The following is a 57,671-nucleotide window of genomic DNA, read 5'->3' on the forward strand; positions in this document are numbered from 1 at the left end:
ACGCGCGGCGCTCGGTCTCCCAGGCGCTGAAGATGCTGTGGCGAGCACCTGGCAACCCTGATGCCATTGCCAGAAACCATAGAATCTCCCACAGGGATCTCCACAGGATTCTGCATCTCTCAAAGCCTGTGGAGATCCCTGTGGGAGCTGGCTTGCCGGCGATGAGGCCAGTGCAGGCACCCGAAAATCAGGCCGGCTGCTGGGTTCTCATCTTCTCGCTACGCCCACGCAACCACTCCAGGGTCAGCAGCAATATCACCGAGAAGGCAATCAGCAAGGTCGCCGCCGCCGCAATGGTCGGGCTCAGGTTTTCGCGGATACCGCTGAACATCTGCCGCGGCAGCGTCGCCTGCTCGGGCCCGGCCAGGAACAGCGTGACCACCACCTCGTCAAACGACGTGGCAAAGGCAAACAGCGCCCCCGAGATAACCCCAGGCGCGATCAGCGGCAGGGTCACCCGACGGAAGGTCAGCAGTGGCGAAGCGCCCAGGCTGGCCGCCGCACGCACCAGGTTGTAGTTGAAGCCCTGCAAGGTCGCCGACACGGTAATGATGACAAAGGGCACACCCAGCACTGCATGCACCAGGATCAACGACGTGAAGCTGTTGCCCATCCCCAGCGGGGCAAAGAACAGGTAGCTGGCCACACCGATGATCACCACCGGCACCACCATCGGCGAAATCACCAGCGCCATCACCAGCGACTTGCCGGGGAAATCACCACGGGTCAGGCCGATAGCCGCCAGGGTACCAAACACCATGGCCAGTACCGTGGCCGCCGGGGCGACGATGATGCTGTTCTTAAGTGCCCGCATCCACTCGGCAGAGCCGAAGAAGTCCTGGTACCACTGCAGCGAGAAGCCCTGCAGCGGGTACACCAGGAAGCTGCCGCTGTTGAACGACAGCGGCACGATCACCAGCACCGGCAAGATCAGGAACAGCAGGATCAGGCCGCAAAGAATGCGCAGGCTGTAGAACCAGACCCGCTCCACGGGCGACATATAAGGGCTCAACATGGCAAGGCTCCTCAGCTCAGGCGCAGGCGGCTGGCGCCGACCAGCCAGCTATAGATCAGGTACAACAGCACGGTCGCCAGCAGCAACAGCCCACCCAGCGCGGTGGCCATGCCCCAGTTGATGCTGGTGTTGGTGTAGAAGGCAACGAAGTAGCTGACCATCTGGTCGTTCGGGCTACCCAGCAACGCCGGGGTGATGTAGTAACCAATGGCCAGGATGAACACCAGCAGGCAGCCGGCACCCACACCCGCGTAAGTCTGCGGGAAGTACACCCGCCAGAAGCTGGCGAACGGGTGGCAGCCCAGCGAGATCGCCGCACGCATGTAGGTAGGCGAAATACCCTTCATCACGCTGTACAGCGGCAGGATCATGAACGGCAGCAGGATATGCACCATGGAGATGTACACGCCAGTGCGGTTGAACACCAGTTCCAGCGGCTGGTCGATGATGCCCATGGCCATCAGTGCACTGTTGATCAGGCCACCCGACTGCAGCAGCACGATCCACGCCGCCACCCGCACCAGAATCGAGGTCCAGAACGGCAGCAGTACCAGAATCATCAGCAGGTTGCTCTGCCGGGTCGGCAGGTTGGCCAGCAAGTAGGCCAACGGGTAGGCCAGCACCAGGCAAATGGCGGTGATCACTACACCCATCCACAGGGTACGGGCAAAAATGTCCAGGTAAATAGCCTGGTCCGGGGTGGCCTTGGCCAGTTCGCCAAGGTCGTCGATGCGGTGGTCGACAGAGGCCAGCAGGTAGAACGACGTCACCGAACTGGTATTGCGGCGTATTGCCTGCCAGTAGGCCGGATCGCCCCAACGCTCGTCGACGGCCTGCAACGCGTCTTTATAAGAGGCAGGCTCAGCCTTGAATGGCAGTGCCCGGGCAGTCTTGGTCAACAAACTGCGGTAGCCGGCCAGTTCCATGTTCAAGCGCTTGGAAAGGTCGCCAAGGGTCTGGTTCTTGCGCGACTCGGCCAGGTCCTGGCTCAGTGCCTTGTACACGTCCTCGCCGGGCAGGCTCTTGCCATCCCACTGGCTGATGACTTCGACCGTGCGCGGCAGGCCGCCGACCACTTCCGGGTTGCCGACGCTCTTGTACAGCAGCGCTGCGATCGGCACCAGGAACACCAACAGAAGAAACAGCGCCAGCGGCGCGATCAACGCCTGCGCCTTCCAGCGGTTGACCCGCTCGGCGTGCTTTAGGCGCTGCTTGAGACTTGGACCTGCGCCTTCATTGAGGGGCACTGCAATGGCCATGGCGAACTCCGCGATACGAACTTGAATTGGGGCCGCTGCGCAGCCCATCGCAGGCAAGCCAGCTCCTACAGGTACTGCATTACCCTCAGGAACGGTGCGGTCCCTGTGGGAGCTGGCTTGCCGGCGATGGGCCGCAAAGCGGCCCCCTGCACCAGTGGCTTACTTCTTCGCCGCCCAGGCGTTGAAGCGTTGCTCCAGCTGCTCGCTGTTGTCAGCCCAGAAGGCCACATCGATCTGCACCTGGTTGGCGATGTTCTCAGGCGTGGTCGGCATGTCCTTCTTCACCTCGTCCGACAGCAGGCTCACAGCCTTGGAGTTGGCCGGGCCATAGGCGATGTTTTCGGAGTAGATCTTCTGCTGCTCGGGCTTGACGCTGTAGGCGATGAACTTCTTCGCCTCATCGGCGTTCTTGGCACCTTTAGGGATCGCCCAGGCATCGAAGTCGTAGATGCCGCCGTTCCACACCACCTTGAGGTTGCTCTCTTTCTGCACGGCGGCAATACGCCCGTTGTACGCAGAACTCATGACCACGTCGCCCGAGGCCAGGAACTGCGGTGGCTGTGCACCCGCTTCCCACCACTGGATGCTGGGCTTGAGCTCATCGAGTTTCTTGAAGGCGCGGTCCTGGCCTTCTTTGGTTGCCAGCACTTTGTAGACGTCCTTGGGCGCAACGCCATCGGCCATCAGTGCGAATTCCATGGTGTACTTGGCGCCCTTGCGCAGGCCACGCTTGCCCGGGAACTGCTTGGTGTCCCAGAAGTCGGCCCAGCTGGTGGGTGCGGTTTTCAGCTTGTCGGCGTTGTAGGCCATGACCGTGGACCATACGAAGAAGCCCACGCCGCACGGCTGGATGGCCCCTGGCACATAGTCGGTTTCATCACCGAACAGGGCCGGGTCGAGCTCTTCGAACATGCCCTCATCGCAACCACGCGCCAGCTCTGGCGACTCAACCTCTACCAGGTTCCACGACACACTCTTGGTGTCGACCATCGCCTTGACCTTGGCCATTTCGCCGTTGTACTCACCGGCGACGATCTTGCCATTACCCGCCTTCTCCCATGGCTCGTAGAACGCTTTTACCTGGGCCGCCTTGTTGGCACCCCCGAACGAGATCACGGTAAGGTCTGCGGCCATGGCCTGGCCAGCGGCGAACAGCCCCAGGGCCAGGGCGGTCAGTTTCAACTGCTTGCGCATTCTTATTCTCTCCACAGTACAGGGTTGGTGAAGCAATCCATCAATGGGCTTCGGCAATCGGATCGAGCGCGCGGGCGTGCTCCACCTCCCAGCCCAGCGGTACCACATCGCCCACGGCCAGGGCCGGGTCGAGTTCGGCAATCGGCTGTTTCACAAAGAAGTCGCCCTTGCCGCAAACCTCCAGGCGCACCCGCACGTGGTCGCCCAGGTAAATGAATTCGGCCACCCGGCCAGAGAAGCGGTTCACGCAGCTTTCGCTGTGGCCGTTCAAGCGCACGCGCTCCGGGCGGATCGACAGGGTTACCGGCTCGCCGGCCTGCCCGACGTTTACCGCCAGTGCCTCTACCCGCTCGCCGCGCGGCAGTTGCACCTGGCAGCGCTTGCCATCGCTGGCCAGCAGGGTGCCGTTGATGCGGTTGTTCTCGCCGATGAAGTTGGCGACGAAGGTATTGCAGGGTTCTTCGTACAGCGTGCGTGGGTCGGCGATCTGCTGGATCTCGCCCTGGTGGAATACCGCCACCCGGTCGGACATGGTCAGCGCTTCGCCTTGGTCGTGGGTCACATACACCACGGTCACGCCCAGGCGCTGGTGGATGTGCTTGATCTCCATCTGCATGTGTTCACGCAATTGCTTGTCCAGTGCACCGAGCGGCTCGTCCATCAGCACCAGCTGCGGCTCGAACACCAGCGCCCGGGCCAAGGCCACACGTTGCTGCTGACCACCGGACAGTTGGCCTGGGTAACGCTTGGCGAAGGCATCGAGCTGGACCATGTTCAGCACGCGCTTCACCCGCTCGCTGATGTCGGTCTTGCTCAGGTTGCGCACGGTCAGCGGAAAGGCCAGGTTCTCGGCCACGGTCATGTGCGGGAACAGCGCGTAGTTCTGGAACACCATGCCGATGTCGCGCTTGTGCGGCGGCACGTTGTTGATCGAGCGCCCGGCCAGCTGGATCTCACCGGCCGTAGGGGTTTCGAAGCCGGCCAGCATCATCAGGCTGGTGGTCTTGCCCGAGCCGGACGGGCCGAGCAGGGTAAGGAACTCGCCTTTGCGGATATCCAGGTTGAGGTCTTTGACGATCAGCGACTCGCCGTCGTAGCTCTTCTGCACACCACGGAAGCTGACCAGCGTTTCGCTGGTTGCAGCGTTCGACTTCGCCTCGCTCATGCCTGCACCTTTTTGTTGGATGACTGCGTAGGCAAAAGAGTAGAAGAGGCGCAAGCGCCCGAAAATCGGGGGTGCTGAGAGAATGCCATCATCCGGTTGGAAGATTTGTTGTAGGGATTGCCCTACAAGGATGGCGGGATTGGAATGCCCTCCCGAGCACTCCACCGAACCTGTGGGAGCGGGCATGCCCGCGAAGAGGCCGGCACAGCCATAGAGATCGGCAGGTCAGGCCCTTTCGCGGGCACGCCCGCTCCCACAAGGACCTCGACAGGTTTACCGATTGTGTATGTCGCAATCAGACCAGCTTGTGCTCCATGGCGTACTTCACCAGCTCCGCCAGCGAGTTCACTTTCAGCTTCTGCATCAGGCGCGCCTTGTGGGTGCTGATGGTTTTGCTCGACAGTGCCAGCTGCTGGGCAATGTCGTTGACGTTGGCGCCCTGGGCCAGGCGCTCGAACACCGAAAACTCGCGCTCCGACAGCAACGTGTGCAACGGCCGGGACTCGGTCAGGCCCACTTCGAAGACCATGCGGTCGGCCAGCGAAGGGTCGATGTAGCGCCCACCACCCGCCACCCGCCGAATCGCGGTCAACAACAGCGCCGGGTCACTGTCCTTGGTGGCATAGCCCGCCGCGCCAGCCTTCAGTGCCCGGGCCGCCATCTGCGCCTCGTCGTGCATCGACAACATCAGGATTGCCGGTGCATCGTGAAGCGCACGAATCCGCGGGATCGCCTCCAGGCCATTCACGCCCGGCATGGAGATATCCAGCAATACCACTTCGCACGGCGTATGGCGCAGGGTTTCAAGCAACTGCTCGCCGTTACCGGCCTCCCCCACCACCTGCATGTCCTTGGCCAGGCCAATCAGCTGCTTGATGCCTTCACGGACAATGGTGTGGTCTTCGGCCACCAGCACTCGAATCACGATCGTTCTCCTACTCCAACGGTATGGCCACGCTCAGGCTGGTGCCCTCGCCCGGCTCACTGTCCAGCGCCATGCTGCCCCCCAGCATCAACACCCGCTCACGCACGCCCACCAGGCCAAACGAGGTGGGCCGGGGCTGCTCGCGGCAAAAGCCTTGGCCATCGTCGCTGACAGTCATGCGCAACTGCCCGTCCTCGTGCACCAGCTCAATCTCCACGCTGTGTGCCTGGGCATGGCGCATCACGTTGGTCAGCGCCTCCTGCAGAACACGAAACAGCCCAGTGGCCTTGGCATCGCTCAATGCTGGCAGATTATCCGGCACTTGTACCAGACAAGGGATCTGCGTGCGCGCCTCGAAGCGTCGTGCCTGCCACTCGATTGCCGAGGCGATCCCAGCATCAAGGATCGGCGGGCGCAAGGCCGTCGCCACATCGCGCACCAACTGGAACAGCTGGGCAATCAAGCGTTTCATGCTGGCCAGTCGCTCGTTCAGGCCGGGGTCCAGCTCGGCAAAGGCCAGCTCACACATCGATACCTCCAGCTTGAGCACCGTCAGCATCTGCCCCAGTTCATCATGCACTTCCCTGGCGATGCGGGCTTTTTCCTCCTCTCGCACACTTTCCAGGTGGGCAGACAGCTCGCGCAGCTGCTCCTGAGACTTGCCCAAGGCCATTTCCGCGCGCTTGCCCTGGGTGATGTCCCACACCACGCCGTCCCACACCACCTGGCCGTTGGCCAGGCGCCGGGTACTGGCCTTGATGTCGGCCCAGCGCTGTTCACCCTGGCGGGTGAGGATGCGTCCCTGCCACGACCAGTCCTGGTCACTGGCCAAGGCAAGGTCCTGCACCCGGTGATAATCCGCACGATCATCCGGGTGCACCAGGTTGCGCAGGCCCATCTGCGGGTGCTGGATTTCGACAGGCGAATAGCCCACCAGCGCCTCGCTGCCTTCACTGATATAGGGGAATTCCAGATCGCCTTCGGCCGGGTCGCGCTCAAGGCGAAACACCAGCCCTGGCACGTTCCCGGCAATGCCCTTGAGCCGCGCCTCGCTTTCACGCAGCGCAGCCAGGGCACGATGGCGCTCAGTGACGTCGGCGAGGTACACCACCAGGTATTCGGAATCACGAAAACGCAGAAAGCTCAGTGACAGCTCGACTGGCAGCAAGCTGTGGTCGGCCCGTCGGCACTGCGTTTCAAACTGGCCTACACCCCCCGCCCCCGTACGCGCGCCCCTCCACAGTTCCAGCCAGCGGTCCATGTTCAGGTTCGGTTCGAAGTCGCTCAGCGGCCGCTCCAGCAGCGCACCCTCGGCGTACCCCAACATGCGCTCGGCGGCGTGGTTGGCGTAGCGCACGTGGCTGTCCCAGTTGACCCAGAGAATGCCCACCGTGCTCTGGTCGATGGCGAACTGGCTCAGGCGCAACGCCTCTTCACGCACCTGTCGCTCCATCAGGGTTTCCCGCGTGGCCAGCAGGCTGCGCTCCAACTGGCGCTGCTGCCGGCGCTGCCACACCAGGGTGGCCAAAGCGCACAGCAGCAACATGCCAAACAGCAAGGCCAGGTTCTGCCAGAAGCCTGGCGACTCACTCAGGCGCGGGTACTTGGGCTGCAACCAGCGCTGGTGCAGTTGTTCCAGCTGCTTGGCCGGCAGCGCCTGCAAGCCCCGCTCAAGCACATCGGCAAGCACTGGCCAATCACGCCGCGAGCCAATACGCAGTAACTGAGGCAGGCCGATATCACCCACCACCGCCAGCTCGCCAAACTCGCTTTCGCGTGACAAGCGGCTGAGCTGGGCTTCATCCAGCACCGCGAAACTGGCCTGGCCACCCACCACCAATTGCAGCGCTTCGCGCTCGCTGGGTACCCCCTGCAAGTTCAGGTTGCCGTAGTTGCCACGCAGGTAATCCGCCAGCTGGCTGGGCATGCGCACCGCCACGCGCTGTTCGGCCTCGAGTTTCTCCAGTTCCACGGCCATGGCACCGGTTCGCGGCCCCACCACCAACTGCGGCACGCGCATGTACGGGTCGCTGAACAACCACAGGCGCAGGCTGGCTGGCGTCTGTGTAAGGCCAGGGGCAAAGTCGACTTCCCCGGCTTGCAAGGCATGCTCAAGGCTGGCCTGGTCGGCAAAATTGCGCCAGGTAAGATCAAGCCGCAGCGCCTGCGCCAGGCTGTCCACCAGTTCTACGTTGGCCCCGTACAACTGCTGCAGACGCCGGTCGAACTGGGCGTAAGGTGCTTGCAGCACCAGGCCGACACGCAAGCTGCGGTGCGTGTCCAGCCACTGCTGCTGCGCAGGCTCCAGCACCACGGCGGGCACCACCTCGGGCCTGGCCAATGCAATCAAGGGCAGCCACAAGCAGCCGATAACCAACAGGCGACGCACTCGCTTCATCTACACGCTCGTCTTGGCAAAGGCGGCCATGCAGCATGGCCGTCACGGGCAAATACTATTAGGCTGCCGGTATCATTCTGGCCCCGGGTTGACTCATGTCCACACTTTATCGCACGACGCTGGCAATGTGCTGCCTGGCCTCGCTCCTTCCGCTCGGCACCTTGGCCGCCGATGCCGAAAAGCCACCCACTACCACCGAGGCACCGGCCACCGAGGTACCGCGCCCGCCCCTGCTGGAACGCAGCCAGGAGGATGCCCAGGCGCTGGAGCGGCTGGTACCCAAGGCCGAACAGCAGACATTGCAGGCCGGCGCCGACAGTTTCCTGGCCTTGTGGAAGCCGGCCAATGACAGTGATCCGCAAGGGGCGGTGATCATCGTCCCAGGTGCGGGCGAAACGGCCGACTGGCCAAATGCCGTTGGCCCCCTGAGGCAGAAATTCCCGGATGTCGGCTGGCATAGCCTGAGCCTGAGCTTGCCAGACCTGCTGGCCGACAGCCCGCAGGCGCGGGTCGAGGCCAAGCCCACGGCCGAGCCTGCGAAAGACCAGGGCGAAAAGGCCCCGGCCAAGGACGCGCCGGCCGACGCCAACGCGAATATTGCCCAGGCCACGGCGGCGGATGCCGACACGGCAGAAAGTACCGACGCCGAACAGGCCAGCGAGCAGACCGACCCTGCAGATGCAGAGCGCATATTTGCCCGGCTGGACGCCGCCGTGGCATTCGCCCAGCAGCACAATGCCCGCAGCATCGTGCTGATCGGGCATGGCAGCGGCGCCTACTGGGCAGCCCGCTACCTGAGCGAAAAGCAGCCACCGCAAGTGCAGAAACTGGTGATGGTTGCCGCGCAGACACCGGCACGGGTGGAACATGACCTGGAAAGCCTGGCACCCACCTTGAAAGTGCCGACTGCCGACATCTACTACGCCACCCGCAGCCAGGACCGCAACGCAGCCCAGCAGCGCCTGCAGGCCAGCAAGCGGCAGAAAGACAGCCAGTATCGGCAGTTGTCGTTGATTGCCATGCCCGGGAACAAGCCGGCCGAGCAGGAGCAGTTGTTCCGCCGGGTGCGGGGGTGGATGAGCCCACAAGGCTGATCTGAGAATGCCGGGGCTGCCAGGCAGCCCATCGCCGGCAAGCCGGCTCCCACAGGTACTGCATATGGCTCAAGCGCGATGCGGTCGAGGTGGGAGCCGGCTTGCCGGCGATGGGCTGTGCAGCGGCCCCGCTTTTACAGGCCGCGGCGCTTGCGGATCATGGCATAGGCCTGGTGCAACTCACGGGTACGCTCGGTGGCTTCACGCACCTGTGCCTCACTGGCACCGGTGCCTGCCAGCTTGTCAGGGTGATGACGGCTGACCAGCCGCCGGTAGGCCTGTTTGACCTTGCCGGCATCGGTGTCCGCCTCTACCGCCAGCAGGCGCAGGGCTGCCGCATAGGTCATGGCCACGCCTTCCGTGCCGGCTGCCTTGCGCGGCTCGTACTCCAGCGACATGGCCTGCACCTGGCGCCGGCTAAGGCCTAGCTTTTGCCCCCAGTCCAACAGCAGCTCGCGCTCCTTGTTACCCATCTTGCCGTCGGCCCACACCATGCGCCAGCAGGCACGCAGGGTGCCTTCCGCCGCATGCGGCTGTTGGCGGATGCGGCGCAAGTGGCTACCCAGCCTGTCCTTGCCTGCCTTGCCACGGTTGAACGCGGCTATCGCACGCAACCGGGCCGCTTCGGCCAGGTCCAGGCGCACCATTTCCTGGCGCGCCTGCTGGATATGCTGCTCACCCACCCGGCCATCGCACTTGGCCAGGCGCCCGAGCATCACGAACAGCAACTCGTCATCGCGCATGGACGGTCGCCCGCCCAGGCGCTCGCGCATGTCGTCCCAGCCTTCCAGGCGCAGGCGGCGGTCCAGGGCCTGCCCGAGCAACACGCCAAGCAAGGCGCCCGGGATACTGGCCACGGCAAAGCCGGCTCCGGCGCCAATCAATGTGCCTGGCCACCACATGTCAGGCGCTCTCGCCAATCAAGCGCTCGGCCTCGGCCAGGCGCTCAAGCGTGCCCACGTCCACCCAGTGCCCACGGTAGTGCTCACCGCTGACCTGCCCTGCCGCCATGGCCTGGCGTAGCAGCGGTGCCAGCTTGAACGCGCCGGGCTGGCAGCCGTCAAACAGTGCCGGGTGCAGCACCGAAAGGCCGCTGAAGGTCAACGTGCCAGGCGCGTCATCGCCATCGACGACCTGCTCCCCTGCCAGGCGGAAGTCACCGCGGCCGTGATGGCCAGGGTTGTCGACCAGCACCAGATGGGCCATCCCCTTCAAAGGGGCCTGCAAGCGGGCGAAGTCGTAGTCGGTCCAGACATCGCCGTTCACCAGCAGGAATGGCGCATCACCGAGCAATGGCAAGGCCTTGAAGATGCCGCCACCCGTTTCCAGCGGCTCGCCTTCAGGCGAATAGCGGATGCTCAGGCCAAAACGGCTGCCGTCACCCAGGTGGTCTTCAATCATCTGGCCGAGCCAGGCGTGGTTGATCACCACTTCGGTAACGCCCGCTGCCGCCAGGGCGCGCAGGTGGTACTCGATCAGTGGCTGGCCAGCCACAGGAACCAACGGCTTGGGGGTATGCAGGGTCAACGGGCGCATGCGCTCGCCCTTGCCCGCGGCCAAAATCATTGCCTTCATGCACGCGCTCCGGCCTGCAACTGCGCAATCAGCTCACCCAACTCCGCCAATTCGGGTCGGCGGCTGATCACTTCTTCTATATAGGCGAAGAAACGCGGCACGTCGCCCAGGTAACGGGGTTTGCCGTCGCGGTGGCAGATGCGGGCGAAAATGCCGATCACTTTCAGGTGACGCTGCACGCCCATCAGGTCGCTGGCACGCTGGAACGCCTCGAAATCGGCCTGCACTGGAATACCGGCAGCCTGCGCCTTCTGCCAATAGTCGCGCAGCCAGCCTTCAACCCGTGGCTGCGGCCAGCTGAGGAAGGCGTCCTTGAACAGGCAGGTAATATCGTAGGTGACCGGCCCATACACCGCGTCCTGGAAGTCCAGCACGCCGGGGTTAGGGGTGCTCTGCATCAGGTTGCGTGGCATGTAGTCACGGTGCACCAGCACCTTGGGCTGGGCCAGGGCACTGTCGATCAGCAACTGGCTGACACGCTGCCAGCTAGCCTTCTGGGCATCGTTGAAGGCCAGGCCCAGTTCACGCCCCACATACCACTCAGGGAACAGTTCCACTTCACGGCGCAGCAGCGCATCGTCGTAGCTGGGCAGCGGCGCATCCATCGGCAGGCGCTGGAAGGCCAGCAAAGCCTCGATGGCGTCGGCGAACAGGCCATCAGCGTTGTCAGCATCAATCACATCAAGGTATGTCTGATGACCCAGGTCGCCCAGCAGCAGGAAGCCGCGCTCCAGGTCCTGGGCGTGGATCAGCGGCACATGTACGCCGGCGCTTGCCAGCAGGTGGTCAATGGCGACGAACGGTCGGCAGTTTTCCTGCGGGGGTGGCGCATCCATGATCACGAAGCTGTGGCCAGCCCCCTGCCAGCGGAAGTAGCGGCGGAAGCTCGCGTCACTGCTGGCAGCCGTCAAGCTGCCTGCAGGCACTTCGCCCCAGGCGTTGTTGCGGAAAAGATCATTGAGCTGCTCATCGAGCCAGACCGTCAGTTGTTGCAGGCGTACATCGTGTTCAGGCATTACAAGGGTCTCCGACGGCCCTAGCCGTCAAGCGGGTCATGCTTTATTATCCAGCATCTTTTTCAGACCATCGAGAGGCGTGCGGCCCCACACGCGGGCAGATGGCACGCAGGAAGCCCGGACTAATAAGATGGCATTGAAATCCCCCGCGTTTCGTAGAAAGTTTCCGTTGCTGGTAACCGGCGGTCTGCTGGCCCTGCAACCTCTGGCCACCTCATACGTAGTGGCAGCCGAACAATTCGACTGCCAAGTGTCCGCCTCCGGTGGTTGGGACTGCAAGCCCAAGGCGCCAGTCAACAACCTGCCGCCGCGCCCGGTGCACGAAGGTGCGGCCGTCAGCTCCGGCACAGAAGCCGCGAGCGAAGGCGAAACCGCGGACCGGCCTATGCTGGTCACCGAGGCCAAAGGCCGTGGCCTGAAGTCGCGCAGTGAAGACTACAGCCACCTGGACTGGGTTCCGCGTGAAAAGCTCACTGCCGCACAGCTGGCCGAAACCGGCCCGTATTGCGGTGGTGCGTACGTAGAGCCAACCCGCCCGGGCATGGCCGACACCACGCCGAAGGACGAGTCGCCGACCTACATCAACGCCAAGGTGTCCAAGTACCAGCAGGAGCAGCAGATCGCTACCCTCGCCGGTGACGTGGTGATGCGCCAGGGCAGCATGCAGGCCGAAGCCGACGAGGCCAACCTCTACCAGACCGAAAACCGTGGCGAGCTCAAGGGCAACGTCAAGATCCGTGACAACGGCTCGTTGGTGGTCGGTGACGAGGCACAGATTCAGCTCGACACGGGCGAAGCCCAGGTCGACAACGCCGAATACGTGATGCACAAGTCGCACATCCGCGGCAGCGCCCTGTACGCCAAGCGTGGCGAAAACGCCATCATCCGCCTGAAAGACGGTACGTACACCACCTGCGAACCGGGCAGCAACGCCTGGCAGTTGAAGGGCAACAACATCACCCTGAACCCGGCCACCGGTTTCGGTACCGCGACCAACGTTACGCTGCGGGTCAAGGATTTCCCGGTGTTCTACACACCGTACATCTACTTCCCGATCGACGACCGTCGCCAGTCCGGCTTCCTGCCGCCATCGTTCAGCAGCAGCAGCGACACCGGCTTCATGCTGGTCACGCCGTACTACTTCAACCTGGCGCCCAACTACGACGCCACGTTGTACCCGCGTTACATGACCAAGCGCGGCTTGCTGATGGAAGGCGAGTTCCGCTACCTGACCCCTTCCAGCGAAGGCCAGTTCGGTGGCGCGTACCTGAACGACAAGAACGACGACCGCAAAGACCAGACTGACTACAAAGAACAGCGCTGGATGGTCAACTGGCAGCACAAGGGCGGGCTGGACGAGCGCCTGATGACCGAGGTGAACTACACCGACATCAGCGATCCGTTCTACTTCCAGGATCTTGAGTCCGACCAGATCGGTGTTGAAAGCAAGGACCTGCTGGACCAGCAAGGTGCACTGACCTACCGTGGCGACAGCTACACCGCACGGTTGAATGTGCATGCCTACGAGATGGCGACCATCTCGCAGATCACGCCGTATGATCGTCTGCCGCAGATTACCTTCAATGGTAAGTTGCCGTTCGAGCCGGGTGGGTTGAATCTTGCCTATGAAACCGAAGCTGTTCGTTTCGATCGCGACCTCAAGAACGATTTCGTTCGAAATAAAGATGGTCTGCCAGACACCAGTGCTGGGCTGCCTGGTCGACGCCTGGACGAGAACATCTCTGGCATTGCCCGTGCAAACGGTACTCGCCTGAATGTCGCCCCATCGATCAGCCTGCCAATGGAAGCCAGCTACGGCTACCTGACGCCGAAGTTGAAGTACGCCTATACGCACTACGATCTTGATCTGGACAGCCAGGGCAAGACTCAGGCCTTGGCTCAATCTGCCAACCCGGCTTACGGCAGCTATAACAGCACCCTGAACCGTGATGTGCCGATCTTCAGCGTCGACAGCGGCCTGTATTTCGACCGTAATACCTCGATGTTTGGCACCAACTACAAACAGACCCTCGAGCCGCGTCTGTTCTACCTCAATGTGCCTTACAAGGACCAGAGAGATATCCCGATCTTCGACTCCAGCGAAACGTTGTTCAGTTACGACTCGCTGTTCCGTGACAACCGATTCAGCGGTACTGACCGTATCGGCGACGAGAACAAATTGTCGCTTGGCGCAACCACCCGCTGGATTGAGGATAACGGCTTCGAACGGCAAAATTTCAGCATCGGTCAAGCTTACTACTTCAAGGACCGAAAGGTTCAGTTGCCAGGCATTTACTACAAAGACCGCCAGTCCGCTCAGTCCAATGTATCGCCGTACGCGCTCGTGTATAACTACTACTTTAATCGTGACTGGCGCTTCAACTCAGACTTCAACTGGGACCCGGACAGCCGCAGCACCCGTTCGGGCAGCGCGATGTTCCACTACCAGCCTGAAGACAATCCAAATAAAGTGGTCAACCTTGGCTACCGCTATCGTAATGACACCATCATTTACGACTCCACCACAGGCACGTGGAAAGAAGGTGGCAGCTATGGCAACCCGGGTGACCCGAACTACATCAAGGACTACTACAAGATCCAGCAGCATGATTTCTCGGTCATCTGGCCGATCGTTCCACAGTGGAACGTCATCGCCCGCTGGCAGCATGACTACAACCGCAACCGCACCCTGGAAGCCATGGGTGGTTTCGAGTACGACAACTGCTGCTGGAAGCTGCGCCTGATCAACCGTTACTGGATCGATTACGACGACTTCAGCCAGGCACTCCCGGCGAACGAAAAAGGCGACCACGGTATCTTCCTTCAGATCGTTCTGAAAGGCCTCGGTGGCGTAGTGGGCAACAAGGTCGAATCTTTCCTCGACCAAGGCATTCAAGGTTACCGTGAACGTGAAGACCAAGCTTATTGATCGTCTGCGCCCAGTGTTGCTGGGCGCCGCTTTGCTGAGTGGCGCGGTGCATGCCGCGGTGCAACCTCTTGATCGCGTGGTGGCCATCGTCGATAACGACGTGGTCATGCAAAGCCAGCTGGACCAGCGTGTCCACGAGGTGCAGCAAACCATCGCCAAGCGCGGCGGCGGCGTACCGCCGACCGGCGCGCTTGAACAGCAGGTACTGGAGCGCCTGATCGTCGAGAACCTGCAACTGCAGATCGGCGAGCGCTCCGGTATCCGCATCACCGACGAAGAGCTGAACCAGGCCATTGGCACCATTGCCCAGCGCAACGGCATGTCGCTGGACCAGTTCCGCGCCGCGCTGGCCCATGACGGCCTGTCGTTCGACGACGCCCGCGAGCAGGTCAAGCGCGAGATGATCATCAGCCGCGTGCGCCAGCGCCGCGTGGCCGAGCGCATCCAGGTGTCGGAGCAGGAAGTGAAGAACTTCCTCAACTCCGACATGGGCAAGATGCAGATGTCGGAAGAGTACCGCCTGGCCAACATCCTGATTCCTACCCCGGAAGGCGCCAATTCGGAAGCCATCCAGGCAGCCGCCCGCCAGGTTGGCGATGTGTACCAGCAGCTCAAGCAAGGTGCGGACTTCGGCCAGATGGCCATTGCCCGCTCCGCCAGCGAAAACGCCCTGGAAGGCGGCGAAATGGGCTGGCGTAAAGCCGGCCAGCTGCCACCGGACTTTGCCAAGATGCTCAGCAGCATGCCGGTGGGTGAGATTACCCAGCCGATCCGTATTCCCAACGGCTTCATCATCCTCAAGCTTGAGGAGAAGCGCGGTGGCAGCGAAAACGTGCTGCGTGACGAAGTGCATGTACGCCACATCCTGATCAAGCCAAGCGAAATCCGCAGCGATGCGGCCACCGAGCAACTGGCCGAGCGGCTGTACGATCGCATCAAGAACGGCGAAGATTTCGGCGAACTGGCGAAGAGCTTCTCGGAAGACCCAGGTTCGGCGCTTAACGGCGGCGACCTCAACTGGGTAGACCCGAACAGCCTGGTACCGGAGTTCCGCGAACAGATGGCCGACGCCCAGCAGGGTGTAGTGACCAAACCGTTCAAGACCCAGTACGGCTGGCACGTTCTGGAAGTGCTGGGCCGCCGCGCCACCGACAGCACCGAGCAGGCTCGCGAACAGCAGGCACTGAGCGTACTGCGTAACCGCAAGTACGACGAAGAGCTGCAAACCTGGCTGCGCCAGATCCGCGACGAAGCCTACGTTGAAATCAAGCTGCCTGGCGCTGACCAGGCCGCCCAGTGAAGCCCCTGCGCTTCGCCGTCACCCCCGGCGAGCCGGCCGGCATAGGCCCCGACCTGTGCCTGCTGCTCGCAGTAGACGCCCAGCCCCACCCCCTGATCGCCATCACCAGCCGTGACCTGCTCGCCGAGCGGGCCGCGCAGCTGGGGCTGGCTGTCAGCCTGCTGCCGGTAGCGCCGGGCCAATGGCCCGACCAGCCTGCGCCAGCGGGTAGCCTGTACGTCTGGGATACTCCCCTGGCGGCCCCGGTAGTGCCAGGCCAGCTCGACAAGGCCAATGCCGCGTTCGTGCTCCAAACCCTGACCCGTGCCGGGCGAGGCTGCCTGGACGGGCACTTCGCCGGGATGATCACCGCCCCTGTACACAAAGGCGTGATCAACGAGAGCGGTATCGCCTTCTCCGGGCATACCGAGTTCCTTGCCGAGCTGACCCACACCGCACAAGTGGTGATGATGCTGGCCACCCACGGCCTGCGCGTGGCCCTGGTGACCACGCACCTGCCGCTGCGTGATATTGCCGACGCCATCACTGCCGAGCGCCTGGAACGTGTAACCCGTATCCTGCATGCCGACATGCGCGACAAGTTCGGCATTGCCAACCCGCGCATCCTGGTGTGCGGCCTCAACCCGCATGCGGGTGAAGGCGGCCACCTTGGCCGCGAGGAAATCGACATCATCGAGCCGACCCTGGCCCGCCTGCGCACTGAAGGCATGGACCTGCGCGGGCCGCTGCCGGCCGATACCCTGTTTACCCCCAAATATCTGGAGCACTGCGACGCGGTGCTGGCGATGTACCACGACCAAGGCCTGCCCGTACTCAAGTACAAAGGCTTCGGTGCTGCGGTCAATGTGACCCTGGGCCTGCCGATCATCCGCACGTCGGTTGACCACGGCACCGCCCTGGACCTGGCCGGCACCGGCAAGGTCGACACCGGCAGCCTGCGCGTCGCGCTGGAAACCGCCTACCAGATGGCCGAGAACCGACCATGAACGAGCAATACCAACACCGGGCGCGCAAGCGCTTCGGCCAGAACTTCCTGCACGACGCCGGCATCATCGACCGCATCCTGCGCGCCATCCACGCCAAGGCCGGCGAACACCTGCTGGAAATCGGCCCGGGCCAGGGCGCCCTGACCGAAGGCCTGCTGGGCAGCGGTGCACAGCTGGACGTGGTGGAGCTGGACAAGGACCTGGTGCCGATCCTGCAACACAAGTTCGCTGGCCGCAGCAACTTCCGCCTGCACCAGGGCGACGCCCTGAAGTTCGACTTCAACCAGCTGGGCGTACCGCCGCGCAGCCTCAAGGTGGTGGGCAACCTGCCCTACAACATTTCCACCCCGCTGATTTTCCACCTGCTCAGCCATGCCGGGCTGATCCGCGACATGCACTTCATGCTGCAGAAGGAAGTGGTCGAGCGCATGGCTGCCGGCCCGGGTGGTGGTGACTGGGGGCGTTTGTCGATCATGGTGCAGTACCACTGCCGGGTCGAGCACCTGTTCAACGTAGGCCCAGGCGCCTTCAACCCGCCGCCGAAGGTAGACTCGGCCATCGTCCGCCTGGTGCCGCACGAAGTGCTGCCGCACCCGGCCAAAGATGCCAAGTTGCTGGAGCAGGTGGTGCGCGAGGCGTTCAACCAGCGCCGCAAGACCCTGCGCAACACCATGAAAGGCCTGCTCGACAGCGCGGCCATCGAGGCGGCCGGTGTGGATGGCAGCCTGCGCCCCGAACAGCTGGACCTGGCGGCCTTTGTGCGCCTGGCTGACCAGCTGGCTGATCAGCAGCAAGCCTGATTCAGCCTGTACCGGCCCCTTCGCGGGCTTGCCCGCTCCCACAGTTACACCACTACCTTCAAATGTGGTGAGGTCCTGTGGGAGCGGGCAAGCCCGCGAAGAGGCCGGTACATCCATCCTGCCCCTCAAGCCCCTACACCGCTGGCCCTCCCCCCTCCCAATGGCCTAGACTGCATTATTGCGTCAGTTCGCCCAAGGCCCTTGCATGTCCGACCCCCGCTATCAAATCGACGTCAGCGTCGTGACCCGCTACCTGAAAGAACAATCCGACCCCGAAAACGATCGTTTCGCGTTCGCCTACACCATTACCGTGCAGAACAATGGTTCGATCACGGCCAAGTTGCTGTCGCGCCACTGGCTGATCACCAACGGTAATGGTGAAGTCGAGGAAGTGCGCGGTGCTGGCGTAGTCGGCCAGCAACCCAACATCGACCCGGGGCAGAGCCACACCTACAGCAGTGGCGCAGTCATCAGCACCCGCGTGGGCACCATGCAGGGCAGCTACCAGATGTTCGCTGAAGACGGTAAGCGCTTCGACGCCGAGATCGCCCCCTTCCGCCTGGCGGTACCCGGGGCCTTGCACTAATGGCCACGTATGCCGTGGGCGACCTGCAAGGCTGCCTGCAACCGCTCAAGTGCTTGCTCGAACGCGTCAGTTTCAACCCGGCAGTCGACCGCCTGTGGCTGGTCGGCGACCTGGTCAACCGCGGCCCCGAATCACTGGAAACCTTGCGTTTCCTGTATTCGATCCGCCAGTCATTGGTCTGCGTGCTGGGCAACCATGACCTGCACCTGCTGGCCACCTGGCACAACGTCGAGCGACTGAAAAAAAGCGACACCCTGCGCGAAATCATCGAAGCACCCGACGCCGACCAGCTGTTCGACTGGCTGCGCCAGCAAAAACTGCTGCATTACGACGAAGCACGCGGCATTGCCATGGCGCACGCCGGCATCCCGCCACAGTGGACGCTCGGTCAGGCTCTTGGTCTTGCGGCCGAGGTGGAAGAAGTACTACGCGACGATGGCCGCCTGAAGCTGTACCTCGACGGCATGTACGGCAACGAGCCGAACAAGTGGAGCAATAAACTCACCGGCATCGAACGCCTGCGGGTGATTACCAACTACTTCACACGCATGCGCTTCTGCACCGCCGAGGGCAAGCTCGACCTCAAGAGCAAAGAAGGGCTGGGCAGCGCGCCCAAGGGCTACACACCCTGGTTTGCACACAAGGACCGCCGCTCGCGGCATGTGAAGATCATCTTCGGCCACTGGGCGGCCCTCGAAGGCCGCGTCGACGAGCCCGGCGTCATCGCCCTGGACACCGGCTGCGTGTGGGGCGGCGCCATGACCCTGTATAACGTCGACAGCGGCGAATATTACCGCTGCGAATGCGCCGACGACGGCACCCTGCGCCAGCCGGCACAACCCACTACACTCAATGACCACACCTGAAGGAAGTAGTACCCATGAGCGAATTCAAGCGCATCCCTCCCGAGCAGGCCTTGGAGCTTCGCAAGCAAGAAGGTGCGGTCGTGGTCGATATCCGTGACTCGCAAGCCTTCGCTGCCGGCCACATTACCGGCGCCCGGCATCTGGATAACCATTCGGTTGCCGAGTTCATCCGCAATGCCGACCTCGACGCCCCCACCCTGGTGGTCTGCTACCACGGCAACTCCAGCCAGAGCGCTGCCGCCTACCTGGTAGGCCAGGGCTTCTCCGACGTGTACAGCGTCGACGGCGGCTTTGAACTGTGGCGCACCACCTACCCGGCCGAGACAGCCCAAGGCGCTGCCGAATAAATATTTTCATTTTTACTGCAGCCCGCGCCCTGTGCGGGCTTGCGGCTTATCTGACGAACGGTCGTTCGTAACTTCTGCCCACCTCGCCCCTTGACCTTGCAGATAACCAACTACGCTTAAGCTCAGGCCATCCAAAAAAGGGGAGAGCCGGTACACCGGCGTGCGGGTCATCGGTAGCGTTACAGGGTGTTCTGGGGGGTATACAGCAATCGGCCAACCCGATTGCATGCCAGCATCAGCTGACTGATCCGGCGTCGTCTCCACGTATCGAGCGAGGTGACGTCATGAGTATTTTTAGCCACTTCCAACAACGTTTCGAGTCCACGCGCCAGGAAGAACTCTCGCTGCAGGAGTACCTCGAGCTGTGCAAAGGGGATCGCAGTGCCTACGCATCGGCGGCCGAACGGCTGTTGCTGGCCATCGGTGAGCCAGAGCTGATCGACACCTCTACCAACTCCAGGCTGTCGCGCATTTTCTCAAACAAGGTTATTCGCCGCTATCCGGCCTTTGCCGACTTCCATGGCATGGAAGAGTGCATCGACCAGATCGTCTCGTACTTCCGCCACGCCGCCCAAGGCCTGGAAGAGAAGAAACAGATCCTCTATCTGCTGGGCCCGGTAGGCGGTGGTAAATCGTCGCTGGCGGAAAAACTCAAGCAGCTGATGGAAAAGGTACCGTTCTACGCCATCAAGGGCTCGCCAGTCTTCGAGTCGCCTTTGGGCTTGTTCAATGCCACCGAAGATGGGGCCATTCTCGAGGAAGAGTTCGGCATCCCACGGCGCTACCTGAACACCATCATGTCGCCCTGGGCCACCAAGCGCCTGCAGGAGTTTGGCGGCGACATCTCCAAGTTCAAGGTGGTGAAACTCTACCCGTCGATTCTCAACCAGGTTGCCATTGCCAAGACCGAGCCCGGTGACGAGAACAACCAGGACATCTCGGCCCTGGTCGGTAAGGTCGATATTCGCAAGCTTGAAGAGTACCCACAGAACGACGCCGATGCTTACAGCTACTCGGGCGCGCTGTGCCGGGCCAACCAGGGCCTGATGGAATTCGTCGAAATGTTCAAGGCGCCGATCAAGGTCCTGCACCCCTTGCTCACCGCCACCCAGGAAGGTAACTACAACAGTACCGAAGGCCTTGGGGCTATTCCCTATACCGGTATCCTGCTGGCGCACTCCAACGAATCGGAGTGGCACACCTTCCGCAACAACAAGAACAACGAAGCGTTCATCGACCGGATCTACATCGTCAAGGTGCCGTACTGCCTGCGCGTCAGCGATGAAATCAAGATCTACGACAAATTGCTGGTCAACAGTTCGCTGTCCAAAGCCCATTGCGCGCCGGACACCCTCAAGATGCTGGCCCAGTTCACGGTGCTTTCACGCCTCAAGGAGCCAGAAAACTCCAACATCTATTCGAAGATGCGCGTTTACGACGGGGAGAACCTCAAGGATACCGATCCAAAGGCCAAGTCGATCCAGGAATACCGGGACTCGGCCGGCGTTGACGAAGGCATGAACGGCCTGTCGACCCGCTTCGCCTTCAAGATCCTGTCCAAGGTGTTCAACTTCGACCCACACGAAATTGCCGCCAACCCGGTGCACCTGCTGTATGTGCTGGAACAGCAGATTGAACAGGAACAGTTCCCTGCCGAAGTGCGCGAGCGCTACCTGCGCTACCTGAAGGAATACCTGGCACCGCGCTACATCGAGTTCATCGGCAAGGAAATCCAGACCGCTTACCTGGAGTCCTACAGCGAATACGGCCAGAACATCTTCGACCGCTATGTGCTGTACGCCGACTTCTGGATCCAGGACCAGGAATACCGCGACCCGGAAACCGGCGAAATCCTCAACCGCATCGCCCTCAACGAGGAGCTGGAAAAAATCGAGAAACCGGCCGGCATCAGCAACCCGAAAGACTTCCGCAACGAGATCGTCAACTTCGTGTTGCGCGCACGCGCCAACAACAACGGCAAGAACCCAAGCTGGCTGAGCTATGAAAAGTTGCGGGTGGTGATCGAGAAGAAAATGTTCTCCAACACCGAAGACCTGCTGCCCGTCATCAGCTTCAACGCCAAGGCCAGCAAAGAGGACCAGAAGAAACACAACGACTTCGTCACCCGGATGGTGGAACGTGGCTACACCGACAAACAGGTACGCCTGCTGTCGGAATGGTACCTGCGGGTCAGGAAATCGCAATAAAGCGACAGGCTACGCACCGCACGCCCAAGGCTTGTTGTACCCGCCTTGGGCGGCGGCAGCTGCTTTGCTGCCATTACGTGCAGCAGCTCGTAGCTTGAAGCGTGCAGCTGTTCCCAGCTACCGGAGGGACCATGAGCTACGTTATCGACCGACGCCTGAACGGCAAGAACAAGAGCACGGTCAACCGCCAGCGCTTCCTGCGGCGGTACCGCGAACACATCAAGAAGGCCGTCGAGGAGGCGGTGAGCCGCCGTTCCATCATGGACATGGAACATGGCGAGCAGATCAGCATTCCCGGTCGCGACATCGACGAACCCGTGCTGCACCATGGCCGCGGGGGCAAGCAGACCATCGTGCACCCTGGCAACAAGGAATTCACTGCCGGTGAACACATCCCAAGGCCGCAAGGCGGTGGAGGGGGTGGCGGCGGCCGCGGCAAGGCGGGCAATTCTGGCGAGGGCATGGACGAATTCGTCTTCCAGATCACTCAGGAAGAGTTTCTCGAGTTCATGTTCGAAGACCTCGAGCTGCCCAACCTGGTCAAGCGTCACCTGACCGGCGCCGACACCTTCAAGACCGTACGCGCGGGCATCGCCAACGAAGGCAACCCGTCACGCATCAACATTGTGCGTACCCTGCGCTCGGCCCATGCACGGCGTATTGCCCTGACCGGCAGCAGCCGCGCACTGTTGCGTGAGGCACAAAAGGAACTCGACCGCCTGCGGGTCGAAGAACCAGACAATTTCACTGATATCCAGGAAGTCGAACAGGAAATCGAGCGGTTGAAGGCACGCATCAATCGCCTGCCCTTCCTCGACACCTTCGACCTCAAGTACAACCTGCTGGTCAAGCAGCCCAACCCCAGCTCCAAGGCTGTGATGTTCTGCCTGATGGACGTGTCCGGCTCGATGACCCAGGCCACCAAGGACATCGCCAAACGCTTCTTCATCCTGCTGTACCTGTTCCTCAAGCGTAACTACGACCGCATCGAAGTGGTGTTCATCCGCCACCACACCAGCGCCCGCGAAGTCGACGAAGAAGAGTTCTTCTACTCGCGCGAGACCGGCGGCACCATCGTCTCCAGCGCGCTCAAGCTGATGCAGGAGATCATGGCCGAACGTTACCCGGCCAGCGACTGGAACATCTATGCCGCGCAAGCCTCTGACGGCGATAACTGGAACGACGACTCGCCGATCTGCCGCGAGATCCTCTCCAAACAGATCATGCCGCATGTGCAGTACTACACTTACGTCGAGATCACCCCCCGTGAACACCAGGCGCTGTGGTATGAATACGAACGCATCGGTGAAGCCTACCCCGACACGTTCGCCCAGCAGCAGTTGGTATCGGCCGGCGACATCTACCCGGTCTTCCGTGAACTCTTCCAGCGCAGGTTAGCCACATGACCGCCAGAGCACAGAGACGCCAACCCATTTCCACCGGGTCCGAGTGGACGTTCGAGCTGATCCAGACCTACGATCGGGAAATCAGCCGCCTGGCCGAGCGTTACGCCCTGGACACCTACCCCAACCAGATCGAGGTGATCACTGCCGAGCAGATGATGGACGCCTATGCCTCGGTCGGCATGCCACTGGGCTACCACCACTGGTCCTATGGCAAGCAGTTCCTCAGCACGGAAAAGTCGTACAGCCGCGGCCAGATGGGCCTGGCCTACGAGATCGTGATCAACTCCGACCCCTGCATCGCCTACCTGATGGAAGAAAACACCATGTGCATGCAGGCACTGGTGATTGCCCACGCCTGCTACGGGCATAACAGCTTCTTCAAAGGCAACTACCTGTTCCGCACCTGGACCGACGCCAGTTCGATCATCGATTACCTGGTGTTCGCCAAGCAGTACATCGCCCAGTGCGAAGAGCGCCATGGCATTGATGCAGTGGAAGACCTGATCGACTCCTGCCATGCCCTGATGAACTACGGTGTAGACCGCTACAAGCGGCCCTACCCCATTTCCGCCGAAGAGGAGCGGCGCCGGCAACAGGAACGCGAGGAGCACCTGCAGCGGCAGATCAACGACCTGTGGCGCACGATTCCGAAAAGCGCCGAAAAAGGTAACGAGCGTGATGATGGGCGCTTCCCCGCCGAACCGCAGGAAAACATCCTGTATTTCATCGAAAAAAATGCACCGCTACTCGAGCCCTGGCAGCGCGAGGTGGTGCGTATCGTGCGCAAGATCGCCCAGTACTTCTACCCACAGCGCCAGACCCAGGTGATGAACGAAGGCTGGGCAACCTTCTGGCACTACACGCTGATGAACGACCTGTACGACGAGGGGCTGATCACCGAGGGCTTCATGATGGAGTTCTTGCAGTCGCACACCAGCGTTGTGTTCCAGCCCGGTTTCGACAGCCCGTATTACAGCGGCATCAACCCGTACGCACTGGGCTTTGCCATGTACAGCGACATCCGCCGCATGTGCGAAAACCCGACGGAGGAAGATCGCCACTGGTTCCCCGAAATTGCCGGCAGCGACTGGCTTTCTACCATCAAGTTCGCCATGAGCAGCTTCAAGGACGAGAGCTTCATCCTGCAGTACCTGTCGCCCAAGGTGATGCGCGATCTCAAGCTGTTCAGCATCCTCGATGACGACCAGCGCGACGATCTGCTGGTGCCCGCCATTCATGACGAAGCAGGGTACCGGGTGATTCGCGAGCAGTTGGCAGCGCAGTACAACCTGGGCAACCGTGAACCCAACGTGCAGATCTGGAGCGTCGACCGCCGTGGTGACCGCTCGCTGACCCTGCGCCACCAACAGCACAACCGCAAACCGCTGGGCGAATCCACCGACGAAGTGCTCAAGCACCTGCACCGCCTGTGGGGCTTCGATATCCACCTGGAGACCGTGCAGGGCGATCAGGTGATGAAGACCCACCACATGCCACCGCGCGGCGAGCACGGCGAAAGCGCCGACTACGGTCGCATGGACCTGGCCGTCATCCACCACCTCTAGTGCAACGCAATGACTGCCGGCAGGGTATTCTGTCGGCAGTTATGGAGAGTTGCACATGCACATCTACAAAGTTGGCGGCGCCGTACGCGACCGCCTGCTAGGCCGCCCGGTCAGCGATATCGACTGGCTGGTGGTGGGCGCCACCGTTGAAGAAATGCTCGCCAACGGTTATCGGCCAGTCGGCGCCGATTTCCCGGTATTCCTGCACCCGAAAACCGGCGAGGAATACGCCCTGGCGCGCACCGAGCGCAAGAGCGGACGCGGCTATGGCGGGTTCACCTTTCACGCCAGCCCCGACGTTACCCTGGAAGAGGACCTGATCCGCCGCGACCTCACCATCAATGCGATGGCCGAGGACGAAGCGGGCGCGGTCTATGACCCTTACCATGGCAAGCGGGATCTCGATCAACGCCTGTTACGCCATGTTTCCCCGGCATTCGCAGAAGATCCGCTACGCGTGCTGCGCGTTGCGCGGTTTGCTGCCCGCTATGCACCACTGGGTTTCCGGGTTGCCGACGAGACCCTGGAGCTGATGCGCCTGATCAGTGCTTCGGGCGAGTTGCAGGCACTTACTGCCGAGCGCAGCTGGAAGGAAATCGAGCGAGCGCTGATGGAGGCGCGACCGCAGGTGTTCTTCCAGGTGCTGCGTGCCTGTGGGGCCCTGCAACAGCTGCTGCCTGAGCTTGATGACGACACCCAGGCCCTGGCAGCACTGGAACAGGCCGCGCTGCACGAACACCCCCTGCACGTGCGCTGGGCCTGCCTGCTGCACGCCCTGCCCTCGGCTTCGATCAGGGCGGTCAATCAGCGCCTCAAGGCGCCACGGGAGTGCCAGGAACTGGCGTTGCTGACGGGTGAGTGCCTGGCACAGGCTGACCAGGCGCTGTCGCTACCTGCTACGGCATTGCTGGAGCTGCTGCAAAAATTTGATGTGTACCGCCGCCCACAGCGCTTCGAGGATTTCCTCAGTGCTTGCGAAATGACGGCGCTGGGCGTGGGCAAAGCGGGTTATCCACAAGCCGATTATCTGCGTGGTGCAGCGGCGGCGGCGCGGGCAGTGGATGTGAAGCCGCTGGTGCAGGCCGGGCATACCGGCCAGGCTTTGGGCGAAGCGCTCAGAGGTGAGCGACTGAAAGCGCTTGAGGCTTACCAGCCTACCTGACCAGTGGGAGCGGCCTTGTGTCGCGAAAGGGCCGCAAAGCGGCCCCAGAAATATTGGCGTCAGTGCAGAGATCGTGGGGCCGCCTTGCGGCCCTTTCGCGACACAAGGCCGCTCCCACAATGACCGCGCCAGCCCGTCAGGCCGGAGTCAGCTGCAACCCACGCCACTCAAAGGCGACCGGGGCCAGCACCTGATCGATCTGCGCCTCATGCCACAACTGCGCCATGCGCTTGCCCACCCCCGGATGCACCAGCTCCGGTGCCAGCAGCGACAGCGGCCACAGCACGAACGCGTTCTTCAGGATTTCGGCCCGGGGCAGCACCAGCCCATCGAACGTACCGTGCAAATCGTCATACATCAGCACGTCGATATCCAGCGGCAACCCTTTGCGATCCGGCGCATAGCGGCCATTGTCGGCCTCGATGAACTTCAGCCGGCGGTCCAGCTCGATCAGCGGCAGCTCGGTTTGCCCGGTCACCACGAAGTTGATGAACGGCCCGCTCTTGATCCCCACCGCCTGGCTTTCGAACGCCGGCGAGCAGCGCATGCCGGTCAGGATGCCGGCCAGCGCATCAAGCCCGGCGCACAAGTGCGCCTCGCGGTCGATGTTGCTGCCAAGGCCCAGGTAAACCGTGCTCAGAGACATCCGCGCTCGATCTCCACGCCAACACCACCACGGGCCGCGGGCACCGCCCCGGGCTTGGTCAGCTTCAACCGCACCCACGGGATCTGGAACTCATCCATCAAGGTGGCCACCAGGCGCTCGGCAAAGGTTTCCACCAACTCGAAACGCGCCTGCTCGGCAAACGCCTGCACACGCGCCGACACGCTGGCATAGTCCAGCGCCAGGCTCAGGTCGTCACCCGCTGCCGCCGGGCGGTTGTCCCAGGCAAAGCTCAGGTCCAGGCGCAAGCACTGGCGAATATCCCGCTCCCAGTCATAGGCACCGATCACGGTATCGACTTCCAGGCCTTCGATGAACACTCTGTCCAAGCACTTCTCTCCACAGCACGACAAGGGCGACTGGCGCCGTTAGAATCAGGGCGTCCTCGCCCGGAATAGTTAGCATGTTTTGGTTACTGGCGTTGCTCGCCTACCTGCTCGGCTCGCTGTCCTTTGCCATCGTCCTCAGCCGCCTTTCGGGCAGCCCGGACCCGCGCTCCAGCGGTTCAGGCAATGCCGGCGCCACCAACATGCTACGCCTGGCAGGCCGCAAACTGGCGATCCTGACCCTGCTTGGCGACCTGTGCAAGGGCCTTTTTCCGATATTGCTCGCGCGTTTTGCCGGGCTGGACCTGCACGCGCAGGCCTGGGTAGGCGTGTGCGCGGTGCTGGGCCACCTGTTCCCGCTGTACTTCTGTTTCCGGGGCGGCAAGGGCGTGGCCACCGCCGCCGGCATGCTGATGGGCCTGTACTTCCCGGCCGCGCTGCTGGCCATCGGCGCCTGGCTGCTGACCTTCTACCTCACCCGTACCAGCTCGCTGGCGGCACTGATCGCCACGCCACTCACCTTGCCACTGCTGGCCTGGCGCGAGCCCGAAGCCCTGCTGCCGATCAGCGTGCTGACGGTGATGATCGTGTGGCGCCACCGCAGCAACCTGCGCGACCTGTTTGCCGGGCGCGAACGGCACTTCTAAACCTTACAGGGCAGGCAGCTGCTCCATCGGCCAGCGTGCCTGCACACTGATCGCCAGGTCCTGCTGCTGCCCGGCCAACAGGCGCTGGCAACCGGCGTAGGCAATCATCGCGCCGTTGTCGGTGCAGAACTGCGGACGAGCGTAGTACACATTGCCCTTCATGCTGCCGAGCATGTCCTCAAGGGATGCGCGCAAGGCCTTGTTGGCACTTACACCACCCGCAATGACCAGGCGCTTGAGGCCAGTCTGCTTGAGGGCACGCTTGCACTTGATGGTCAAAGTCTCCACCACCGCCTGCTGGAATGCCAGGGACACGTCGCAACGCGTTTGCTCGCCGTCGTCACCAGCCTGCTTGCATTGCTGCCAGGTGTTCAGGGCGAAGGTCTTGAGGCCACTGAAGCTGAATTCCAGGCCCGGACGATCGGTCATCGGCCGTGGGAACACGAAGCGCCCAGGCACGCCCTGCTCGGCCAGGCGTGCGATTTCCGGGCCGCCTGGATAGTTGAGGCCGATCAGCTTGGCAGTCTTGTCGAAGGCTTCGCCGGCAGCGTCATCCAGGCTCTCGCCCAACAGCTCGTACTGGCCGATGCCATCGACGCGAACCAGCTGGGTATGCCCGCCTGAAACCAACAAAGCGACGAACGGAAACTGCGGTGGATTTTCTTCCAGCATAGGGGCCAGCAAGTGGCCTTCCATGTGGTGCACGCCAATCGCCGGGATGTCCCAGGCAAAAGCCAGCGCCTGGGCACACGAGGCGCCCACCAGCAATGCGCCGACCAGCCCGGGGCCCGCGGTATAGGCAATGGCGTCGATCTCGGTGGCAACGCAGCCAGCCTCGTCCAGCACCTGGCGAATAAGCGGCAGCATGCGCTTTACGTGGTCACGCGAGGCAAGCTCGGGCACCACGCCGCCAAACACACGGTGCAGGTCGATCTGGCTGAACAGTGCGTCGGCCAACAAGCCGCGCTCACTGTCGTATAATGCGACGCCAGTTTCGTCGCAGGATGTTTCCAATCCCAGTACTAGCATGGGCTCGTCCCTTGTGGGGGCTGAATTCGAAGCCGCGCATGATAGTCCCCGTGTCGGGTGCCGACCAGCGGTTTTCGATCAGAGGCTTTGCATTCCTGCTTGCTAAGGGTTAACATCCGCAACCCTTGAAAACCGACGTTCTCCAGCACACCTTTGTTTTGCCAGGAGCACGTCTACCCCGGTAATGAATTAAGGTAGCCCTGGATGCCAGCCGTCAAAGTTAAAGAGAACGAACCCTTCGACGTAGCTCTGCGTCGTTTCAAGCGCTCCTGCGAAAAAGCCGGTGTACTGGCTGAAGTTCGTAGCCGCGAGTTTTACGAGAAGCCGACCGCAGAGCGTAAGCGCAAGGCAGCTGCTGCTGTTAAGCGTCACGCCAAGAAAGTTCAGCGCGAACAGCGCCGCGCCGTTCGTCTGTACTAATACAGGCGTTCAACGCAAAGCTTCTGCCCTGCCCGGCTAACCGCCGGGCGATGGCAGTGGTCGATTCAAGCTTGAGCAGCTAGCTCAAGGCCCAGCAACGCGCTTTATGCGAATTGCACATGGGCAACCTGCCTGAAACGTCAGAGCTGGTCCTTCTTGCTGTATGACCAGACGTGCACGTCCGACTGACGGGCCCCCAGGGGCTGGCGACGAGCACACATTCCCTCGCACATCCCCAAACGACCGGCGCGTGAGCGATTAGACTTGCCAGTTGCCAGATGACGAGACTGCCATGGCCGGGCTGATTCCCCAGAGTTTCATTGACGACCTTATCAACCGCCTCGACATCGTCGACGTGGTGAGTTCGCGCGTCCAGCTGAAAAAAACCGGCAAGAACTACTCTGCCTGCTGCCCGTTCCACAAGGAAAAGACACCTTCCTTCACGGTCAGCCCCGACAAGCAGTTCTACTACTGCTTCGGCTGCGGTGCCGGCGGCAACGCCCTGGGCTTCGTCATGGACCACGACAACCTGGACTTCCCCCAGGCCGTGGAGGAACTGGCCCGCGCCGCTGGCATGGAAGTACCCCGCGAGCAAGGCCGCCGTGACAACAAGCCGCGCCAGCCTACAGATTCGCCGCTGTACCCGCTGCTGGATGCAGCCTCGGAATTCTACCGCCAGGCCCTGCGCAACCACCCGACCCGCAAGGCGGCGGTTGACTACCTCAAGGGCCGCGGCCTGTCCGGGGAAATTGCCCGCGACTTCGGCCTGGGCTTTGCCCCGCCGGGCTGGGACAACCTGCTCAAGCACCTGGGTGCAGACACCCTGCAGCAGAAAGTGATGATCGATGCCGGCCTGCTGATCGAGAATGCCGAAAGCGGCAAGCGTTACGACCGCTTCCGCGACCGGGTGATGTTCCCGATCCGTGACAGCCGCGGGCGCATCATTGCCTTCGGCGGCCGGGTGCTCGGCGACGACAAGCCCAAGTACCTGAACTCGCCGGAAACCCCGGTGTTCCACAAGGGCCAGGAACTGTACGGGCTGTACGAGGCGCGCAAGCACAACCGCAACCTCGACGAGATCATCGTCGTCGAGGGCTACATGGACGTCATCGCCCTGGCCCAGCAAGGCTTGCGCAATGCCGTGGCCACCCTGGGCACCGCCACCAGCGAAGAGCACCTCAAACGGCTGTTCCGCGTGGTACCCAGCGTGCTGTTCTGCTTCGACGGCGACCAAGCCGGGCGCAAGGCTGCCTGGCGCGCCCTGGAGTCGACCCTGTCGAATCTGCAGGACGGCCGCCGCGCGCGGTTCCTGTTCCTGCCCGAAGGCGAAGACCCGGACAGCCTGGTGCGCGCCGAAGGTACCGATGCCTTCATGGCCCGTATCAACCAGCACGCCCAGCCTCTGGCCGACTACTTCTTCGAGCAACTGAGTGTCGAAGCCGACCCACGCTCGCTGGAAGGCAAGGCGCACATGGCGACCCTGGCAGCACCGCTGATCGAAAAGATCCCCGGCGCCAACCTGCGCCAATTGATGCGCAACCGCCTTAAAGAAATCACCGGCCTCGACCCGCAGCAGGTGGAGCAACTGGCGCAACAAGCCCCAGCACCCAGCAGCGTGCCGGACTACGACCCTGGCTACGACTACGACGCCATGGCCAGCTATACCCCCGACTACGGCGACATGCCGCAGCACGACTATGCCCCCGTTCACCAGGAGCAGGCGTGGAAGCCGAACAAGGGCGGCGGCAAGAAGCAGTGGAGCGACAAGCCCTGGGACAAGAACCGCAAGGGCGGCAAGCCCTGGCAGCAACGCGACGAAGCACCACCACGCGTGCCTGCCCCGGTCGAGCCGCCCACCCTCGCCGCCCTGCGCACCCTGCTGCACCACCCGCTGCTGGCCGGCAAGGTAGAAGATGCCAGCCACTTTGCCGATGAAGAACACCTGTATAGCCAGCTGCTGGTGGCACTGATCGAAGCCGCGCAGAAAAATCCTGGGCTAAGCTCAATGCAGTTGATCGCACGTTGGCACGGCACCGAACAGGGCCGCCTGCTGCGGGCCCTGGCAGAAAAGGAATGGCTGATCGTGGCCGACAACCTTGAACAACAGTTTTTCGACACTATAACTAGCTTGTCCGCCCGCCAACGCGAGCGCAGCCTGGAACAACTGCTCAGGAAATCACGTCAAAGCGAATTGACCAGCGAGGAAAAAATTCAGCTCCTCGCCCTGCTGAGCCGGAATGTTCCCGCACAAACGCCGACCTCATCTGGCGCGTGAGGCCCATGCTCGGGTATAATCCTCGGCTTGTTTTTTGCCCGCCAAGACCTTCAGTGGATAGGGTGTTATGTCCGGAAAAGCGCAACAGCAGTCTCGTATCAAAGAGTTGATCACCCGCGGTCGTGAGCAGGGCTACCTGACTTACGCGGAGGTCAACGACCACCTGCCTGAGGATATTTCAGATCCGGAACAGGTGGAAGACATCATCCGCATGATCAACGACATGGGGATCAACGTATTCGAGAGTGCTCCGGATGCGGATGCCCTTCTGTTGGCGGAAGCCGACACCGACGAAGCCGCGGCCGAAGAAGCCGCTGCTGCGTTGGCGGCAGTTGAAACCGATATCGGCCGCACGACCGACCCGGTGCGCATGTACATGCGCGAAATGGGTACCGTCGAGCTGCTGACCCGCGAAGGCGAGATCGAAATCGCCAAGCGTATCGAGGAAGGCATCCGTGAAGTGATGGGCGCCATCGCCCACTTCCCGGGCACCGTCGATTACATTCTCGGCGAATATGACCGCGTCACCACCGAAGGTGGCCGTCTGTCCGACGTGCTCAGCGGTTACATCGACCCTGACGACAACATCGCCGCACCGACCGAAGAAGTGCCGATCCCTGGCACCAAGGCCGCTGCAGCGAAGGAAGAGTCCGACGACGAAGATGAAGAGTCCGAAGGCAGTGACGAAGAGGAAGAGGCCGAGAGCGGCCCGGACCCGGTAGTCGCAGCCCAGCGCTTCGGTGCGGTATCCGACCAGCTTCAGGCAACCTCCAAGGTGCTGAAGAAAAACGGTCGTGCCCACAAGGAAAGCATCGAGGCCCTGCAGGCCCTGGCCGACCTGTTCATGCCGATCAAGCTGGTACCAAAGCAGTTCGAGGTACTGGTCGAGCGTGTACGTGACGCCCTGAACCGTCTGCGTCAGCAGGAACGCGCCATCATGCAGCTGTGCGTGCGTGATGCCCGCATGCCGCGTGCCGACTTCCTGCGCATGTTCCCAAGCAACGAAACCGACCAGACCTGGAGCGGTGACCTGGCCAAGCGCAACACCAAATGGGCTGCTGCCCTGGGTGAAAAGGACGCTGCCATCGTCGCTTGCCAGCAGAAGCTGATCGACCTTGAGACCGAAACCGGCCTGACCGTTGCCGAGATCAAGGACATCAACCGTCGCATGTCGATCGGTGAAGCCAAGGCCCGCCGCGCCAAGAAAGAAATGGTCGAGGCGAACCTGCGTCTGGTGATCTCCATCGCCAAGAAGTACACCAACCGTGGCCTGCAGTTCCTCGACCTGATCCAGGAAGGCAACATCGGCTTGATGAAAGCGGTGGACAAGTTCGAATACCGTCGCGGCTACAAGTTCTCGACCTACGCCACCTGGTGGATTCGTCAGGCGATCACTCGCTCGATCGCCGACCAGGCACGCACCATCCGTATTCCGGTGCACATGATCGAGACAATCAACAAGCTCAACCGTATTTCCCGCCAGATGCTGCAGGAAATGGGTCGCGAACCGACCCCGGAAGAGCTGGGCGAACGCATGGAAATGCCTGAGGACAAGATCCGCAAGGTACTGAAGATCGCCAAAGAGCCGATCTCCATGGAAACCCCGATCGGTGACGACGAAGATTCGCACCTGGGCGACTTCATCGAGGACTCGACCATGCAGTCCCCGATTGACGTAGCCACGGTCGAAAGCCTCAAGGAAGCCACCCGCGACGTGCTCTCGGGCCTGACCGCACGCGAAGCCAAAGTGCTGCGCATGCGTTTCGGTATCGACATGAACACCGACCACACCCTTGAAGAAGTGGGCAAGCAATTTGACGTAACCCGTGAGCGGATTCGTCAGATCGAAGCGAAGGCGTTGCGCAAACTGCGCCACCCGACCCGCAGCGAGCACTTGCGCTCCTTCCTCGACGAGTGATGACAGAACCCCGGCCCAGGCCGGGGGTTTTTCTTTAGTGGCCCGTAACATAAAGCCCACCTCCCGCTGCACATGTGCAGCAATGGCCGTCTACACTCGATTTCAGACCACCTGAATGCGAGGCTGCCATGTCCTTGAAGCCGGCCATTCTGTTGCTGCTTCTGATTCTGTGGAACACAACGGCCGGCGCCCTGACCCTGACAGACGAGGAGAAAGCCTGGCTGGCTGCCCACCCGCAGCTGAGCCTGGGCGTAGACGCCTCTTGGCCACCGTTCGAGTTTCGCGACCAGGAGGGCCGGTACCAGGGATTGGCCGCCGATTACATCGCCATGATCCAGCAACGCCTGGGTGTGACGCTAAAACCGGTCGAACCCAGCAGTTGGACCGAAGTACTGGCGCAGGCGCGGGAAAACCGCATCGATCTGCTGCCTGGCATCATGTCCACCCCCGAGCGCCAAGGCTACCTGGCGTTTACCCGCCCCTACCTCGACTTCCCCATTGTCATTCTTGCCCACAAAGGTGGTGCGCAGCCGCGCAACCTGGACGACCTCTACGGCCTGAAGATCGCCGTGGTCGAGAACTATGCCCCGCATGAACTGCTACGCACCCACCATCCCGACCTCAACCTGGTGGCGCTACCCAACGTCAGCTCTGCCCTGCAAGCCTTGGCCACCGACCAGGTGGATGCGGTGGTCGGCGACCTTGCATCGAGCATCTGGAGCCTGCGCCAGCTCAAGCTTGATGGCCTGTACGTCAGTGGTGAAACGCCCTACCGCTATCAGTTGGCCATGGCGACACCACGCGACAAGAACATTCTGGTGGGCATTCTCGACAAAGTGATTGCCGACATGAGCAGCAGCGAGGTCAACCAGATCCAGCAGCGCTGGGTAGGCAATGTGGTCGACCAACGGATGTTCTGGTCGGACCTGCTGGTTTATGGCCTGCCAACGGTGCTGCTGCTGATGGGCGTGCTGGCTGTTGTCATCCGCATCAACCGCCGGCTCAGCTCGGAAATCTCCCGGCGCATTGCCCTGGAGCAAGAGCTGCGCAGCAGCGAGTACCACTACCGCGGCCTGGTCGAGAGCCTGTCAGCCATCGCCTGGGAAGCCGATGCCAACGACTTCAACTACAGCTACGTCTCACCGCATGCCGAAGACCTGCTCGGCTACCCGCTGAGCGATTGGCTAAAACCGGGCTTCTGGCGCAGCATCCTGCACCCGGAGGACGCCCTCTGGGCCCAGGCCTACTGCGACAGTGAAACCGCAGCAGGCCGTGACCACAGCCTGGACTACCGGGTAATCCGGGCCGACGGCCAGGCGCTGTGGGTACGCAACATCGTCAGCATGATCGAACACGGCCACCAGCCGGTGATGCGCGGGCTGATGATCGATATCAGCGAAACCAAGCGCACCGAAGATGCCCTGCGCCTTTCCGAGCAAAAGTTCGCTTCGGTGTTCCAGCAGTGCCCCGACATTTTGCTGATCGCCCGCCACGGCGACGGCTGCCTGCTGGAGGTGAACGAAGCCTTCGAGGAGCAGATCGGCCTTACCCCGGCCCAGGTCATCGGGCGCACGGCCACCGACCTGAACCTGTGGGGGGTAGAGGGCACGGGCCCCCTGCTGCTTGAACGACTGCACCAGGGCGGCATCCGCAACCTGGAAATGAGCTTCCGCCGCAGCAACGGCCAACTGTTCACCGGTCTCACCTCAGCCGAAACCTTCGAGCTCGACGGCACGCCCGCGCTGGTGGTGGCCGTACGCGACATCAGCCAGCTCAAGGAAACCCAGGAGCAGTTGCAAACCTCGGAAGAGAAATTCGCCAAGGCCTTCCACGCCTCCCCCGACGGCCTGCTACTGTCGCGTCAAAGCGACGGCTTGCTGCTTGAGGTTAACGAAGGCTTCTGCCGCCTCACCGGCTACGACCTCAACCCGACCATCGACCAGACCTCGCTGGACCTGGGAATATGGGTCGACCTCAACGAGCGCAAGCGCCTGGTCGATCAGCTCAACCGCGACGGCTTCGTGCGTGACTTCACCTGCCACATCCGCCGCAGCGACGGGCAGATCCGCCTGTGCGAGCTATCTGCCAGGCCGCTACCGATTGCCGGCGTCGATTGCATGCTGACCATCGCCCGCGACATCACCGAACGCTACCTGATGCAGGAAAAACTGCAGCTGGCCGCCACCGTTTTCGAGAACACTGCCGAGGGCGTGCTGATCACCGACATTGACCAGCGCATCAGCGCCGTGAACCGCGCCTTCAGTGAAATCACCGGCTACAGCGAGATTGAAGCCCTGGGCCAAACCCCGCGCCTGCTTGCCTCAGGCCAGCATGACAGCGCCTTCTATGCAGCCATGTGGCACCAGCTTACCGCCGAAGGCCACTGGCAAGGCGAAATCTACAACAAGCGCAAGAATGGCGAACTGTACCCCGGCTGGCTGACCATCAGTGCCGTGCGCAACAGCGAACGTGAAATCACCCATTTCGTTGCGGTTTTTGCAGACATTTCCAGCCTCAAGCACGCCCAGGCCAAGCTCGATTACCAGGCCCACCACGACCCGCTGACCGGCCTGCCCAACCGGGCCCTGTTCGAGAACCGCTTGCAGGCTGTACTGACCTGCGCACAAGTGTCCAACCGCCAGGGTGCGGTGCTGTTCCTCGACCTCGACCGCTTCAAGCACATCAACGACAGCCTCGGCCACCCGGTTGGCGACCTGCTGCTCAAGGGCATCGCCCAACGCCTGAAGGAGCAGGTGCGTGACGTCGACACCGTGGCCCGCCTGGGTGGCGACGAGTTCATCATCCTGCTGCCCGGCCTGCACAAGCCCAGCGACGCCAGTACCATCGCCAACAAGCTGCTGGCCTGCTTCGTCGCGCCGTTCCAGGCGGGTGAGCATGAGTTCTTCACCAGCGCCAGCATCGGAATCAGCCTTTATCCACAGGACGGCACCGACGTTGCCACGCTGATCCGCAACGCCGACGCGGCCATGTATCGCTCCAAGGCCAAAGGCCGCAACCGCGTCGAAGCCTATACCCGCGACCTCACCGCCCAGGCCAGCGAGCGCATTGCCCTGGAACACGAATTGCGCCGCGCCGTCGAACGCAACGAAATGAGCCTGTGCTTCCAGCCCAAGCTCAGCCTCAAGACGCAGAGCCTGGTAGGCGCCGAAGCGCTGATCCGCTGGAGCCACCCCACGCTGGGTGAGGTGCCACCGGAGCACTTCATCCACCTGGCGGAAGAGAACGGCACCATACTCCAGCTCGGCGACTGGGTACTGGAGCAAGCCTGCCGTCAAATGCAGGCGTGGAAGCAGAACTACGAACCCTTCGGCCCATTGTCGATCAACCTGGCCGGTGCCCAGCTACGCCAGCCGCACCTGGCCCGACGCATCGAACAGTTGCTCAAGCACTACCAGCTCAAGGCAGGTGACCTGCAGCTGGAGATCACCGAAAACTTCATCATGAGCCAGGCTGAAGAAGCCTTGGCCGTGCTGTACCAGCTGAAGAAACTGGGCGTGCAGCTGGCCATTGACGACTTCGGCACCGGTTATTCGTCACTGAGCTATCTCAAGCGCCTGCCGCTGGATATCCTCAAGATCGACAAGTCGTTCATCCGCGGCCTGCCCGACGACCCACACGACGCCGCCATCGCCCGGGCAATCATCGCCCTGGGCCGCAGCATGCAGCTGACCATCATTGCAGAGGGCGTGGAAAACCAGGCCCAGCAACGTTTTCTGGCAGCGGAAGGGTGTGAGCAAATTCAGGGCTACATCGTCAGCCTGCCGCTGCCGCCAGAGGAATTTGCGGCAACGTTTCTTCGCATAGCACTATCGGATCTTTCAGATGGCACTGGTGCGAAACCCTCGTTATAATCCGGCCACTTACTGAGGGCCTATAGCTCAGTCGGTTAGAGCAGAGGACTCATAATCCTTTGGTCCACGGTTCGAGTCCGTGTGGGCCCACCAACCTCGAAGCCTTGTATTACGCGGCTTCTGTGCATATCCGTCATGCACCATGACTTTTTAGACAAACAAAAACGGCATGCTTTGCGTGCCGTTTTGCGTGCCACTTTCAAATCGTTGAAATCCGCGCCGTGGCCTGCGTAGCTATCAACCTGCCGACACCTTCAAGCGACGAAGAAGCTTCTCTATCGATTCGTCAAATTCTTCTGCTGATGTGCAGTCTGCGTACAGCTTCCCCGTCAAGAAGGACGGGACTTCGCATTTCTCGTACAAGATCGGAAGGACGACGACTTCTCCGCTCGAAATTTCGCGTGTCAAAGCGATCTCAAGCTCCCTTTCGACCCAGGGTGACTTGATAGAACGACTAGACAACACAACCGCGATGTACCGAGTTTTGCGCAAGCCGTCATCAATCTTTTTGATCAGCGAATCACCAATCAGAATTTCAGCCTCGTCAAGCCAGACATCAGTTACGCCATGAGCCTCTAACCTCCGCTTCAACTCCCGTACAAAGGGCTTGTCTGCGCTTGTGTGGCTCAAGAAAATGCCATGGTAAGGGCTCCGGCTGATCGCTGGTGGCTCCGTTACGGAAGGCTGAATGTCCAATGCGCAACGTACGAGGATGTTGGCAGCCGCCTCGGTAGTGGGAGGAGTCATCAACCATCCTTGCCCGCCCTCACCTACGCTAATCCGGCCGCCCAGTACGTAACCCTCAGGGGAAAAAGCGAACGGCTCAAGCGCTGGACCGTGCCCATCCAAGCACAGGCTCCAACCATCAGCCCGCAACTGATCGAAGTATGGCCCGAAATGGTCAACCTGATCAGAGGTTGTCAAACGGCGAGTTTTCTTTTCGTAGATCAAACCCGCATTCATCGTGGAGCGGGGAGCATTGTTCAAGTACCCGTCGTATAGGCTGCGGACGCCAAAGAATTTGGTCCGTTTTTCATGGGCCATCAGCCAGATCACACGTGTGCCCTGCTCCAGTGCAGCACTCATCTCTTGAGCACGGTCGTACCGGTCAAAAATCGTATCCAAGTCGAACTGGTTGCTCTCCGCCTTTAGCTCCCACAACTCGGAAGGCGAGTCCGAGTGCTTCGTGGGACCGCCGAAAATGAAGTGCGAATAGCTGAGGGGATTGATGATGATCAAATCGTATTCGTACAACGCATAGGCTGCGCGAGCCTTATCGACGCTAGGTCTGCACAACCCCAGCACGTCAATGTGAGTGTCCGGGATCGGCTCACCCGTGTAACAGCATCCAACCAACAAAACGTTGCGCATGAGATTTGTCTCAATCAGTCCAAAGCATGGGGGCCGTCAACCCGTCTCAGCACAGGCCATAAAGGCCGCGTGGAGGGGGTAGATTCCGCGAATCCGAAAATACTGGCAAGTCGCCGCACCACGCTTTCCGCAAACGCAGCCTACGGCTCGCTCAAAAATTCAAACGTCTGTTTGAATATATTTGAGATTTTTTCATTTTCCGCAACAGTAGATAGGACGTGGAAACCCTATCCAAGGAATTTTGGATTGTCAAAAAAGCGGGCTTTTGGTCGGTTGAATGCTCCCAGACACACCGAGTATGCTCAGTAAACACCAATAAATAAGGAGCTACGAAATGAACGAAAGCCTACTCACTCTTGAGATGGTCTCTCAAAAAGTCTGCTTGTCCCGAAAAAGTATTTATGACCGAATCCGCAACAATGAGTTTCCAAACCCGAGAAAATTGGGTAGAGCAAGCCGCTGGGTCGAAAGCGAAATCAATCAATGGATTCGGACGCTCCCCAAAGGTGGGAACGCACCCCAGCTTGACGTGCTCTGATGCGATCCGCGCCTCATGCTTCAACCCTCCATCAGCCAAACAGGCAACCCGCACAACCCAGGTGATCCTTGGCAGCAGCCAAAGCTTTTGGGCTCCCTCAGCAACAGCGCCGTCAGAGGCGTTGCGCTGAGTTATGTTCGATATCTCCAATCGGCACTCCGACTTATCGAAGATCGACACTCAGTGGTTCGAAGATCAATCCGGTCTAAAGCAATCCAGCGTTACTCGATGACCAAGATATTTGACCTTGCACAAATCGAAGCCCTCACGCTGGAGCTACAAGCGCACGATGAAGCCGCTCTAAAGGAGGCCTGTGCAGAAAGCCAAGCCATCAATGCCCTAGTAGAGCATGAGATCACGGACAACCCACATTTCAAACTGGGTGTACCGAACTGCCCGACTTCAGTACAGCTCAGCTACTTGCTTGATTCCTCTTTCATCAAAAGAAGGTTAAGCAAAATTTGCCATCGCGAGCGACTGCGAAAAGAAGCGATCAGCAAAAGTATCGGCGGAAAAGGCCCCGTATCATACTGCTCAGACGATACCTTAGACTTCATACGTGACGGAGATAAGAAAAACGAAATCTTTTTGAAAAATCGCCAGGTGATAGTCAAAGAAACAGGAGAATCCATCAACCTACTAGACTTACAGAAAAACAAAAGCAAAAACAAATTTAATGAAACCTATTTCATAGTAAAAAATCTAGAGTCGATAGCGCAAGAGCAAAGCTTTCTACCTTTTATGCTGACACTGACTGCGCCCGCCAAATTTCATCCCAACCCTCTTAAAGGGCGGTGTGCATTTGACGCATACAGCACTACAGACAGTCAAACATACTTAAGAAAAGAGTGGGCGCGATTCAGGGCGTACCTTGCGAAGATCGGGGTGCCAATGTCCTTACAGTTTTGCTTCGGCCTACGCACTGCTGAATTACATAGAGATGGATGTGTACACTGGCATCTAGTGCTTTTTATAAACCCCGCCATACTCGCGACTTTTCAAGCAGCCTTAGCTTCTAGGTTTAGCTCAACACAAGCTGACATTATCTCGATTGACGGGTGCTCCACCTCAACCTATGCACTAAAGTACATCTTGAAAAGCGTCGATCTTGACGACTTACCGATTGATTACACCGACCAAGATAGAACAGTTGACGAACTGCGTAAAGAGAATGATCTTTCGACAGTGACAGATGCTTCGAGAGTGCGAGCAGGCATACGAGCCATGTCTATAAGGCAAGTGCAATACTATGGGATAAATAGTTCACTGACAAAATTCCGCATGCTCAACAAAATTACAGAACAAGCAGAATCTTTCCCTCCCGACATTAGAAAAATTCTAGATGACTGTAGAATAAACCCTAGAAATGGCCAGCCTAAAAACCTAGTGGCCTATAAAAACTTCTTGCAAATGTATAGCGAAGCGCTGGAATTGATCCACGAAGAAACCATCAACAAGCATGGACTTCAAGGAAATAAAATAATTGGCATAAGATTTATAGCATCTAACTACGAGTACATCACCAAAGACAAATATGAAATAGTCACGAGCAAGCCAAAACAACAACAAAGCGAAGCGCCGCAACTATCGACTGGCGAAATAAGCTCCACTGCTACCGCAGTTACACTTATTTCTATTTATCCAAGAAGAGCCGAGCACCCAAACCCTAAGAAAATTGATCGACCTACTGCATCAGAATTGCTCAAACAAGCAAAGCTCAGTAATCCTGAACGCTATATGACAGCTTACATAAGCATCAATGCGACAAAAGCACTTACAGAAACTCTAAACGACATGCAAATCAGCAAGCTCATGTCAATGATATAAACAGTGTCAATACCACAAACACTAAATCTAACTTTTATGGCAGCACACAGTGAGTCGATGTCAATGACATTGACATACCGGCCTTCAGCCGTATGGCCCCAGAGGGGCGGTTTGGGTCTCAGGTGTTTATGGTATTGACACTAAGATCAGCGAGAGTGTTCAAGTTCCACAGCGGGGATTCACCCCGCACCCCGAGCCTACTCGCTATCACGCGACAAAGAGCCGTCGCGCAATATCAAGCAGGTCTAATCAAAGAGTTGATCACTGTCAATTCCAAACACGACTGCGCGAGCATACTCCAGGAGCGTGCTTTCTACGAGATGGCTAGTCTCAATAAAACTCAGACAATCCTGACGCAGGATTCGTACCGCGCACAAGATTCGATTCTTTGCTTGACGGAAGTCTTGTTTATTGAATGATTGATCATATCCTATCCGTATCCCCATACCCGCAAGAAAGACATCAACACTGCCGAAGGCTTCAAACGCGTGATTCCATGCGTTCAACAATGTGATTGTGTGCTTCAGCTTCGGGCGCGTTAATGAGCGCATGGCTCTGACTTTAGGATGCTCGCCAAAGCAGATAAGCAGGCTATCTTGATATTCGTCCTCAAGCTCCGAGAAATTGCAGAGCACTGACGATTTAAACTGCCGCTCACGAGTTGTCCACGCTCGATCATCAGACGAATTCAGATATTGAACGATTGAGAAGAAATGGCTGTATAGATTCATCATATCCACAGTCACTTCGTAAACACTCGATGTTAAGCAATTAGCTTCTTGCATCTTTCTTTCGCCATGTCCATTTGAGCGAAAGATGGTGATAGATCAATCTCAACATGACAATTTGAATATTTCTATTTGTTTAGAAAAAATCAATAGCTTTAATCTATGTCAATCATACAATCCATTAACATTTTCTGTCACAACACTTTTGATCTAATAACAAAACTGGCTTGTCACTTCTTTATTGGTAAGCTTGACTGCTTTAAATTTGACCAATCGGGAATTGTCGTTTCCCGAGACCGTTTCCCTGCATTCCGTCTAAAAGCTGGATACAGGCATTCGTGTTTCATATCGAGGAATTTACGCTTCTGAGCAACAACACTTGGGCCATCATTATTCGCATGAGCTTCTCGAAGTGCTCGCAATCGCGCATGGACACCTCTCACACCAAATACATCTATTAGCTCAAGATAGCATAGCTCTTGTCTGTCAAAATCACTTTCCACGTGCTGTAGATATTTCGCCATTGTCGGAATCCAGTTATGCGGCAAACAATATTAATAACCGAACTCTAACATACATATCATCACTGATTTATTATCAACCGCAAAATTTTTCCTTAAGTACTAGTATTCAGCATGTATCTGTGTTTGAGTATTGCTTACTGTAACCATCACCAACACGACTGAAACCACGATGATAGATCGATACGCTGGCTGGAAGTCGCTATTAGCCGAAGCCAACGCCCTAGGTGAAAAATTCGGAGCCCAGGTCTATACGCAACCCAAGGCGGGTTATTTGCGTATCACTACCTCCGCCTCTGAGCCGGCCGATCTCATTCGGCTTTTAGATGAGATCGAGCAACGAAGCAGTGATACTTGCCAGTTTTGTGGGCGTCCTGGTGCCGTCGAGCGGCAGCATCAGGAGTGGGGGTATAACGTTTGCCCAAGCTCAGGCTGGGTCCACCTTCTCGGCGGTGGCGTAGCGGCTTCCTGCTCTTTCTGAGACGCCTCCAGTACGGCCAATCGGCGCTCCATTTGATTTGCCCTGGCGCGCTCTAGATCTCGCTCTGCGACCAGATCGTGATAGCCATCATCACGCGCGCGCAGCATCTTGACCTCTGCGCGTGCGCTATCGCGCTCTAGGGTCAGTTTTCGCCCCAGCTTTTTGAGCTGCTGCACCAGGGTTTTCAGGCCTGGCACCTGCCTCCGTTCTGTCACGGCTGCATCACGCTCAATCACCGCCGTATCGCGCTCCTTGATCGCCGTATTACGCTCTTTGCGCAAGGTTTTCACCTTGCCCTTCAGGTCGGTGATTTCCTTGTCTTTGCGGGTCAAAAGGCTAGTTAGCTTGGCCCACAGGTTTGATTTGCCGAACTGTTCCAGGGCTTCGCTGCGGCCTTCCTCGATGCCCTTTTGCCGGGCGTCCTCCAGGGCCTTGTCAGCAGCCTTTTTGGCCTGTTTTTGCAGCTCCCGTACCTTGACCAATGCCTCAGTGCGAATGCGGTCTACCGCGGCCTCTGCGCCACTCACAGCAGCGTCAGCCATGGCCAGCTTCTGGTCAGCCCCCGTGATCTTGGCCTCCAGCTCTTGAAACTTCTGGCCAATCGCCCGTCCTTGAGCCTTCTCGGCGACCCACTGCGCCCTGGTCAGTCTGCGTCGACGAGGACCAAGCCGAACTAGACCATTTGGTGCGCCAACTTCATCGTAATAATCATTCTGAACTTCGCGCATGGCTGCGCGATAGGCAATGTTCTGCTCTTTGCGATTCTTGCCATTTTCTTTCGCTAAACGCTCGGCAAGATGCCCGTCATGGATCGAATCAAATCGCTCACCAGGGCGAGGAATTACAAAAAAATGGCAATGTGGGTGCTCTTCGTCGGTATGCTCAAGAACTGTTTGTAGTCGATCACCGTACTTAGCCTCAAGCCACTTGATTGCATCTTTTTTGACCTTCTCCCAGGCCTCGGGAGTCGTTTCTTCGCGTGGCATCGAAAAGACCCCAGCAAGCAGGCAGAGCGCGTCTTTACGGGCCGCTCTCCCCTTGGCGTCCAAGGTCCCGGCAGCCCAATCCTCGCACTTCTGCTCGATGAGTTCGGGAGGGTTACCGTAGATCAAAATGGGTGGAGATGGTTCTTTTACGTGGGGATGGTTTCCCGGCTGCCTAGTCGCCTCGGCCATAACTCCAGCAATATTCAATTTCGGGGTCTTGTTCTTGTTTTGCTTCTTTGGAGTTGACCTTGAAAAGGACTCTATGTGCATGAATTGGTATGACATAAATCACCGCTTTTGTTTTTGCTCTTATCCCTCAATTATATGTGAATTCGCAGGCAGCTTGTAAAACATAGTGACCGACTATGTTTGTTGCACAAACGCCGGTGCTGCCGCAGGCAGAAACAAAGATCAAAAGCCCCTCCTCATTGCCACCTCCGTGACAATTAGAGGGTAGATCATCACCCTGCACTCTTAATATTGTTCATAGTAAGAAATGCTGGCTTTAGTATATCCTCGCCCAATGAGGCCGCCTCAAATAAACACCCATAATCACTTGAGTGCTAGAATATTCTAACAACAAGAGGACGATGCACATGAATAACAAACCAGATGCCCAGATCAATGACCAGGATGAAACTAACGAGATTAAAGAAATACTCAAATGCAGCGAAGCAGAGAAAATATGCCCTGTGACTTTTATTCTTTTTTCAATGCTGAGCGCGATAGGAATAGCGGCTCAAATCTTTATGAAGCTTGAACTTCACCACTTTATTGAAATGAAAAATAGCTTATGAGAATGAAGCCAATACCTGCTTGTACTAGTCAAGATGAACTAGACAAAGTCGTGCAACTTAAAATTAGTGAGCACCAAAAATACCAGGAGCTTTATACGCTTATCCAAACAGAGCGCTTCACCCGAGGCAGAATAGAAACACTGATGCTTGAACTGGGTTTGAAAAATTGTACCGACTACCGCCAGATCCCGATTAGCCCTTTAGATTTAATAAGGGCATCATTGAGCAATGAATCTCAGGACAATAAAGATGGAGCTAAGGACAGTTCTATTAATGCAGCAAAATCTAAGGCGTGCTCAACCCCAAAAACATAAATGGCCCGTCAGGGCCATTTATAATTCAAAAAGTTTGCGAGTAAAGAGTTTCACCGTTCTCTTTAGAAATAAGATTAACTCGTTGCGGGTCAATCATCACATAGCGTGCATCACGAGGAGTACCACCGAGCCTCTCCCGCTCTACACTTGCAACGTATCCATAGACTTCAAATTTAGCCCCTGCACGCGCACTCTCAATTTTTCTTGCAATACTTTCATCGGCTATCACAAGATTCAACTTAGAGCCATTGATGACTCCGACAAGGAAGTTTGTTATACTTGGCTGTAGATAGCATCGCGGTTTTTGAGCCCTGGCGAACGCATCAGGACTACGGTTATCTTCTTTCGTATATTCCAATTTTTCAGACATTAGGCAATTTTCGCTGACGAATGTCTTTGATCCGAAATCGAATGATTTAAGATCTGCATTAACTGTCATTTTGACGCGGATATTACCATTGATTTTTTCAGCCTCGTTCTTGATCAGACCTGCTATTTTCTCGGTAAGATCATGCTTTTCAAAAGCGTCGTCACTCCGGCCAAGTTCTTCTTCAAGCTTATAAAGCTCGGGCAGCTCAGACTGAATGAGAATTGCCCCGCTCGCGGACTTTGCAATTTCCTCATCACTTTCAGCCCAGCCCCTCTTTGCCGTATAAATTTGAAGAGCAGCCGTTTTAGAAAGAACGTTCAGATAAGCTGCACCGTCCACCACTTCAGGCGCAGAGAATTCTGTCCTGAGTGGTTTGTTCATATCTTCAAATTCCTGTGCAGCTTTACGCCCCTCGGCAGTCATACCATGTGAGTCGACGGCAGGTGCGCTAGCCTTAGCAGTAGCGGCTTTATTGTCCGCGTTGTCATTGCCGCATCCCGCGAGAAACGCACTGCCAGCGAAAAGCAATGCAACAGCTTTAAATCCATTCCCGAATTTCATATTTAGCAAACCTTCCGTTTTTTTCGCTTAGTGGTTCCAGGCAGCATTGATTTCATTGACTGCTCGCTTGAAATACCGCTTCTCAATCCGAGTTTTATACAACTGGAATGAAACGATACCGAGTGTCAGCGCAACAGCAACAGCGGTGAGCGCATTCACGAGTCCGTCAGTGCCCAATGCATATTTCCGATATTGAAGACCCGCAAGACAGCTCATGAATAAAAGGAATGCAGCAAATAGACGATTACCCATAAATTTACTGTAGCGTCCCATTAGATTCGTACCGGTCAGCAAGCCGTACAGGCCTGTGCAAAATCCGGCAAAATAACCAACAAGTGGGATCGACATAAGTATGCCGAAAAATATCGCCCACAGCACAGCACTAACCGGGTTGCGCCAGTGCTTCAAGCCGATTGGATCTTCAACTGGAATTTCGTCGCGACGCTTAAATGCTATTATTTCACCATTAAAAAAAGCTAGGCCAATTTTCATTCCTGGCTTGATGGGAACTGCTGAGTCTTTCAAGCTCACATTAAAGACTTCTTGGCTAGCAAGATCTTTGAGCCAGACGTTCTTCACGCTGGTTGTCTGAATTTCCTCGAAGTTACCATGCACAAACTTTGCTTCGTCATTGCTCAACACCTCGTACAACCCAGCCCTGAAGCGCATTACACACCCTCTAATTGACGTCTTAACCGATGCGCAACGCGCATTTCAATATTTATTCCAAGCATTACTATCATCTACCGACTCTGCCGATGATTCGACAGAATTCGGAGCGCGCCCCATCTTCTGGCGTAAACACGCCTGAAGGCGCAACAAAGAACAAAGAGATTTTTATTCCGTCAGCCTGCTTCTCAACCAACGCATTGAGAGGAGCTTTTTTGTCACTTAGGCTCACATTTTGGGACGCAGAGATAACGCCTGCCTTTTCGTCAGCAGACTGGATGTAGTAGCCATCACTGACCATAACCTTATAGAGACTGTTGTAAGCTTTGGCGTATGAAATGTTTGCCACTACTGTATGAGTAGTGAACCGCTTCCCAGACAGAAAGTTACCTTCAGTATCGAAATTTGATTCACATTCGGGCTGTGGTGCGGTTGCGCATCCACTGAGTGATGCCCCCATCAACGCGCAGATCATCGCGCTGGCGAGCATCTTGGAGGCGCCGTTTCTTGCTGCCATTTAGGTCATCCTTGCTTGAACGATTAAGACGAATGCGCTGTGCTGCCAGTATGAGCAAACGCTTAGCGTGCTATCGACACGATAATGTCCAATCGCCACCATTCCGTCAATCATTTGCCGCCTTGAAATTGACTGAAAACCCCGTTCTAGAGGCATTTTTTGGCGGGTTGAGCTTGCGAATGGCCAGGACACAAATCTCAAGATTGGTGCCGTTTTGGGTCGTAAAGGCCGTGGCCATTAAAGCATCATGGCCTCACCTTTGCCGCATGGCAAGAATTTCGGCTGCTTCAGATGCTAACGGTGACCTAGAAAAGCTGGGATCGGTCATTCGTGGCCGACGGAAAGCCATCAACCTAAGCCAGGAAGCCATGGCCGATGCAGCAGGTATCGACCGCTCCCACGCGGGCAAGATCGAGAGAGGCGAACGAAACCTTACACTCCTCAATCTGTTAAGGATTGCGCAGGCTTTAGGTTGCCGCCCCTCAGATCTTTTGACTGAGTCTGGCCTCTAGTCAGGTTGCAGCAGCATCGTTCAGTTCGCCCTTGGCGGGATAAGGCTGGAAATAATAATTTCCTTTAGCCTGAAGTTGACTCCCCACGAATGCGGGGATTCCAATGCCCTTCAGGATAAAGTCAGGTTCGTCATCTCCGGCCATGTATTCATTCAACTCATTGGTGTAGTGTCGAAGCGTACCCGAGAACTCGTTTAATGTTTCAAAAGGCTTTGCGGACTCTGGATTAGCACACAACAAGCAAAATGCCTCGCTCAAACGCCAGTGGCCGGACAGTTTATCTTTTGCCGCAGGGTCCTTGTGGCGATGATAAAGGTTTGTCAACACCACCATATCAACTTTTTGGTAAGCCCCCCTATCCACATATGAATCGACTGTAAACAGGCCTTGGGCGCCATACAAGTATGAATGCCACTTTTGCATGTCCATAGCGTCATCGCAGCCGACAATCAAAACATTAAGCTCCGTATCGGAGGTGCTGTTAGAAAATTTTTCGTGCGCAGAGACCAGGAACTCCTTCATATTGTTATCCATGTGTCTCTGCTCAGATAACTGGTGACCACCAGTTTCAAACAGCTCCCGAAGCTTTCCTACCAATTCAGGATAATCATCCATACGCCCCAACGATCCAATTTTGAAGCCTTCACTTCCATCTACAGCTTCTTTCTTCCTAAAATCAGCGCACTTGACTTCCAAGTTAAATTTGTATTTTCCGACCCGAACTGAGCAATCGACATCCTTTGGCGGATTTACCTTCTCCTCGTAAATGAAGAACTCAGGATAAAATCTTGCATAATGAGCACAGACCGTCAACTCAACTGCTGACTGGATATAGCTCTGCTCGGCTATGGCGTCAGATGTAAGCCCCAGCTTCTTAAAACACAGATCTTCCCTTTCACCGATACTCAGGTGCGGGGCCAGTGCATTAAGTGCTTCACTCAATCCTTCGGCATAAGGCATTGTTGAAACATACTTATTATTCAATTCAAACTTTGTTATATCTTTGTTGTCGCTCGACATGATCAGCTCCATTATTCGCCATCTAGTATTCGTGCGAGTTCTTGTTCAAACCGTTCTATCGTCAGGCGATTTCGTGGTATCGCAGCCTCTGGATTGTTCCGATAATGCTCCGCGACCACCCCTGTCAGACCATGATTTTGTAGTAGATCGCTACTCTCATTATCGATGCAAGCTCTCTCCATGATTTGCGAGATGGTCCTTCGTAAGTCTCTAGGTGTAAATTTAGGTATGCGCTCACCATCAATATAAGCATGGTCAGTCTTGAACCATTTAGAGGTCACATGCGAAAAAGTCGAATCGTGAATTATTGTCTTACCTTCGGAGGAAAATGGCCACAGACATCCCGACTCATTACATCCCCTTACCTCATCCAACAAACCAATCGCTCTATCAGTCAATGGGAGAATGGCAACTCTGACCTTTGAATTTCTCCCTTTCCTATCAATGATGGTAAAAGTCTTGGCTTCTCGGTTATAACTATCCCATTCCTGTCTGACAATCTGCCCAATTCGCTGACCTCCTGTCGCAATAGCAAATTTGATGGCGGCAGCTATCACCTTGCCGACACCAGGCACCTCATCAATTGAACTCCAAAACTGTTTCAACTCAGCTTCTGTAAGGGCTCTATCACCAGGATTCTTAGCGCTAGGAACAGGCACAGCTTGTACTGGATTAGATATCAGCCCATATGATTTTTCTGATGTTTTACCGACTGCATATTCGTTTTGTAGCTCATATACAAATGCTGAATTCAGAGCTGAGCGAATTTTTTCCGCTTGGCGCTTTGCACCACGATGATAAACCTTATTTATTATCGTCTGTATGTGCTTCGGCTGAATTTCTTTAGCTTTCATGCTCATGATTTCAGGGAACGGCTTAATCAGGTCGCCTTTCAAATAGTTCTCGAAGGTGTCAATCTGCTTTGGCTGCACCTTTCCCTTGCGCGACTCGATAAAATCTTTGAATAGCTCTGTAAAAGTTCCCATTGAGGATTCGATAGCCTGAAGCCTTTCAGCATCAGATTTAGCACGAGCAGCCTGCTCAGCCTCTGCTGCATAAAACTCCTCGATATCTCCGTGGTCTTCAGCTACCTGAGCCAGCTCCTTAGCCTTGTCCCTCATCTGGACAAGCGTCATTCCACCCCCCCCGTCTGTCAGGCGGTACGTACCGATCTTGCGCTTTCGCCGGGAACCGCCTGGAGCCGTATAGCGAAAATAGCCTTCAATCGTGCCGTTCTCACGCCTCTCAAGGTACAAGGTGCCAGGCAGACCCTGAACCTTTTCGCTCAAGGTTCCGGTGGACATATTCTTGACTTGGATGTGCTTGAGTAGCCCCGAACGGACATGAGGTTTTTTTCCACTGCTCGTCATTTGCGTGCCATTTTGCGTGCCGTTTGTGAGGGTGCTGTCACCCTATCCTGGCACACGCCAGAACACAACCCACACGGTAAATGTACGTATAAATCCAGCAAAATCAGGGCTATACGGATCAAGCAGTGCTTTTGATACACAACCACACAAACTAGCCAAAAGGCCTCATAATCCTTTGGTCCACGGTTCGAGTCCGTGTGGGCCCACCAGATACGACAAAGCCGCGCTATTGCGCGGCTTTTTCATGCCTGGTGTCCTCGCCACGCTCATCCGGGGGCGACCCCACTTGCTGGGCAATCCACTCTCGAATGTACTCAAGAACCCTTAGCGCTCCCTCAGTGGTTTCAGCCAGCTCTATCGGCCGCTCTCCCCCAAGGAACCGGTTCGGCTGCTCCATCCACTTGAACGCTGCGGCCTTGCTTCCACGGACAGGAATGGCCAATTCCAGAATTTCCTGCAGCAACTCAGGTTGTCCATACCAGGATTGCGGCTTGATGGTTGGCTTCCTGCCAGGAATCACTCTTGGTAGCTGGCAGGCTGCAAGCTCGTCCGGGTTGATATGCTCCCGCTTCCAATGCGCATACCTGATCAGCTCCGTATTCGCCGATCGGTGCTGCCCCGTCGTTGGTACTACCACGCCAATCCGCACATCCGTATGCGAGCGAATCATCTCAAGCGCAGGCGCGATGTCCGTGTCGTTGGTAACGATGACGGCATGGTCTATCTGCCCAGTTATCGAGTCGTGGTATGCCTGAAGAGCGAGGTTCACATCGCTCTGCTTCTCCTCGACCTTCCAGGCCTGGATTTCCTGGCATTCACGCGGCGCCTTTTCGGGGTCGCCAGCATCTACGATCTTCACCTTCATCTTGTTGACGGCGTAATAACCTTCGATGAGCTCGACCCGGCCATCATGCAGCTTGCGCAAAGCCGTGTGGTAGCGGGCCTGGGACGAGACCGAGTCTCCGGCACGGGCAACAGACTCGATGATCTTTGCCGTAAAGTATTTGATCGAGGGCGACTGCAGGAGACGGGATGCGCGGATCTGGCCATGGCTGTCCAAAACCATTGCGCAAGGCAGGATGTGTTTTTCGAAGAGAACCAGTAGATCAAGCCACTTGTAAGGCGTGCCGCGTAAGCAACCGTAGTAGAAGTTGTAGCCGTCGACATAGATACGAGTGCGCAGAGGCTCAGCATCAAGCTTTCCCTGCATTTTCCGCACTCCAGAAACGAAAAAACCGGCACACGCCGGCTTTTTCCCCCTCCAACCAGATGGTCATGCCACGCCGGTCGTGAGGGTTAGTTGTTATCGGCAGTATTGCGCAAAGGGAGTGCTGATGCAAGGCAGGCTGGCATTCTCATCCACCAAGGCACAACGTTCGTGAGAGGGCTATTCTCTGCTTGGCCATGGCTACTTAGACAGCAGTAAATCGTTAGATTCTGTGAGTGGACACCGCACGTTGACCATTCTCGACCCTACAGCAGCCAAGTCCGCAGAGATTAATCGTTTGATTTTGTGAGCTCTTGTTCGCCCGTGGGCCGCATCTCCAACTGCCGCCGGTTGTAGAAGGTCATGCCAGCCGGAATATCCCGCGTAACCAGTGACATCGCTCCAATCACCACGTCATCCCCTATGTCGATACGGTCGGCAACGATGCAGCTGTTGGCGCCCATGCTCACGTTATCGCCGATACGTAGCGCGTAGCCTTCCAGCCCGAGCGTCTTGATGCCAATCGAGCAGTTCTGACGAATGAAAAAATTGCGCCCGATGCTCACGTGCCGGGTGATCACTACCCCCGGTAGATGGGCGATGCGCAGGCCGGGGGCGATCTGGGCGCCAATGTCGATGTCCACGGCGTACTTGAGGTTGAGCCGCTGCTGCATACGCCGGGCGTGGCGCCGGGCCAGGCCGCCGCGGGCGTCGAGGTACTGGGCCAGGCGGTAGGTGAAAAGGAAACGTAGTTTGTTGTCCTTGCGTGCGCGGCGCAGCACGTTGAACAGCAGGCTGATTCGGCGTCCGGGCCTTTTCTTGTTGGAGACTTCCAGTCGCCAGCATTCGAGGAGGTGGTCGAGGTTCACGCTGGGGTTCTCGTTGGACTAGCGTTTCATCATGCCGCATTAGCACCTGAGACGCAGCCATCGGGGCATACGCCCTCCCACAGCGTGACGTGCTCTTGCCCTGCTTGCCGTTGGCTGGCTAGGCTAGCGGGCCAACCGTAGAGACTCGCCATGTCGGATCCCCGCTCCATCACGCTGGATGAAATCGATCGCCAGCTGATCGCCCTGCTACAGATCAACGCCCGTGAAAGCGTCGCCACCCTCGCCCGCCAGCTGGGCATCGCTCGCACCACGGTCAACTCGCGCCTGGAGCGGCTGGAGAAGAACAAGGTCATCTCAGGCTACGGCGTGCGCCTGGGCCAGAGTGTGATCGGCGGCGGGCTACAGGCGTATGTGGGGATCAAGGTGCAGCCGCGCTCTGGCAAAGAGGTGGTGCGGCGCCTGAGTGCCATGGGGCAAGTGCAGCAGTTGTGCGCGGTAAGCGGCGAGTTCGACTATGTGGCCTGGCTGCGCACGGATTCACCCGAACAGCTGGACCAGTTGCTCGACCAGATTGGCAGTGTCGACGGGGTGGAGAAGACCACCACGTCGATCATTCTCAGCAGCAAGGTGGACCGCGGGCAGCCGCTCTGAGCTGGTGGTCAGATCTCTTGGCCGTCGAGCAGGCCCTCCAGGATTGCCGTTGGTCTTAAGCCCGCCGCGGCCGCTGTGGGAGCGGGCGTGCCCGCGAACACGGGCGCAGCCCGTGCCATACACCGTGTCGACTTCTTCGCGGGCTTGCCCGCTCCCACAGAGTACGGGGCTGTTCTGAAAACCAGTGTTCCTCCTGTTCGTCATAAGATTATATACTAAGTATATTTCGACGAAACAAACTACATTCAGACGCCACTCTGCATGTTAATAACGAAAACCCCACCCCCTAAAATGACCTCCAGCCATCTCCTATACTCAGGCTCCGCCACCCGCGCAGCCCCTCTGGCAAGGTCACTTCATGAACAAGAAAAACCGCCACCCCGCCGACGGCAAGCAGCCGATCACCATCTTCGGCCCGGACTTCCCCTTCGCCTTCGACGACTGGCTGGAACACCCCGCTGGCCTGGGCAGCATCCCGGCTGAACGCCATGGTGAGGAAGTGGCCATCGTGGGTGCCGGTATCGCCGGCCTGGTGGCGGCTTACGAACTGATGAAGCTGGGCCTCAAGCCGGTGGTGTACGAAGCCTCCAAGCTGGGTGGCCGGCTGCGTTCGCAGGCCTTTAACGGCACCGACGGCATCATCGCCGAACTCGGTGGCATGCGTTTCCCGGTATCGTCCACCGCCTTCTACCACTACGTGGACAAGCTGGGCCTGGAGACCAAGCCCTTCCCCAACCCGCTGACCCCAGCCTCGGGCAGCACCGTGATCGACCTTGAAGGCCAGACCTACTACGCCGAAAAAACCACCGACCTGCCCAAGCTGTTCCACGAAGTGGCCGACGCCTGGGCAGATGCGCTGGAAAGCGGTGCCCAGTTTGCTGACATCCAGCAAGCCATCCGTGACCGCGACGTGCCGCGCCTGAAAGAACTGTGGAACAAGCTGGTACCGCTGTGGGACGACCGCACCTTCTACGACTTCGTCGCCACCTCGCGCTCGTTCGCCAAGCTGAGCTTCCAGCACCGTGAAGTGTTCGGCCAGGTCGGCTTCGGCACCGGTGGCTGGGACTCGGACTTCCCCAACTCGATGCTGGAAATTTTCCGTGTGGTCATGACCAACTGCGACGACCACCAGCATCTGGTCGTCGGCGGTGTGGAGCAGGTGCCACAAGGGATCTGGCGCCATGTGCCGGAGCGCTGCGCCCACTGGCCGGAGGGCACCAGCCTGAGCGGCCTGCATGGCGGTGCACCGCGCACAGGGGTGAAACGCATTGCCCGTGCCGCCGATGGCCGCCTGGCGGTTACCGACAACTGGGGCGACACCCGCCACTACGGCGCCGTGCTCGCCACCTGCCAGACCTGGCTGCTGACCACCCAGATCGACTGCGAGGAATCGCTGTTCTCGCAAAAGATGTGGATGGCCCTGGACCGCACCCGCTACATGCAGTCGTCGAAAACCTTCGTCATGGTCGACCGGCCATTCTGGAAGGACAAGGACCCGCAAACCGGCCGCGATCTGATGAGCATGACCCTCACCGACCGCCTCACCCGCGGCACCTACCTGTTCGACAATGGCGACGACAAACCGGGGGTGATCTGCCTGTCCTACGCCTGGATGAGCGACGCGCTGAAAATGCTGCCGCACCCGGTGGAAAAGCGCGTGCAACTGGCCCTGGATGCGCTGAAGAAGATCTACCCGAAGACCGATATCGCCGGGCATATCATCGGCGACCCGATCACCATTTCCTGGGAGGCCGACCCGCACTTCCTAGGCGCCTTCAAAGGCGCATTGCCGGGGCACTACCGCTATAACCAGCGGATGTACGCGCATTTCATGCAGCAGGACATGCCTGCCGAGCAGCGCGGCATGTTCATTGCCGGTGACGATGTGTCGTGGACGCCGGCCTGGGTGGAGGGCGCAGTGCAGACGTCGCTGAATGCAGTGTGGGGTATCATGAACCACTTTGGTGGCCGCACCCACGCGGACAACCCCGGCCCTGGCGACGTGTTCAACGAAATCGGCCCGATCGCCCTGGCGGACTGACACAAGGAGGCAGCATGCGCATTGCTCTGTTCCAGGGCATACCCAAGCCACTGGACGTACCCGGCAACCTGCAACGGCTGCGCCAGCAAGCGCAGCTTGCAGCTGAACGCGGTGCGCAGTTGCTGGTGTGCCCGGAAATGTTCCTTAGCGGCTACAACATCGGCCTGGCCCAGGTCGAGCGCCTGGCCGAAAGCGCTGATGGCCCGGCAGCCATGGAGGTGGTGGAGATCGCCCAGGCGCACCGTATCGCCATCGTCTATGGCTACCCGGAGCGGGGCGATAACGGGGCGATCTACAACAGTGTGCAGTTGATCGATGCGCACGGCCGTAGCCTGAGCAACTACCGCAAGACCCACCTGTTCGGCGAGCTGGACCGGGCTATGTTCAGTGCAGGTCCCGACCACTTCCCGGTGGTGGAGCTGGATGGCTGGAAGGTCGGCCTGCTGATCTGCTACGACATCGAGTTCCCGGAGAACGCGCGGCGCCTGGCGCTGGATGGCGCCGAGCTGATCCTGGTGCCGACGGCGAACATGGCTCCTTACGACTTCGTCTGCCAGGTGACGGTGCGGGCGCGGGCGCAAGAGAACCAGTGCTACCTGGTGTATGCCAACTATTGCGGCTCGGAAGACGAGATCCAGTATTGCGGGCAGAGCAGCATCACCGGCCCGGATGGCAGCCTGCTGGCCATGGCTGGGCGGGATGAATGCCAGTTGCTGGCGGAGCTTGAGCATGAGCGGGTGGTGGAGGGGCGCCTGGCGTTCCCTTATCTGGACGATTTGCGCCAGGAGTTGCACCTGCGTAAAGGCTGAAGGCCCTTTCGCGGGCATGCCCGCTCGCACAGGATTCGCGTCCATCTGAGGATCACGCCGTACCTGTGGGAGCGGGCAAGCCCGCGAAGAGGCCGGACCTGGAAACAAATGGGTTAGCATGGAAACCAGCCACTGGAGCCCCCATGCCTGACGCCACCCGCCACCTCACCCTCGCCAACGGCTTGCAGCTTACCCTGCGCCACGCCCCGCGCCTGAAGCGTTCGGCAGCCGCCCTGCGGGTGCACGCCGGCAGCCACGACGCGCCTGGCAAATGGCCCGGCCTGGCTCACTTTCTCGAACACCTGTTCTTCCTCGGTACCCCACGCTTTCCCCTGGAAGACGGCCTGATGCGTTACGTACAGGCGCTCGGCGGCCAGGTCAACGCCAGCACCCGGGAACGCGTCACCGATTTTTTCTTCGAAGTGCCCCCGTATGCTTTGGCCGGAGGGCTTGAGCGCCTGTGCCAGATGCTGGCCGAACCAGACCTGGGCATCGAGCGCCAACGCCGCGAGCGTGAAGTGATTCACGCAGAGTTCATTGCCTGGTCGCGCAACCCGCAGGCCCAGCAACAATTCGCCTTGCTGCAATCAACGGCACCGGGCCATCCGCTGAGCGCCTTTCACGCCGGTAACCGGCACACCCTGGCTGTTCAGGATCCAGCCTTCCAGCAGGCCCTTGGCGGCTTCCACCAGCGTTTCTACCAAGGCGGCCAGATCGTCTTGAGCCTGTGCGGCCCGCAGCCGCTCGACGAGCTGGAGCAACTTGGCCGGCAGCATGCCGGGTTGTTCGCAACGGGCGAGCGCATGCCCCAAACCCTGCCACCGCCACTGTCGGCGAAGAATACCCCGCTTGTTTTCGCTCACGAGAACCTGCCGACCGGCGCCGAGCCGGCCCTTGAGCTGCTGGTTGCCAGCCTCGGCGACAGCCGCCCGGGAACCTGGCTGGATGCCCTTCGTCAGCGTGGCTGGCTGCAAAGTTTCAAGGCTGAAAAGCTCTACGCCTTCGCCGGGCAGCTACTTTGGCACATCGACCTGCAACTCAGCGCGGACGCCAGACCGGGCGATGCCCATGCCCTGTTGCAAGGTTGGTTCAGCTTCATCCGTCAGGCCGACCTTGAACAGCTGAACAGCGAGTTCGGCCTGCTGCAGCACAGCCGTGAATTCAGCGCCAGCGCGCTTGAGCTGGCCCGTCGCGACAGCACAGAGCAGCCGTTCGCCAAACTGGATGCGCAAGCCATGCAAGCCCTGCGCAGGCTGCTCGAAGGCCTGCCGAGCCATGCACACGGGCAATGGCAACTGCCCCCGGTCGACCCTTTACTGATAGCAGCGTTGCCCACTGGTGCAGCACACCCTCTGCCGAAAGCCCTGAAGCGCTGCGATCAGCTGCCTGGCACTCGCCAGTACGCCGCACTTTATCTGCGCTGGCATGTGCAATCACCTTTGCGCCAACGCATGCAGGGCGTCATTGAACAAGTGCTTGCCCCGCTGCAAGCGCGCTGCGAACGTGCAGCGGTGCAGTTGCAGTTCAGTGCCGCGGGTGAGCACTGGCAATTGCGTTGCGCCGGGCTGCCGGCGGCGGTAGTTCGCACTGTAGAGCAGGCCCTGGCCTTGATGCTCAAGCCGCCAGCCAGTTGCTGGCAGCCGCGCACGGCAACACTACCGGCGCTGATCCCGATCAGGGCCTTGATCAAGCACTTGCCCGATGCGGTACTGAATACCCCGCCCACGGCGGTAACCGCCTGCATGCTGGCACAGGCGCAACTCGATGACCTGTGGGAGCACGCAAGCTGGCATGGCATGGCAGCAGGCTTCGACGATGCCGCGCTAGAGGTCCTGGGGAGTGCGTTGCAGCATTGTCCCGGGCAAGGCTCTCGACCTGCCCCCTTGCCCACCTGGGCCAACCACCGCTGGCAGCACGTCGACGTAGCGGGCAGCGAACATGCCCTGTTGTTGTTCTGCCCATTGCCAGCGACGGACGAGGCCAGTGGCCGCCTGCTAGCGCAACTGCTGCAAGGGCCGGTGTACCAACGCCTGCGGGTAGAACTGCAACTGGGCTATGCCGTATTCAGCGCCTTTCGTCAGGTCGAGGGCGTCAATGGCTTGCTGTTCGGCGTGCAGTCACCCCATACCAGCCCGGCACAGATACTCGACCACTTGCTCACCCTGCTGCGCCAGGGTGTCACCCTTGACCCGGCCGCCCAACAGGCCCTGGCGGGGCAATTCGATGAACCCGCCATGGCCAACGCCGATGTCGCCGAGTGGGCATGGCAGACACACCTGGCTACACAACCCGCCAAGCTGGATGTACTGCGCAGGGCTATCCTGAACACGCGGCAGACGGATCTGGACCACCTACTGGGTACCCTGCTTGATGCAGGTTCATCCTGGCTATGTTTGGCCAACGCTGCCGCGCCAAACCCTGACTGGCAATAAGCCGAACCCGTGATTGTTACGCCAAGCGCAAAGGCGCTTTCCGAATAATTAACCTTTCGGTACAAAATTTTCTTGTAAGATAGCGCAATCCCAGTTCCGGGAACCTCCTACGCATGGTGGTACCCAAGTAGTAGCTGAGTAACCCCAAAACCCATCCAGAAGGAGTAATCCCA

General features: G+C 58.9%; 49 protein-coding genes and 1 tRNA gene (1 of these 50 running past the window's edge). 28 read left to right on the top strand and 22 right to left on the bottom strand.

Annotated features, from left to right (window positions below):
* Nucleotides 1–187: 187 nt before the first annotated feature.
* The 6 genes from ACFY9W_RS24295 to ACFY9W_RS24320 form a co-directional block, all read right to left on the bottom strand.
* Nucleotides 188–1,015: an ABC transporter permease subunit gene (locus ACFY9W_RS24295; protein ID WP_391135818.1), complete on the bottom strand. Its 828-nt coding sequence runs from the start codon at nucleotides 1,013–1,015 to the stop codon at nucleotides 188–190.
* A gap of 11 nt (nucleotides 1,016–1,026) precedes the next feature.
* Nucleotides 1,027–2,274, bottom strand: a complete 1,248-nt coding sequence (locus ACFY9W_RS24300) for an ABC transporter permease (protein ID WP_286112131.1) — start codon at nucleotides 2,272–2,274, stop codon at nucleotides 1,027–1,029.
* A 159-nt stretch (nucleotides 2,275–2,433) separates the two neighbouring features.
* The gene (locus ACFY9W_RS24305; RefSeq protein WP_391135823.1) at nucleotides 2,434–3,468 is read right to left on the bottom strand and encodes an extracellular solute-binding protein; all 1,035 of its coding nucleotides are present in this window, start codon (nucleotides 3,466–3,468) and stop codon (nucleotides 2,434–2,436) included.
* Nucleotides 3,469–3,508: 40 nt separating this feature from the next.
* Entirely contained in the window at nucleotides 3,509–4,633 is a 1,125-nt protein-coding gene (locus ACFY9W_RS24310) for an ABC transporter ATP-binding protein (protein WP_012270208.1), read from the bottom strand.
* A 295-nt stretch (nucleotides 4,634–4,928) separates the two neighbouring features.
* Nucleotides 4,929–5,561 carry a response regulator transcription factor gene (locus ACFY9W_RS24315; RefSeq protein ID WP_177313735.1) on the bottom strand — a complete coding sequence of 211 codons (633 nt, stop codon included), beginning with the start codon at nucleotides 5,559–5,561 and terminating at the stop codon, nucleotides 4,929–4,931.
* Nucleotides 5,562–5,568: 7 nt separating this feature from the next.
* Nucleotides 5,569–7,956, bottom strand: a complete 2,388-nt coding sequence (locus tag ACFY9W_RS24320; protein ID WP_391135827.1) for a PAS domain S-box protein — start codon at nucleotides 7,954–7,956, stop codon at nucleotides 5,569–5,571.
* A gap of 95 nt (nucleotides 7,957–8,051) precedes the next feature.
* Here ACFY9W_RS24320 and ACFY9W_RS24325 point away from each other — a divergent pair, with 95 nt between their 5' ends.
* The gene (locus ACFY9W_RS24325) at nucleotides 8,052–9,050 is read left to right on the top strand and encodes a DUF3530 family protein (protein WP_391135830.1); all 999 of its coding nucleotides are present in this window, start codon (nucleotides 8,052–8,054) and stop codon (nucleotides 9,048–9,050) included.
* A gap of 134 nt (nucleotides 9,051–9,184) precedes the next feature.
* On the opposite strand, the gene ACFY9W_RS24330 is transcribed toward ACFY9W_RS24325, so the two are convergent.
* The 3 genes from ACFY9W_RS24330 to ACFY9W_RS24340 are packed head-to-tail and all read right to left on the bottom strand — an operon-like array spanning nucleotide 9,185 to nucleotide 11,641.
* On the bottom strand, nucleotides 9,185–9,952 hold the full coding sequence (locus ACFY9W_RS24330) for a TerB family tellurite resistance protein (protein WP_391135833.1): 768 nt from the start codon (nucleotides 9,950–9,952) through the stop codon (nucleotides 9,185–9,187).
* Between the two features lies 1 nt (nucleotide 9,953).
* Entirely contained in the window at nucleotides 9,954–10,625 is a 672-nt protein-coding gene (gene murU, locus ACFY9W_RS24335; protein WP_391135836.1) for an N-acetylmuramate alpha-1-phosphate uridylyltransferase MurU, read from the bottom strand.
* Nucleotides 10,622–11,641 carry a phosphotransferase gene (locus tag ACFY9W_RS24340; RefSeq protein WP_391135839.1) on the bottom strand — a complete coding sequence of 340 codons (1,020 nt, stop codon included), beginning with the start codon at nucleotides 11,639–11,641 and terminating at the stop codon, nucleotides 10,622–10,624. The genes murU and ACFY9W_RS24340 overlap by 4 nt, the downstream gene beginning before the upstream one ends.
* Before the next feature lie 130 nt (nucleotides 11,642–11,771).
* Between ACFY9W_RS24340 and ACFY9W_RS24345 the strand changes: the two genes are divergently transcribed.
* From ACFY9W_RS24345 to ACFY9W_RS24395, 11 genes are all read left to right on the top strand, one after another.
* Complete coding sequence (locus ACFY9W_RS24345) at nucleotides 11,772–14,570, top strand: LPS assembly protein LptD (protein ID WP_391135842.1); 2,799 nt, start codon at nucleotides 11,772–11,774, stop codon at nucleotides 14,568–14,570.
* The gene (gene surA, locus ACFY9W_RS24350; protein WP_391135845.1) at nucleotides 14,551–15,870 is read left to right on the top strand and encodes a peptidylprolyl isomerase SurA; all 1,320 of its coding nucleotides are present in this window, start codon (nucleotides 14,551–14,553) and stop codon (nucleotides 15,868–15,870) included. Before ACFY9W_RS24345 ends, surA begins: the two co-directional genes overlap by 20 nt.
* On the top strand, nucleotides 15,867–16,856 hold the full coding sequence (pdxA, locus tag ACFY9W_RS24355; RefSeq protein WP_391135849.1) for a 4-hydroxythreonine-4-phosphate dehydrogenase PdxA: 990 nt from the start codon (nucleotides 15,867–15,869) through the stop codon (nucleotides 16,854–16,856). Before surA ends, pdxA begins: the two co-directional genes overlap by 4 nt.
* Entirely contained in the window at nucleotides 16,853–17,656 is an 804-nt protein-coding gene (gene rsmA, locus ACFY9W_RS24360; protein WP_391135852.1) for a 16S rRNA (adenine(1518)-N(6)/adenine(1519)-N(6))-dimethyltransferase RsmA, read from the top strand. The genes pdxA and rsmA overlap by 4 nt, the downstream gene beginning before the upstream one ends.
* A 205-nt stretch (nucleotides 17,657–17,861) precedes the next feature.
* Nucleotides 17,862–18,242 carry a Co2+/Mg2+ efflux protein ApaG gene (gene apaG, locus ACFY9W_RS24365; protein ID WP_391135855.1) on the top strand — a complete coding sequence of 127 codons (381 nt, stop codon included), beginning with the start codon at nucleotides 17,862–17,864 and terminating at the stop codon, nucleotides 18,240–18,242.
* Nucleotides 18,242–19,108, top strand: coding sequence for a symmetrical bis(5'-nucleosyl)-tetraphosphatase (locus ACFY9W_RS24370; RefSeq protein WP_391135858.1), 867 nt, complete (start codon nucleotides 18,242–18,244; stop codon nucleotides 19,106–19,108). The genes apaG and ACFY9W_RS24370 overlap by 1 nt, the downstream gene beginning before the upstream one ends.
* 14 nt (nucleotides 19,109–19,122) lie before the next feature.
* On the top strand, nucleotides 19,123–19,455 hold the full coding sequence (gene glpE / locus ACFY9W_RS24375) for a thiosulfate sulfurtransferase GlpE (RefSeq protein ID WP_009685234.1): 333 nt from the start codon (nucleotides 19,123–19,125) through the stop codon (nucleotides 19,453–19,455).
* A 284-nt stretch (nucleotides 19,456–19,739) separates the two neighbouring features.
* Nucleotides 19,740–21,662: a PrkA family serine protein kinase gene (locus ACFY9W_RS24380; protein WP_391135862.1), complete on the top strand. Its 1,923-nt coding sequence runs from the start codon at nucleotides 19,740–19,742 to the stop codon at nucleotides 21,660–21,662.
* A gap of 131 nt (nucleotides 21,663–21,793) precedes the next feature.
* Nucleotides 21,794–23,068 (top strand): DUF444 family protein, encoded by a 1,275-nt coding sequence (locus tag ACFY9W_RS24385; RefSeq protein ID WP_391135865.1) that lies wholly within the window; start codon nucleotides 21,794–21,796, stop codon nucleotides 23,066–23,068.
* Nucleotides 23,065–24,633 carry a SpoVR family protein gene (locus ACFY9W_RS24390; protein ID WP_391135868.1) on the top strand — a complete coding sequence of 523 codons (1,569 nt, stop codon included), beginning with the start codon at nucleotides 23,065–23,067 and terminating at the stop codon, nucleotides 24,631–24,633. Before ACFY9W_RS24385 ends, ACFY9W_RS24390 begins: the two co-directional genes overlap by 4 nt.
* A gap of 55 nt (nucleotides 24,634–24,688) precedes the next feature.
* The gene (locus tag ACFY9W_RS24395; protein ID WP_391135871.1) at nucleotides 24,689–25,795 is read left to right on the top strand and encodes a multifunctional CCA tRNA nucleotidyl transferase/2'3'-cyclic phosphodiesterase/2'nucleotidase/phosphatase; all 1,107 of its coding nucleotides are present in this window, start codon (nucleotides 24,689–24,691) and stop codon (nucleotides 25,793–25,795) included.
* Nucleotides 25,796–25,931: 136 nt separating this feature from the next.
* Here the strand turns inward: ACFY9W_RS24395 and folK are convergent, their stop codons facing one another.
* The gene (gene folK, locus ACFY9W_RS24400) at nucleotides 25,932–26,441 is read right to left on the bottom strand and encodes a 2-amino-4-hydroxy-6-hydroxymethyldihydropteridine diphosphokinase (protein WP_391135874.1); all 510 of its coding nucleotides are present in this window, start codon (nucleotides 26,439–26,441) and stop codon (nucleotides 25,932–25,934) included.
* Complete coding sequence (gene folB, locus ACFY9W_RS24405) at nucleotides 26,432–26,788, bottom strand: dihydroneopterin aldolase (protein ID WP_391135877.1); 357 nt, start codon at nucleotides 26,786–26,788, stop codon at nucleotides 26,432–26,434. The genes folK and folB overlap by 10 nt, the downstream gene beginning before the upstream one ends.
* A gap of 74 nt (nucleotides 26,789–26,862) precedes the next feature.
* Here folB and plsY point away from each other — a divergent pair, with 74 nt between their 5' ends.
* Nucleotides 26,863–27,432, top strand: a complete 570-nt coding sequence (gene plsY, locus ACFY9W_RS24410) for a glycerol-3-phosphate 1-O-acyltransferase PlsY (protein WP_391135880.1) — start codon at nucleotides 26,863–26,865, stop codon at nucleotides 27,430–27,432.
* Nucleotides 27,433–27,435: 3 nt separating this feature from the next.
* On the opposite strand, the gene tsaD is transcribed toward plsY, so the two are convergent.
* Nucleotides 27,436–28,461: a tRNA (adenosine(37)-N6)-threonylcarbamoyltransferase complex transferase subunit TsaD gene (gene tsaD / locus ACFY9W_RS24415; protein ID WP_391135883.1), complete on the bottom strand. Its 1,026-nt coding sequence runs from the start codon at nucleotides 28,459–28,461 to the stop codon at nucleotides 27,436–27,438.
* 204 nt (nucleotides 28,462–28,665) lie between these two features.
* Here tsaD and rpsU point away from each other — a divergent pair, with 204 nt between their 5' ends.
* The 5 genes from rpsU to ACFY9W_RS24440 all read left to right on the top strand — a co-directional run bounded on the left by rpsU (nucleotide 28,666) and on the right by ACFY9W_RS24440 (nucleotide 37,039).
* On the top strand, nucleotides 28,666–28,881 hold the full coding sequence (gene rpsU / locus ACFY9W_RS24420) for a 30S ribosomal protein S21 (RefSeq protein ID WP_003255575.1): 216 nt from the start codon (nucleotides 28,666–28,668) through the stop codon (nucleotides 28,879–28,881).
* Between the two features lie 292 nt (nucleotides 28,882–29,173).
* Entirely contained in the window at nucleotides 29,174–31,156 is a 1,983-nt protein-coding gene (dnaG, locus tag ACFY9W_RS24425) for a DNA primase (protein ID WP_391135886.1), read from the top strand.
* A gap of 67 nt (nucleotides 31,157–31,223) precedes the next feature.
* Nucleotides 31,224–33,074, top strand: coding sequence for an RNA polymerase sigma factor RpoD (gene rpoD / locus ACFY9W_RS24430; protein ID WP_391135889.1), 1,851 nt, complete (start codon nucleotides 31,224–31,226; stop codon nucleotides 33,072–33,074).
* A 128-nt stretch (nucleotides 33,075–33,202) separates the two neighbouring features.
* Entirely contained in the window at nucleotides 33,203–36,946 is a 3,744-nt protein-coding gene (locus ACFY9W_RS24435) for an EAL domain-containing protein (protein ID WP_391135892.1), read from the top strand.
* A 16-nt stretch (nucleotides 36,947–36,962) separates the two neighbouring features.
* Nucleotides 36,963–37,039, top strand: a tRNA-Ile gene (locus ACFY9W_RS24440).
* Nucleotides 37,040–37,183: 144 nt separating this feature from the next.
* Here ACFY9W_RS24440 and ACFY9W_RS24445 read toward each other — a convergent pair.
* A complete protein-coding gene (locus tag ACFY9W_RS24445; RefSeq protein ID WP_391135895.1) occupies nucleotides 37,184–38,317 on the bottom strand; it encodes a TIR domain-containing protein in 1,134 nt (377 codons plus the stop codon).
* Nucleotides 38,318–38,651: 334 nt separating this feature from the next.
* Between ACFY9W_RS24445 and ACFY9W_RS24450 the strand changes: the two genes are divergently transcribed.
* On the top strand, nucleotides 38,652–38,855 hold the full coding sequence (locus ACFY9W_RS24450; RefSeq protein WP_391135898.1) for an AlpA family phage regulatory protein: 204 nt from the start codon (nucleotides 38,652–38,654) through the stop codon (nucleotides 38,853–38,855).
* 228 nt (nucleotides 38,856–39,083) lie between these two features.
* Nucleotides 39,084–40,682 (top strand): replication endonuclease, encoded by a 1,599-nt coding sequence (locus tag ACFY9W_RS24455; RefSeq protein WP_391135901.1) that lies wholly within the window; start codon nucleotides 39,084–39,086, stop codon nucleotides 40,680–40,682.
* A 245-nt stretch (nucleotides 40,683–40,927) separates the two neighbouring features.
* Here the strand turns inward: ACFY9W_RS24455 and ACFY9W_RS24460 are convergent, their stop codons facing one another.
* On the bottom strand, nucleotides 40,928–41,467 hold the full coding sequence (locus ACFY9W_RS24460) for a hypothetical protein (RefSeq protein WP_391135903.1): 540 nt from the start codon (nucleotides 41,465–41,467) through the stop codon (nucleotides 40,928–40,930).
* Between the two features lie 860 nt (nucleotides 41,468–42,327).
* A complete protein-coding gene (locus ACFY9W_RS24465; RefSeq protein ID WP_391135906.1) occupies nucleotides 42,328–43,683 on the bottom strand; it encodes a plasmid recombination protein in 1,356 nt (451 codons plus the stop codon).
* 311 nt (nucleotides 43,684–43,994) lie between these two features.
* Between ACFY9W_RS24465 and ACFY9W_RS24470 the strand changes: the two genes are divergently transcribed.
* Entirely contained in the window at nucleotides 43,995–44,195 is a 201-nt protein-coding gene (locus ACFY9W_RS24470; RefSeq protein WP_391135909.1) for a hypothetical protein, read from the top strand.
* The gene (locus ACFY9W_RS24475; protein WP_391135912.1) at nucleotides 44,192–44,509 is read left to right on the top strand and encodes a hypothetical protein; all 318 of its coding nucleotides are present in this window, start codon (nucleotides 44,192–44,194) and stop codon (nucleotides 44,507–44,509) included. Before ACFY9W_RS24470 ends, ACFY9W_RS24475 begins: the two co-directional genes overlap by 4 nt.
* 25 nt (nucleotides 44,510–44,534) lie before the next feature.
* On the opposite strand, the gene ACFY9W_RS24480 is transcribed toward ACFY9W_RS24475, so the two are convergent.
* The 3 genes from ACFY9W_RS24480 to ACFY9W_RS24490 form a co-directional block, all read right to left on the bottom strand.
* Nucleotides 44,535–45,440, bottom strand: a complete 906-nt coding sequence (locus tag ACFY9W_RS24480; protein ID WP_391135914.1) for a hypothetical protein — start codon at nucleotides 45,438–45,440, stop codon at nucleotides 44,535–44,537.
* A 27-nt stretch (nucleotides 45,441–45,467) separates the two neighbouring features.
* Nucleotides 45,468–46,079, bottom strand: a complete 612-nt coding sequence (locus tag ACFY9W_RS24485; protein WP_391135917.1) for a hypothetical protein — start codon at nucleotides 46,077–46,079, stop codon at nucleotides 45,468–45,470.
* A gap of 100 nt (nucleotides 46,080–46,179) precedes the next feature.
* Complete coding sequence (locus ACFY9W_RS24490; protein ID WP_391135919.1) at nucleotides 46,180–46,626, bottom strand: hypothetical protein; 447 nt, start codon at nucleotides 46,624–46,626, stop codon at nucleotides 46,180–46,182.
* 266 nt (nucleotides 46,627–46,892) lie between these two features.
* On the opposite strand from ACFY9W_RS24490, the gene ACFY9W_RS24495 reads away from it, so the two are divergent.
* Nucleotides 46,893–47,138 (top strand): helix-turn-helix domain-containing protein, encoded by a 246-nt coding sequence (locus tag ACFY9W_RS24495; RefSeq protein WP_391135960.1) that lies wholly within the window; start codon nucleotides 46,893–46,895, stop codon nucleotides 47,136–47,138.
* Here ACFY9W_RS24495 and ACFY9W_RS24500 read toward each other — a convergent pair whose 3' ends face one another.
* The 4 genes from ACFY9W_RS24500 to ACFY9W_RS24515 all read right to left on the bottom strand — a co-directional run bounded on the left by ACFY9W_RS24500 (nucleotide 47,139) and on the right by ACFY9W_RS24515 (nucleotide 51,604).
* On the bottom strand, nucleotides 47,139–48,158 hold the full coding sequence (locus tag ACFY9W_RS24500; RefSeq protein ID WP_391135922.1) for a hypothetical protein: 1,020 nt from the start codon (nucleotides 48,156–48,158) through the stop codon (nucleotides 47,139–47,141).
* Between the two features lie 11 nt (nucleotides 48,159–48,169).
* Nucleotides 48,170–49,462, bottom strand: coding sequence for a tyrosine-type recombinase/integrase (locus ACFY9W_RS24505; protein ID WP_391135925.1), 1,293 nt, complete (start codon nucleotides 49,460–49,462; stop codon nucleotides 48,170–48,172).
* Nucleotides 49,463–49,754: 292 nt separating this feature from the next.
* On the bottom strand, nucleotides 49,755–50,738 hold the full coding sequence (gene nicB / locus ACFY9W_RS24510; RefSeq protein ID WP_391135928.1) for a 6-hydroxy-3-succinoylpyridine 3-monooxygenase: 984 nt from the start codon (nucleotides 50,736–50,738) through the stop codon (nucleotides 49,755–49,757).
* Between the two features lie 287 nt (nucleotides 50,739–51,025).
* Entirely contained in the window at nucleotides 51,026–51,604 is a 579-nt protein-coding gene (locus tag ACFY9W_RS24515) for a serine acetyltransferase (RefSeq protein ID WP_391135931.1), read from the bottom strand.
* 150 nt (nucleotides 51,605–51,754) lie between these two features.
* Between ACFY9W_RS24515 and ACFY9W_RS24520 the strand changes: the two genes are divergently transcribed.
* The 5 genes from ACFY9W_RS24520 to pqqA all read left to right on the top strand — a co-directional run.
* Complete coding sequence (locus tag ACFY9W_RS24520) at nucleotides 51,755–52,216, top strand: Lrp/AsnC ligand binding domain-containing protein (protein WP_391135934.1); 462 nt, start codon at nucleotides 51,755–51,757, stop codon at nucleotides 52,214–52,216.
* Nucleotides 52,217–52,574: 358 nt separating this feature from the next.
* Entirely contained in the window at nucleotides 52,575–54,257 is a 1,683-nt protein-coding gene (locus ACFY9W_RS24525; protein WP_391135937.1) for an FAD-dependent oxidoreductase, read from the top strand.
* 14 nt (nucleotides 54,258–54,271) lie between these two features.
* A complete protein-coding gene (locus ACFY9W_RS24530; RefSeq protein WP_391135940.1) occupies nucleotides 54,272–55,066 on the top strand; it encodes a nitrilase-related carbon-nitrogen hydrolase in 795 nt (264 codons plus the stop codon).
* Between the two features lie 143 nt (nucleotides 55,067–55,209).
* On the top strand, nucleotides 55,210–57,498 hold the full coding sequence (gene pqqF, locus ACFY9W_RS24535) for a pyrroloquinoline quinone biosynthesis protein PqqF (RefSeq protein WP_391135943.1): 2,289 nt from the start codon (nucleotides 55,210–55,212) through the stop codon (nucleotides 57,496–57,498).
* Between the two features lie 172 nt (nucleotides 57,499–57,670).
* Nucleotide 57,671 carries a 1-nt sliver of a pyrroloquinoline quinone precursor peptide PqqA gene (gene pqqA, locus ACFY9W_RS24540; RefSeq protein WP_008365141.1) on the top strand. Its footprint extends 71 nt past the window's final position, so a 1-nt sliver of its 72-nt coding sequence is all that appears in the window; only part of the start codon is in view: it crosses the right edge, with 1 base visible at nucleotide 57,671; the stop codon falls past the right edge of the window.

The organism is Pseudomonas sp. NPDC008258, from assembly GCF_042956345.1.
Taxonomy (GTDB): domain Bacteria; phylum Pseudomonadota; class Gammaproteobacteria; order Pseudomonadales; family Pseudomonadaceae; genus Aquipseudomonas.

Bases quoted from the DNA above. Each gene is read 5' to 3' on its own strand.
- ACFY9W_RS24530 (WP_391135940.1), top strand. From the start codon at position 54,272: ATGCGCATTGCTCTGTTCCAGGGCATACCCAAGCCACTGGACGTACCC.
- ACFY9W_RS24450 (WP_391135898.1), top strand. From the start codon at position 38,652: ATGAACGAAAGCCTACTCACTCTTGAGATGGTCTCTCAAAAAGTCTGC.
- ACFY9W_RS24340 (WP_391135839.1), bottom strand. From the start codon at position 11,641: ATGCCTGAACACGATGTACGCCTGCAACAACTGACGGTCTGGCTCGAT.
- ACFY9W_RS24370 (WP_391135858.1), top strand. From the start codon at position 18,242: ATGGCCACGTATGCCGTGGGCGACCTGCAAGGCTGCCTGCAACCGCTC.
- ACFY9W_RS24455 (WP_391135901.1), top strand. From the start codon at position 39,084: ATGACCAAGATATTTGACCTTGCACAAATCGAAGCCCTCACGCTGGAG.
- ACFY9W_RS24385 (WP_391135865.1), top strand. From the start codon at position 21,794: ATGAGCTACGTTATCGACCGACGCCTGAACGGCAAGAACAAGAGCACG.
- ACFY9W_RS24310 (WP_012270208.1), bottom strand. From the start codon at position 4,633: ATGAGCGAGGCGAAGTCGAACGCTGCAACCAGCGAAACGCTGGTCAGC.
- rpoD (WP_391135889.1), top strand. From the start codon at position 31,224: ATGTCCGGAAAAGCGCAACAGCAGTCTCGTATCAAAGAGTTGATCACC.
- ACFY9W_RS24390 (WP_391135868.1), top strand. From the start codon at position 23,065: ATGACCGCCAGAGCACAGAGACGCCAACCCATTTCCACCGGGTCCGAG.
- ACFY9W_RS24395 (WP_391135871.1), top strand. From the start codon at position 24,689: ATGCACATCTACAAAGTTGGCGGCGCCGTACGCGACCGCCTGCTAGGC.
- ACFY9W_RS24465 (WP_391135906.1), bottom strand. From the start codon at position 43,683: ATGTCATACCAATTCATGCACATAGAGTCCTTTTCAAGGTCAACTCCA.
- nicB (WP_391135928.1), bottom strand. From the start codon at position 50,738: ATGCAGGGAAAGCTTGATGCTGAGCCTCTGCGCACTCGTATCTATGTC.
- ACFY9W_RS24470 (WP_391135909.1), top strand. From the start codon at position 43,995: ATGAATAACAAACCAGATGCCCAGATCAATGACCAGGATGAAACTAAC.
- apaG (WP_391135855.1), top strand. From the start codon at position 17,862: ATGTCCGACCCCCGCTATCAAATCGACGTCAGCGTCGTGACCCGCTAC.
- ACFY9W_RS24480 (WP_391135914.1), bottom strand. From the start codon at position 45,440: ATGAAATTCGGGAATGGATTTAAAGCTGTTGCATTGCTTTTCGCTGGC.
- ACFY9W_RS24305 (WP_391135823.1), bottom strand. From the start codon at position 3,468: ATGCGCAAGCAGTTGAAACTGACCGCCCTGGCCCTGGGGCTGTTCGCC.
- ACFY9W_RS24520 (WP_391135934.1), top strand. From the start codon at position 51,755: ATGTCGGATCCCCGCTCCATCACGCTGGATGAAATCGATCGCCAGCTG.
- ACFY9W_RS24500 (WP_391135922.1), bottom strand. From the start codon at position 48,158: ATGTCGAGCGACAACAAAGATATAACAAAGTTTGAATTGAATAATAAG.
- ACFY9W_RS24300 (WP_286112131.1), bottom strand. From the start codon at position 2,274: ATGGCCATTGCAGTGCCCCTCAATGAAGGCGCAGGTCCAAGTCTCAAG.
- ACFY9W_RS24495 (WP_391135960.1), top strand. From the start codon at position 46,893: ATGGCAAGAATTTCGGCTGCTTCAGATGCTAACGGTGACCTAGAAAAG.
- glpE (WP_009685234.1), top strand. From the start codon at position 19,123: ATGAGCGAATTCAAGCGCATCCCTCCCGAGCAGGCCTTGGAGCTTCGC.
- ACFY9W_RS24475 (WP_391135912.1), top strand. From the start codon at position 44,192: ATGAGAATGAAGCCAATACCTGCTTGTACTAGTCAAGATGAACTAGAC.
- plsY (WP_391135880.1), top strand. From the start codon at position 26,863: ATGTTTTGGTTACTGGCGTTGCTCGCCTACCTGCTCGGCTCGCTGTCC.
- ACFY9W_RS24295 (WP_391135818.1), bottom strand. From the start codon at position 1,015: ATGTTGAGCCCTTATATGTCGCCCGTGGAGCGGGTCTGGTTCTACAGC.
- ACFY9W_RS24490 (WP_391135919.1), bottom strand. From the start codon at position 46,626: ATGGCAGCAAGAAACGGCGCCTCCAAGATGCTCGCCAGCGCGATGATC.
- murU (WP_391135836.1), bottom strand. From the start codon at position 10,625: ATGAAGGCAATGATTTTGGCCGCGGGCAAGGGCGAGCGCATGCGCCCG.
- dnaG (WP_391135886.1), top strand. From the start codon at position 29,174: ATGGCCGGGCTGATTCCCCAGAGTTTCATTGACGACCTTATCAACCGC.
- ACFY9W_RS24505 (WP_391135925.1), bottom strand. From the start codon at position 49,462: ATGTCCACCGGAACCTTGAGCGAAAAGGTTCAGGGTCTGCCTGGCACC.
- folK (WP_391135874.1), bottom strand. From the start codon at position 26,441: ATGTCTCTGAGCACGGTTTACCTGGGCCTTGGCAGCAACATCGACCGC.
- ACFY9W_RS24325 (WP_391135830.1), top strand. From the start codon at position 8,052: ATGTCCACACTTTATCGCACGACGCTGGCAATGTGCTGCCTGGCCTCG.
- ACFY9W_RS24445 (WP_391135895.1), bottom strand. From the start codon at position 38,317: ATGCGCAACGTTTTGTTGGTTGGATGCTGTTACACGGGTGAGCCGATC.
- ACFY9W_RS24345 (WP_391135842.1), top strand. From the start codon at position 11,772: ATGGCATTGAAATCCCCCGCGTTTCGTAGAAAGTTTCCGTTGCTGGTA.
- ACFY9W_RS24330 (WP_391135833.1), bottom strand. From the start codon at position 9,952: ATGTGGTGGCCAGGCACATTGATTGGCGCCGGAGCCGGCTTTGCCGTG.
- rsmA (WP_391135852.1), top strand. From the start codon at position 16,853: ATGAACGAGCAATACCAACACCGGGCGCGCAAGCGCTTCGGCCAGAAC.
- ACFY9W_RS24435 (WP_391135892.1), top strand. From the start codon at position 33,203: ATGTCCTTGAAGCCGGCCATTCTGTTGCTGCTTCTGATTCTGTGGAAC.
- ACFY9W_RS24380 (WP_391135862.1), top strand. From the start codon at position 19,740: ATGAGTATTTTTAGCCACTTCCAACAACGTTTCGAGTCCACGCGCCAG.
- pqqF (WP_391135943.1), top strand. From the start codon at position 55,210: ATGCCTGACGCCACCCGCCACCTCACCCTCGCCAACGGCTTGCAGCTT.
- tsaD (WP_391135883.1), bottom strand. From the start codon at position 28,461: ATGCTAGTACTGGGATTGGAAACATCCTGCGACGAAACTGGCGTCGCA.
- ACFY9W_RS24460 (WP_391135903.1), bottom strand. From the start codon at position 41,467: ATGCAAGAAGCTAATTGCTTAACATCGAGTGTTTACGAAGTGACTGTG.
- ACFY9W_RS24525 (WP_391135937.1), top strand. From the start codon at position 52,575: ATGAACAAGAAAAACCGCCACCCCGCCGACGGCAAGCAGCCGATCACC.
- ACFY9W_RS24320 (WP_391135827.1), bottom strand. From the start codon at position 7,956: ATGAAGCGAGTGCGTCGCCTGTTGGTTATCGGCTGCTTGTGGCTGCCC.
- rpsU (WP_003255575.1), top strand. From the start codon at position 28,666: ATGCCAGCCGTCAAAGTTAAAGAGAACGAACCCTTCGACGTAGCTCTG.